The sequence below is a fragment of the Streptomyces sp. NPDC046303 genome (assembly GCF_055588085.1).
In genome coordinates, this window is record NZ_JBVJFA010000007.1 from 115343 (window position 1) to 173013 (window position 57671).

Annotated in this window: 42 protein-coding genes (1 of these 42 cut by a window edge); 29 read left to right on the forward strand and 13 right to left on the reverse strand. The window is 74.2% G+C overall.

The annotated features are described in order from the left end of the window. Both ACZ6I1_RS09755 and ACZ6I1_RS09760 read left to right on the forward strand, forming a co-directional pair. A protein-coding gene (locus ACZ6I1_RS09755) for a helix-turn-helix transcriptional regulator (RefSeq protein ID WP_469285082.1) crosses the window boundary here: on the forward strand, nucleotides 1–2445 show its 3' portion. Its footprint begins 267 nt before the window's first position; 2445 of the gene's 2712 nt are visible here — the last part of the coding sequence; its start codon lies beyond the left edge, outside the window; its stop codon occupies nucleotides 2443–2445. Between the two features lie 231 nt (nucleotides 2446–2676). Beyond that, nucleotides 2677–3645, forward strand: coding sequence for a polyprenyl synthetase family protein (locus ACZ6I1_RS09760; protein ID WP_469285084.1), 969 nt, complete (start codon nucleotides 2677–2679; stop codon nucleotides 3643–3645). An 80-nt stretch (nucleotides 3646–3725) separates the two neighbouring features. On the opposite strand, the gene ACZ6I1_RS09765 is transcribed toward ACZ6I1_RS09760, so the two are convergent. The 4 genes from ACZ6I1_RS09765 to ACZ6I1_RS09780 form a co-directional block, all read right to left on the reverse strand. Continuing rightward, the gene (locus ACZ6I1_RS09765) at nucleotides 3726–5465 is read right to left on the reverse strand and encodes an AMP-binding protein (RefSeq protein ID WP_469285086.1); all 1740 of its coding nucleotides are present in this window, start codon (nucleotides 5463–5465) and stop codon (nucleotides 3726–3728) included. Beyond that, the gene (locus tag ACZ6I1_RS09770; RefSeq protein ID WP_469285088.1) at nucleotides 5456–7738 is read right to left on the reverse strand and encodes an ATP-binding protein; all 2283 of its coding nucleotides are present in this window, start codon (nucleotides 7736–7738) and stop codon (nucleotides 5456–5458) included. Before ACZ6I1_RS09770 ends, ACZ6I1_RS09765 begins: the two co-directional genes overlap by 10 nt. Before the next feature lie 124 nt (nucleotides 7739–7862). Further along, a complete protein-coding gene (locus ACZ6I1_RS09775) occupies nucleotides 7863–10451 on the reverse strand; it encodes an AfsR/SARP family transcriptional regulator (RefSeq protein ID WP_469285090.1) in 2589 nt (862 codons plus the stop codon). A 5-nt stretch (nucleotides 10452–10456) separates the two neighbouring features. Continuing rightward, nucleotides 10457–11458: an AfsA-related hotdog domain-containing protein gene (locus ACZ6I1_RS09780; protein ID WP_469285092.1), complete on the reverse strand. Its 1002-nt coding sequence runs from the start codon at nucleotides 11456–11458 to the stop codon at nucleotides 10457–10459. Between the two features lie 262 nt (nucleotides 11459–11720). Between ACZ6I1_RS09780 and ACZ6I1_RS09785 the strand changes: the two genes are divergently transcribed. The 17 genes from ACZ6I1_RS09785 (at nucleotide 11721) to ACZ6I1_RS09865 (ending at nucleotide 29337) form a co-directional block, all read left to right on the forward strand. Further along, nucleotides 11721–13106, forward strand: coding sequence for an MFS transporter (locus ACZ6I1_RS09785; protein WP_469285093.1), 1386 nt, complete (start codon nucleotides 11721–11723; stop codon nucleotides 13104–13106). A gap of 101 nt (nucleotides 13107–13207) precedes the next feature. Then, a complete protein-coding gene (locus tag ACZ6I1_RS09790) occupies nucleotides 13208–14179 on the forward strand; it encodes an AIR synthase-related protein (RefSeq protein WP_469285094.1) in 972 nt (323 codons plus the stop codon). Nucleotides 14180–14306: 127 nt separating this feature from the next. Next, a complete protein-coding gene (locus ACZ6I1_RS09795) occupies nucleotides 14307–16001 on the forward strand; it encodes a hypothetical protein (protein WP_469285096.1) in 1695 nt (564 codons plus the stop codon). Then, nucleotides 15998–16537: a hypothetical protein gene (locus ACZ6I1_RS09800; protein ID WP_469285098.1), complete on the forward strand. Its 540-nt coding sequence runs from the start codon at nucleotides 15998–16000 to the stop codon at nucleotides 16535–16537. Before ACZ6I1_RS09795 ends, ACZ6I1_RS09800 begins: the two co-directional genes overlap by 4 nt. 12 nt (nucleotides 16538–16549) lie before the next feature. Beyond that, the gene (locus ACZ6I1_RS09805) at nucleotides 16550–17137 is read left to right on the forward strand and encodes a DUF3558 family protein (RefSeq protein WP_469285100.1); all 588 of its coding nucleotides are present in this window, start codon (nucleotides 16550–16552) and stop codon (nucleotides 17135–17137) included. A 34-nt stretch (nucleotides 17138–17171) separates the two neighbouring features. Then, a complete protein-coding gene (locus ACZ6I1_RS09810; protein ID WP_469285104.1) occupies nucleotides 17172–17837 on the forward strand; it encodes an MSMEG_1061 family FMN-dependent PPOX-type flavoprotein in 666 nt (221 codons plus the stop codon). Between the two features lie 134 nt (nucleotides 17838–17971). Then, nucleotides 17972–18571 (forward strand): acyltransferase, encoded by a 600-nt coding sequence (locus tag ACZ6I1_RS09815; protein WP_469285108.1) that lies wholly within the window; start codon nucleotides 17972–17974, stop codon nucleotides 18569–18571. Nucleotides 18572–19003: 432 nt separating this feature from the next. Next, a complete protein-coding gene (locus ACZ6I1_RS09820; protein ID WP_469285110.1) occupies nucleotides 19004–20173 on the forward strand; it encodes a hypothetical protein in 1170 nt (389 codons plus the stop codon). After that, nucleotides 20170–20943, forward strand: a complete 774-nt coding sequence (locus tag ACZ6I1_RS09825; RefSeq protein ID WP_469285112.1) for a WecB/TagA/CpsF family glycosyltransferase — start codon at nucleotides 20170–20172, stop codon at nucleotides 20941–20943. The genes ACZ6I1_RS09820 and ACZ6I1_RS09825 overlap by 4 nt, the downstream gene beginning before the upstream one ends. Then, nucleotides 20943–22199, forward strand: a complete 1257-nt coding sequence (locus ACZ6I1_RS09830) for a nucleotide sugar dehydrogenase (protein ID WP_469285114.1) — start codon at nucleotides 20943–20945, stop codon at nucleotides 22197–22199. Before ACZ6I1_RS09825 ends, ACZ6I1_RS09830 begins: the two co-directional genes overlap by 1 nt. Before the next feature lie 3 nt (nucleotides 22200–22202). Further along, entirely contained in the window at nucleotides 22203–23327 is a 1125-nt protein-coding gene (wecB, locus tag ACZ6I1_RS09835) for a non-hydrolyzing UDP-N-acetylglucosamine 2-epimerase (RefSeq protein ID WP_469285116.1), read from the forward strand. A 19-nt stretch (nucleotides 23328–23346) separates the two neighbouring features. Beyond that, complete coding sequence (locus ACZ6I1_RS09840; protein WP_469285118.1) at nucleotides 23347–24267, forward strand: YveK family protein; 921 nt, start codon at nucleotides 23347–23349, stop codon at nucleotides 24265–24267. Continuing rightward, entirely contained in the window at nucleotides 24239–25810 is a 1572-nt protein-coding gene (locus ACZ6I1_RS09845; protein ID WP_469285120.1) for an oligosaccharide flippase family protein, read from the forward strand. The genes ACZ6I1_RS09840 and ACZ6I1_RS09845 overlap by 29 nt, the downstream gene beginning before the upstream one ends. A gap of 5 nt (nucleotides 25811–25815) precedes the next feature. Then, complete coding sequence (locus ACZ6I1_RS09850) at nucleotides 25816–26820, forward strand: hypothetical protein (protein WP_469285122.1); 1005 nt, start codon at nucleotides 25816–25818, stop codon at nucleotides 26818–26820. Between the two features lie 20 nt (nucleotides 26821–26840). Further along, nucleotides 26841–27641: a glycosyltransferase family 2 protein gene (locus ACZ6I1_RS09855; RefSeq protein WP_469285124.1), complete on the forward strand. Its 801-nt coding sequence runs from the start codon at nucleotides 26841–26843 to the stop codon at nucleotides 27639–27641. 41 nt (nucleotides 27642–27682) lie between these two features. Continuing rightward, entirely contained in the window at nucleotides 27683–28360 is a 678-nt protein-coding gene (locus tag ACZ6I1_RS09860) for a class I SAM-dependent methyltransferase (RefSeq protein ID WP_469285125.1), read from the forward strand. Continuing rightward, the gene (locus ACZ6I1_RS09865) at nucleotides 28354–29337 is read left to right on the forward strand and encodes a class I SAM-dependent methyltransferase (protein WP_469285128.1); all 984 of its coding nucleotides are present in this window, start codon (nucleotides 28354–28356) and stop codon (nucleotides 29335–29337) included. Before ACZ6I1_RS09860 ends, ACZ6I1_RS09865 begins: the two co-directional genes overlap by 7 nt. Here ACZ6I1_RS09865 and ACZ6I1_RS09870 read toward each other — a convergent pair. Further along, entirely contained in the window at nucleotides 29334–30263 is a 930-nt protein-coding gene (locus ACZ6I1_RS09870; RefSeq protein WP_469285130.1) for a glycosyltransferase, read from the reverse strand. The genes ACZ6I1_RS09865 and ACZ6I1_RS09870 overlap by 4 nt on opposite strands. A gap of 5 nt (nucleotides 30264–30268) precedes the next feature. Next, nucleotides 30269–32290, reverse strand: coding sequence for an O-antigen ligase family protein (locus tag ACZ6I1_RS09875; protein WP_469285132.1), 2022 nt, complete (start codon nucleotides 32288–32290; stop codon nucleotides 30269–30271). A 79-nt stretch (nucleotides 32291–32369) separates the two neighbouring features. Here ACZ6I1_RS09875 and ACZ6I1_RS09880 point away from each other — a divergent pair, with 79 nt between their 5' ends. Next, complete coding sequence (locus ACZ6I1_RS09880; protein ID WP_469285134.1) at nucleotides 32370–32996, forward strand: hypothetical protein; 627 nt, start codon at nucleotides 32370–32372, stop codon at nucleotides 32994–32996. 17 nt (nucleotides 32997–33013) lie between these two features. Here the strand turns inward: ACZ6I1_RS09880 and ACZ6I1_RS09885 are convergent, their stop codons facing one another. The 7 genes from ACZ6I1_RS09885 to ACZ6I1_RS09915 are packed head-to-tail and all read right to left on the reverse strand — an operon-like array spanning nucleotide 33014 to nucleotide 42601. Then, nucleotides 33014–34063 (reverse strand): glycosyltransferase, encoded by a 1050-nt coding sequence (locus ACZ6I1_RS09885; RefSeq protein ID WP_469285136.1) that lies wholly within the window; start codon nucleotides 34061–34063, stop codon nucleotides 33014–33016. Next, nucleotides 34060–37359 carry a DUF4082 domain-containing protein gene (locus ACZ6I1_RS09890; protein ID WP_469285137.1) on the reverse strand — a complete coding sequence of 1100 codons (3300 nt, stop codon included), beginning with the start codon at nucleotides 37357–37359 and terminating at the stop codon, nucleotides 34060–34062. The genes ACZ6I1_RS09885 and ACZ6I1_RS09890 overlap by 4 nt, the downstream gene beginning before the upstream one ends. 29 nt (nucleotides 37360–37388) lie before the next feature. Then, nucleotides 37389–38507, reverse strand: a complete 1119-nt coding sequence (locus ACZ6I1_RS09895) for a DegT/DnrJ/EryC1/StrS family aminotransferase (protein WP_469285139.1) — start codon at nucleotides 38505–38507, stop codon at nucleotides 37389–37391. Further along, on the reverse strand, nucleotides 38504–39334 hold the full coding sequence (locus ACZ6I1_RS09900; RefSeq protein WP_469285141.1) for an acetyltransferase: 831 nt from the start codon (nucleotides 39332–39334) through the stop codon (nucleotides 38504–38506). The genes ACZ6I1_RS09895 and ACZ6I1_RS09900 overlap by 4 nt, the downstream gene beginning before the upstream one ends. Then, a complete protein-coding gene (locus ACZ6I1_RS09905; protein WP_469285144.1) occupies nucleotides 39331–40473 on the reverse strand; it encodes a DegT/DnrJ/EryC1/StrS family aminotransferase in 1143 nt (380 codons plus the stop codon). Before ACZ6I1_RS09905 ends, ACZ6I1_RS09900 begins: the two co-directional genes overlap by 4 nt. Then, a complete protein-coding gene (locus ACZ6I1_RS09910) occupies nucleotides 40470–41453 on the reverse strand; it encodes an SDR family NAD(P)-dependent oxidoreductase (RefSeq protein ID WP_469285146.1) in 984 nt (327 codons plus the stop codon). The genes ACZ6I1_RS09905 and ACZ6I1_RS09910 overlap by 4 nt, the downstream gene beginning before the upstream one ends. Before the next feature lie 59 nt (nucleotides 41454–41512). After that, entirely contained in the window at nucleotides 41513–42601 is a 1089-nt protein-coding gene (locus ACZ6I1_RS09915; RefSeq protein ID WP_469285148.1) for a Gfo/Idh/MocA family protein, read from the reverse strand. Between the two features lie 356 nt (nucleotides 42602–42957). Here ACZ6I1_RS09915 and ACZ6I1_RS09920 point away from each other — a divergent pair, with 356 nt between their 5' ends. From ACZ6I1_RS09920 to ACZ6I1_RS09960, 9 genes are all read left to right on the forward strand, one after another. After that, the gene (locus ACZ6I1_RS09920) at nucleotides 42958–43839 is read left to right on the forward strand and encodes a glycosyltransferase family 2 protein (RefSeq protein WP_469285151.1); all 882 of its coding nucleotides are present in this window, start codon (nucleotides 42958–42960) and stop codon (nucleotides 43837–43839) included. Between the two features lie 2 nt (nucleotides 43840–43841). After that, a complete protein-coding gene (locus ACZ6I1_RS09925; protein WP_469285153.1) occupies nucleotides 43842–45242 on the forward strand; it encodes an MFS transporter in 1401 nt (466 codons plus the stop codon). Continuing rightward, the gene (locus tag ACZ6I1_RS09930; RefSeq protein WP_469285155.1) at nucleotides 45239–46252 is read left to right on the forward strand and encodes a TolB-like translocation protein; all 1014 of its coding nucleotides are present in this window, start codon (nucleotides 45239–45241) and stop codon (nucleotides 46250–46252) included. The genes ACZ6I1_RS09925 and ACZ6I1_RS09930 overlap by 4 nt, the downstream gene beginning before the upstream one ends. Before the next feature lie 100 nt (nucleotides 46253–46352). After that, the gene (locus ACZ6I1_RS09935; RefSeq protein WP_469285158.1) at nucleotides 46353–48155 is read left to right on the forward strand and encodes a VanW family protein; all 1803 of its coding nucleotides are present in this window, start codon (nucleotides 46353–46355) and stop codon (nucleotides 48153–48155) included. Nucleotides 48156–48299: 144 nt separating this feature from the next. Next, on the forward strand, nucleotides 48300–50900 hold the full coding sequence (locus ACZ6I1_RS09940; protein ID WP_469285160.1) for a SpoIIE family protein phosphatase: 2601 nt from the start codon (nucleotides 48300–48302) through the stop codon (nucleotides 50898–50900). A 346-nt stretch (nucleotides 50901–51246) separates the two neighbouring features. Next, nucleotides 51247–51486 carry a hypothetical protein gene (locus ACZ6I1_RS09945; protein WP_469285161.1) on the forward strand — a complete coding sequence of 80 codons (240 nt, stop codon included), beginning with the start codon at nucleotides 51247–51249 and terminating at the stop codon, nucleotides 51484–51486. Between the two features lie 88 nt (nucleotides 51487–51574). Beyond that, entirely contained in the window at nucleotides 51575–52381 is an 807-nt protein-coding gene (locus ACZ6I1_RS09950; RefSeq protein WP_469285162.1) for a hypothetical protein, read from the forward strand. 140 nt (nucleotides 52382–52521) lie between these two features. Continuing rightward, a complete protein-coding gene (locus ACZ6I1_RS09955; protein WP_469285308.1) occupies nucleotides 52522–54639 on the forward strand; it encodes an NHLP family bacteriocin export ABC transporter peptidase/permease/ATPase subunit in 2118 nt (705 codons plus the stop codon). Between the two features lies 1 nt (nucleotide 54640). Continuing rightward, a complete protein-coding gene (locus ACZ6I1_RS09960; RefSeq protein WP_469285164.1) occupies nucleotides 54641–57568 on the forward strand; it encodes an NHLP bacteriocin export ABC transporter permease/ATPase subunit in 2928 nt (975 codons plus the stop codon). Nucleotides 57569–57671 lie beyond the last annotated feature (103 nt).

Consider the following 57671-nt stretch of genomic DNA (forward strand, 5'->3'; position numbering starts at 1 on the left):
CCGCCCGCCGAGGCCGGGCGGGTCGGGGCCATGCAGGTGTTCGCCGCCGCCGTCCGCGAACTGAGCACCGCCGCACCGGTGGTGGTCTGCGTCGACGACCTGCACCACGTCGACGAGCTGTCCAGCCGCTACCTGCTGCACCTCGCACGCGGCAGCCGGCAGGCCAGGATCCTGCTGGCACTCACCGAGTCCGTGCACGAACGCGCCGAGGACCCGCTGCTGCGCACCGAACTCCTGCGCCTGCCCCAGTTCGTGCGGCTGCGCCTCGAACGCTTCGCCCCCGAGGCGGTCCGCGCCATGCTGCCGGACCACACCGAGGCGGAGACCGGGCAGCTGTACCGGGCCAGCGGCGGAAACCCGCTGCTCCTGCGGTCCCTGCTGCAGGACCCGCTGCACCGCCCCGGCGAGGCCTACACCCAGGCGGTGCTCGCCTGCCTGCACCGCTGCGGGGCGGCCACCCCCCAACTGGCCGAGGCCGTCGCCGTACTCGACGGCCTGGCGAGCGCCGCGCACCTCGCGCGCCTCACCGGCGCCCCCGAAGCCGCCGCCGTCCGGGCCCTGGCCGCCCTCGGCGCCGCCGGCCTGCTCGCCCCCGAAGGGGGGCACGGGTTCCGGCATCCGGCCGCGCGGGCCGCCGTACTCGACCGCATGGACCCGGCGGCCCGGACCGTCCTGCACCGGGAAGCCGCCCTGCTGGCCCGTGCTTCGGGCGCCCCCGACACGGCGGTCGCCGCCCAGCTCCTCGCCGCACGCCACACCGGCGAGGAATGGGCGCTGCCCGTCCTGCGCTCCGCTGCGGACCAGTACGTCGCCGACGGAGCCCTCGCCGAGGCCGCGGCCGTCCTGCAACTCGCCCGGGACGCCTGCCCGGACGACGCACCCCGCGCCGACCTCGCCATCAGGCTCTGCGCCGTCGCCGGACGCACCGACCCGGCGACCGCCGAACGCCACCTCCTCGAACCGCTGGCCGCCCTGGCCGCGGGCACCCTCGGCCCGCACACCATGGGCCCCCTGGCCCGGGCACTGGCCTCCCAGGGCCGCATCGACGAGTCCGCCGACGTACTGGAACGCCTGGCGGCCTGCGGCGGACGGCACCCGGGCGCGGAGCGCCGGCCCGGGGACGTCCCCGGGGACGATCCGCTCGACGGCCTCTCCGCCTTCCCGCAGTGGGCCGCCTCCAGCCGCCGCGGCACTCCGGCCGACCCCGGACCGCACCCGGCCGGCCGCACGGCCAGGACCCCCGTGCACCCGGCCGCGCTCTGGGCGCTCCCCGTGGAGGCCGAGGAGGGCGCGGCCGCGCAGGCCGCCGAACTGTTCCTGCGCGGCGCGACCCTGGCCGAAGGCACCGTGGAGCCGGTGGTCCAGGCCCTGCGCACCCTGCTCTACCTGGACGGCGCCGCCAGGGCCCTGCCCTGGTGCGAGTCCTTCCTCCGGCAGGCCGCGGGGCGGGGGGCCACCGGTTGGCAGGCCGTGTTCGGCGGACTGCTCGCCGAGGCGCGGATGCGCCTGGGCGACCTCACGGGAGCCGCCGGGACGGCGGACGAGGTCCTGCGGGCCGTCCCCGCGCACGGCGGAAGCGTCCTGATCAGCGGGATCGCCGGCACGCTCGTGCGGGCCCGCACGGCCATGGGGCGGCCCGAGGAGGCGGCGGCCGTCCTGAGCCGGCCCGTCCCCGCCGCACTGGCCGGCAGCGTCCACGGTCTCGGATACCTCCGGGCCCGCGGCCACTACGCACTGGCGACGAGCCGCTTCCACGCGGCCCTGGGCGACTTCCTTGACATCGGCCGGCACATGCGGCGCTGGGGCCTGGACCGGCCGCGGCTCCTGCCCTGGCGCACCGACGCGGCAGAGGCCCTGCTCAAGCTCGGCGAGGCCCACCAGGCCGAACGGTTCCTCGCGGACCAGCTCACCACCCGCGACGCCGCCGACCCCTGGGTGCGCGGCATGACGCTGCGCCTGCGCGCGTCGCTGCGCGAGCCCAAGGAGCGGCAGGCCATGCTCGCCAAGGCCGTCGACGATCTGCACCGCTCCGGCGACCAGTACGAACTCGCCCGCGCCATGGGCGACTTCGGGCAGGTGCTGCGCGAGATCGGCGAACCGGCCCGCGCCGCCATGGTCAACCGCCGGGCCTGGCACGTGGCCAGGGAATGCGGAGCCGAGGCCCTGTGCGTGAAGATCCTCCCCGGCCACACCGGGGACACCCCCGACGCCGCGGAGCCCGCCGAGACCCCGCACGCCGATCTCGTCGCCAGCCTGAGCGAGTCGGAGAAGCGCGTGGCCCTGCTCGCGGTGCACGGGCACACCAACCGCGAGATCGCCCAGAAGCTCTACATCACCGTGAGCACGGTCGAACAGCACCTGACCCGCGTCTACCGCAAGCTGGAGATCCCCGGCCGGCAGGCACTTCCGGTCGACTTCCACCTGGGGGTCGCCGAGTTCGCATGAGGCGGCGCCGCGGCGCGGGCAGGGCCCCGGCCGCGCCGGGCAGGCGGCACGGCCTTGCCATGGCAAGGCCATGGCAAGGTGCCGCCGCCCCGATCCGCCCCTGGCAGACAACTGGCGCCCCCCCGCCCCCGCCGCGCCCGGATTCCCTCCCCGGCCGTTTTCCCGACGGTCCCCCGCGCGACACCTCGGGAAGGGTCTGGTCATGATCCGCAGCCCACCAGGGAGGGCACCATGACCACACCGACGCACGACCAGCCGTGGCGGACGGCCACGCCCGGACAGGTCCGCGACGCCATGCTCGACCGGGTCGAGGAGCGCCTCGCCCGGCTGCTGGCCGAGGAGCACCGCAGCCGGCGTACGTCCGATCCGCGCAGCGCCGTCCTGGTCGCCGGCGTCGCCGAACTCGTCCAGGCCGGCGCCGAGCGCGCCCACCCGGTCATCTGCCTCACCGGATACCTCGCCGCGGGCGGCGACCCGGACGGCGACCCGGACGGCGAGCACGCCGTCGCCGCGGCCGCCGCGCTCGAACTCCTCGACACCTGCCTGATGATCCGCGAGGACGTACGGGACAACGCGCCGCTGCGCCGCGGCATCCCGACCCTGCACATCAGCCACGCCGCCGAGCACGAACGCAACGGCTGGCGGGGCGAGTCCCGCCGCTTCGGGGAGGGCACCGCCGTGCTCGCCGGCGATCTCGCGCTCGCCTACGGGGACCGGCTCGCGGTGCGGCTCCCGGACGGGGCCTGGGAGCTGTGGGACGACCTGCGCACCGAACGGGCCATCGGCGCGCACGCCGAGGCCGCCGCCGCGACCGAGTACCTCGACGACGCCTGGCCCGGACAGTGCCTCGAGGGCTGCGGCACCGGCTGCGGCGCCGGCTGGTACGGGCTGCGCCACGCGCTGCTCATCGGGGCCGCGCTGGCCGGCCGGGAGGACCTGCGCGAGACGTACGAGGAGTACGCGCGGGCCCTGCACGCGGCCTGGCGGATCCGCGGATTCCTGCGCGGCGGCCCGGGCTTCGACGGCGACGCCCAGTTCCTGCGCGACGTGTTCTTCGACGCGCGGGCGCGCGACGGCGCCGAGGAGACCATCGCCGGACTCCTGGCCCGAGCCGACGCGGCCGTGACCGCGGCCCGCATCGCCCCGCCGTGGCGCGCCGAACTCGCCGCCTTCGCCCGCCGGGTGGCCGGCTGTGAATAGGGGCTGCCGGAACGCTTCGCCCGGACTTCGCCCGGACTTCGCCCGGCCTCGCCCGGACTCGCCCGGCCCGGAACCGCGGCTCAGTCGGGGGCGGGCCGCGGCCCGCCCGGCCGCAGCCGCGTCAGCCAGCTCCGCAGCGCGCCGCGGCGGATCCGGCCCCTGTCGTCGCGCGGCAGGGCGCCGACGATCTCCAGCCGCGTCGGCAGGAAGGCCTCCGCGACCCCCGCCGCGGTGAGGTGCTCCCGCAGTTCGGCCGGGCCCGGCGGCCGGTCCTGGGCGGTCGGGACCACGACGGCGCAGGGCAGCTCCCCGTGCTCGGGATCGGTGTAGGCGACGACCGCGGCCTCGCGGACCCGGGGATGGCTCAGCAGCCGCTCCTCCACCTCGGCCACCGGCACCATGAAGAGGGCGCCGGTGCGCGTCCCCGCCCGCGCCAGCACCCGGATCCCGCCGTGCGGTCCGGCCTGCGCCGTGTCGCCCGTGTCGAGCCAGCCGTCCGACCGCTCCCAGGTGGGCACCGGCGCCGGCGCCCCGTGTTCCCAGGTGGCCAGGCACACCGACGGTCCGCGCACCACGAGCGACGGGCTGCCGTCCGCGGTGGACACCTCCAGCCCGGGCAGCGGGCGGAACCCGTCACCGTGGTCCGGGGAGTCCCCGGACAGGGCGCCCATGCCCAGCTCCGGCGCCCCCCACACCGACAGCACCGGGACGCCGAACGTCGTCCGCAGTTCGGCGGCGAGCGGCTGCGGGGTGCTGGTGCGCCCGCCGGAGAGCACCAGCCGCAGCCGGTCCAGCTCCCGGGGGCGGCGCTGCTGGACGGTGAGCAGCTCCGAGAAGGAGGCGGGCTCCCCGTACACCTGGTCCACCCGGGCCGCGGCCATCAGATCGAGGCACCGGCCCGGATCCCACACGTCCTGGAAGACCCCGGTCCCGCCGACCGCCATCGGCCAGCACACCGTGTAGATCAAGGAGGCGAGCGAGGTGAGCGGCAGCGTGCTGAGGAAGACCTCGCCGGGCCGCCGCCCCGGTCCGTCGCCGCCGCGCTGGGCGGAGACGTTGGCGTACAGGGTGTTGGGGGAGTGCAGCACCGAGGTGTAGGAGTCCCGCAGGCCCATCACGCTGATCAGCAGCGCCGGCCGGTCGGCCCGCCCGGCGTACGGCCGGCCCGCACGGCCGGCCGGAGTCCACCCCCCGGCGCGTTCGTGCGCGGCGCGTTCGTGCGCGGTGCGCCGGAAGTACGCCGCGAAATCGATCGCCCCGGTGGCCGCCGAGCCCGACGGGTCCGCCGCGTCCGCCGCGCCCCCCACGACGACCCGGTGGCGCAGCCACGGCAGGCCGGGGGCGAGATCCGCGAGGGCCTCGCCGTGCGCGTAGCCCTCCCAGACGTCGGGCACCAGGCAGACCCGGGCCCGGGTGCTCTCCAGGATCCGGTGCAGCCCGTGGGCCCGTACGGTCGGCAGCACCGGCACGGCCACCGCCCCGGCCCGCAGACAGGCCAGGGTCAGCGCCGCGGTCTCCCACCAGCTCGGCAGCTGGTACGCGACCGGATCCCCGGGCGCCACCCCGAGCGAGGCCAGGGCGGCCGCGAACCGGTCGACGTACAGGGCGAGCTGGGCGTAGCTCACGACGATCCGGCGCCGGCCGGCGGGCCGGTGCGCCCGCTCCGCGATGATCGCCGGGCGCTCGGGCGCGGCGGCGGCCGTACGGTACAGATCGTCGAGGAAGGTCTGCGGACGCCACCATCCGGCGGCCCGGAACCGGTCCGTGACCGCGGCGGGCGGGGTGAGCCCGGCCAGGCAGGGGGGACCCGTCAGGCCCATCGGCCCACCGCCCCGGCGACCTGCACCCGCGAGGTGCACCCCAGGCGGCGCATCACCTGGCGGACGTGGTTGACCACCGTCCACTCGGAAATGTCCAACCGCGCCGCGATATGACGATTCGTCAGTCCCTCCGAAACCAGCAGGGCCACCTGGACCTGCCGCGGCGTCAGGGACTGCGCCTCGGCGACCGCCCCCGCCGCCGGGCGGCGCGAGGCGACGGGCGAGGACAGCGCCTCCGCCACCGCCTCGCGCGCGGTCATCCGCACGCCCTCGGCCCAGGCGGTGGCGAAGTCCGACCAGTCCAGCCGGGCGCTCAGCTCCGTACGGGCCCGCTCCGCCTCGGAGCGCCACGCGTCCGGCACCTCGGCGCCCGTCGCGGCCCGCAAGGTGTCGGCCGCCGCCAGCAGGCGTACCGTACGCGGCCGCTGGGCGGGCGCCGTGCGCAGCAGCACCAGGGCGAACTCCTCCAGCAGCCCCGGTAGTTCGCTCCGCTCGTCGATGGCCCCGTACAGTCGCAGCGCCTCCCGCAGCGCCCCGTCGGCCCGGTCCGGGTCCTCGCCCTCCAGGGCCAGCGCGGCCGAGGTGCGCAGCGTGCCCGCCAAGCCCCGACCGTCCCGGATCCGCCGGAACGCCTCCTCGGCCCGGTCCAGCAGCTCCAGCGCCTTGCGCCGGTCGCCCTCGGCCCGCATGACCGCCGCGAGCGCGGCCGACGCCGCGGCCGCGCCCCCGGTGACCCCCATGGACGCCAGCGCGCTCAGCGCGGCCACCAGCACGGCCCGCGCCCCCGGCGCGTCACCGGCCTTCAGCAGGGCCGTCCCGAGGTGCACGGAGGCCACCGCGTTCTGCCGCCGGTCGCCCACCGTCTTGCCCAGCGCGAGGGCCCGCCGGTGGCGGCGCACGGCCTCCTGCGGATCGCCCAGGGCGAGCGCGAACAGCCCGGACATGTCGGCGAGCCGGGCCCGTACCGACTCCGGCGGCGGGGCCCCGGCCGGCTCGGCCGCGCTGTCGCACCACTCCAGCCCCTCCCGCAGCCGCCCCTGCGTCAGCCAGGGCAGCCGGCAGCCGAGCACCAGGGCGCCGACCGCCTCCTCGCGGCCCCGCTCGCGCAGCCGCCGCAGAGCTGCCGTCACGTTCGCGGCCTCGGCGGCCAACTCCCGCAGCAGCCGCTCCTGTTCGGTGCCGTTGAGGCCCGGAAGCGCGGTGGCCACCAGCAGCCGGTAGCGTTCCGCGTGCGCGTCCAGCGCCGCGCCGTCGCGCCCCGAGTCCGCCAACTCGGCGCGGCAGTGCGACCGTGCGGGCTCGGTCACGGCCAGCCGCGGCTCCCCCCGCTCCTCGTCCACCACGGCCAGCAGACCGCGGTCCAGCAGCGTCTCGACGTCCGCCTCCGCCTCCGCCGAGGCCCCCGCCGCCGACAGGCCGAAACCGGGCTCGTAGACCGAGAGGCGGTCCAGCAGGGCACGGGCCGGGCCGTCCAGGCCGCGGCAGCTCCACTCGGCGAGGGCGGAGAGGGAGCGGTGCCGCTCGGGAGCGTGCGCCGGCCCGCCCGCCAGGACGGTCGTCCGGCCGCGCAGCCGGGCGGCCAGGGACTGGGGCGACAGCAACCGCAGCCTGCCCGCGGCCAGTTCGACGGCCAGCGGCAGCCCGTCGAGCCGCGTACAGATCTCGGCGACGGCCGGCGCGTTCTCCAAGGTCAGCGCGAAGGCCGGGTCGGCGTCCCGGGCCCGGCGCACGAACAGCGCGACCGACGCCGCCTCCAGCACCTCGTGCGGGTCCCCGCCGCCGCCCGCGTACCCCGGGACGGGCAGCGGCGCCAGCGGCAGCAGCCGCTCCCCGTACACGCCGAGCGGTTCCACGGCCGTGGCCAGCACCACCACGCGGGGGTCGGCGGCGAGCGCCGCCACCGCCTCGGCGGCCGCCGGGCGCACCTGGTGGTCGCAGCCGTCGAGCAGCAGCAGCACCCGGCCCGGCCCCCCGGGCCCGGCCGCCGCGAGCAGCGGCCCGCGCCCGCCGGCGTACCACTGCGCCGCGTCGACCACCGCGACCCGCCCGAACCCCGCGCCGGACCCGCCGCCCGACTCCGTGCCCGACCCGCCGCCCGACTCCGCGCCGAGCTCCGCGCCCGTCTCCCCGGTGATCGCCCGTACGGCCTCCGCGGCCAGCCGGCTCTTGCCCACCCCGGCCCGACCGGTCACGGTCAGCAGCCGGACCGACGGATCGCGCAGCCGCTCCACCAGCGCGGCGGATTCCCTTTCCCGCCCGACGAGTTCCGTCACAGGGCCCAGCGCAACCGACATGGCTCTCCGTACGTCGCAGTAGAGTCGCAAGAGAAAGGGAAAGGGAAAGGGAAAGGGAAAGGGATCGCGCGGGCGCCGCGGCGGCCCAGGAGCCGCCGGCCGGTCACGCGCGCACCCCGGCCGGACGGATCCGCCACAGCCCCGGACGGATCTCCACGGCCCGCCGCGCGGCCCCGCCGCCCCCGGCCTCCGGCCCGGACAGCGCACGCAGCGAACGCCGCGCGTACACCTCCAGCCGGTGATCGCGCAGGCTGCCCGCCAGCTCGAGGCACTCCCCGAACCAGATCCGGGCCGTCTCCCGCCCCTGCGGCCCGTCCTGGGCGAGGGCGAGCAACGCCCGCGCGCGGCTCGCCTCGTAGCGGCCGCGGGTCCGGCCCGGCCCCGACAGCGCGGCGAGGGCCGGTTCGAGCAGGGCGGCCGCCTCCGCCGCCGCACCGGCGTCCAGGCACAGCTCGGCCAGGCCCACCAGGGCGCGGCCCGCCTCCTCCTCGTCCCCCGCCTCCCGGGCGTGCGCCAGCGCCCCCGAGAACAGCTCCCGGGCCCGCTCCAGACGCCGGTACTGCCAGGCCAGATCGCCGAGCGAGCGCTCCATCCGGGCCTGCGCCGACCGGTCGGCGCACCGTACGGCGGCGTCCAGGGCCATGGAGTACGCGGCCTCCGCCCCGTCCTCCGCCCACCCGCCCGTGGCGTCCGTCAGCCGTACCGTCAGCGCCCACAGCCCCGCCTCGTACGCGGTCCGTGCCAGCCGTATCAGCCCCCGTGCGTCGGCGTCCGGCAGCCGGCCCGGCCGCGCCGCGGCGGCCGCCGCGTACGCCCGGCACACCCGCTCCGCCGCCGCCCGCCGCACCTCGGGCGGCTCCTCCCCGTCCAGCCGCTCCACCGCCAGCAGCCGCAGCAGCTCCGGCAGGTGGCAGCCGTCCCGGTCCACGGCCAGCAGCCGCTCGTCGGCGAGCGCGTCCAGGGCCGCCGCGGCGCGCGGCTCCGCCAGGTCCAGCGCGGCGGCCGCCTGCCGGGCGCCGAACCGCCCCGGCGGCAGCAGCGCCAGCAGGCGGAACGCCCGCCGCTGGGCGCCGGGGGCAGCCGCGTACGCCTCCAGCAGGCGGGCCCGTACGTCGATGTCGCCGGTGCGCAGCGCGTCGAGCCGCCCGCCCTCGTCCCGGAGCCGGTCCGCCAGCGTGGCGGCGGTCCAGTGCGGCCGCGCCGCGAGCTGGGCGGCGGCGGCCCGCACGGCGAGCGGCAGCCGCCCGCACAGCTCGGCTATCTCGGCGAGGGCGCCCCCATCGGGTCCCGGTCCCGGTCCCGGTGCCGGTGCGGGCGCGGAGCCGGCCGCGCCGGTACGGGTCCCCGCGCGGCCGCCGAACAGCCCGGCCAGCCGCCGTGTCTCCTCGGAGCGCCACGGCCCGAGGACCACCGACCGCAGCCCCGGCAGCCCGGCGGGCACCCGGCCCGCCGTAAGCAGCAGCGCCGAGCCCCCGGCGAGCGGCAGCAGCGGCCGCACCTGCGTCTCGGAGGTGACGTGGTCCAGGACCAGCAGCAACCGACGGCCCGTCAGGGGGGTACGCGCCAGCCGGCCGAGGATCTCCGCCCCGGTCGGCGGCGCCCCGGGGCCGCGCAGGTCCAGGAAGACCTGACCGTCGGGGAAGGCGTCCGCCGCCCGGTGCGCGGCCTCCACCGCGAGCGCCGTCTTGCCGGTGCCCGGCAGACCCGTCACGGCGACGGCGCCGCCCGCGGACGCGGTGCGCAACAGCTGTTCCAGTTCGGCCAGTTCCGCCGAACGGCCGGTGAAGTCCGGGTCGGCGGGGGGCAGCGCTCCGGGCGCCGGGGACCAGCCTCCCTCAGTCGCTGCGGCGGAGCCGGCACGCCGGGGGCCGGCTGCCGCCGACAGGTCCGGATCCCCCTCCAGGATGCGCCTCTGCAACCGCCGCGAGGACGGGCCCGGCTCTATCCCGAGCTCCTCGACCAGGGTCCGCCGCAGCACCGCGAACACGCGCAGCGCCTCCGCCTGCCGCCCGCACCGGTACAGCGCCACCATCAGGTGCGCGTGGAACTCCTCGTGCATCGGGTGCTCGGCCACCAGCTCCTGGAGCTCCGCCACCAGCTCGCGGTGCAGCCCCAGGTGCAGCTCGGCCCGGATGCGCTCGTCGAGCACGGTGGTGCGGGCCTCGCCCAGCCGGACGGCCGCGCTGTCCAGCACCGGTCCGTGCGGGGTGTCCGACAGCAGGGGGCCGCGCCACAGCGCGAGCGCCCGCCGGTGCAGCTCCGCGGCGGCCTCGAAGTCAGCGGCCCGCAGGGCCTGGTGGCCGCGCCGCGACAGGTCCTCGAAGGCCATCGTGTCCAGCGCGTCCGGGCCGACCCGCAGCAGGTACCCCGGGCGGCGGGTGACCAGCGACTCCCCGCCGTTGTCCGGATCGGCGAGGCGGAGCGTCTTGCGCAGGTGGGACACGTAGACCTGGAGCGTGGTCGTCGCGGTGCGCGGGGGCGCCTCCGGCCAGAGCTCGTCGATGAGGCTCTGTGAGGACACGACCTCGTTCGCACGGACCAGCAGGGTCCCGAGGACGACCCGCAGTTTGGCGGCCTGCGGGACGTACGAGCCCCCCGCGGCGGGCCCGTCCGATGCGCCGTCCGCACCGGGGCCCGTTCCGCAGTCCCTCGCTCCCGTGACCTCCAGCGGGCCCAGAATTCCGAAGCGCATCGTCCTCAGTGGTCCTGGACGACGGAGGTGCGGGCCTCGGCCACGGCGCGGCGGCGCTGCGTGAGGGTGAGCGTGACCGGTACGCAGGGCCGCCCCTCGCCGTCGCGCCCCAGCGGACCGGCCACCGCCACGCAGCGCAGCGGCAGATCGAGCTCGGCCTGCCCGCGGAAGTGCACCTGGCAGGCGCCGAGCGCGCTGCGGAGGGGGTCGAGGCCGTGCGTCCGTCCCGCCGCGAGCAGCGAGGTCTGCCGCAGCGCCTCCAGCAGGTGCAGCCCGGTGACCTGCCCGTCCTCGCCGAGGAACACGGGGCTGATGTGGCGGCTGAGCAGCCAGGTGCTGATCCGGCCGCGGGCGGCGTCCGTCGGTTCGCTGATCACCGTGTTCTCGGGGGCGCAGCGGCCCGTCTCGGCGGGGTCGGCGGCGCGCAGGGGGCCGTCGGGAGCGTCGTCGAGCTCGGGCGCGGCCTGGAGCGCCTGCCGGGAGTGTTCCAGGTGGCGGCGGTAGAGCTTCGGCATGAGGAAGACCAGGCCGGCCGCCCCCGTCGCGCACGGCCGGCCGTCGATCACCACCTCGAGGTGGAAGTCGAGACCGCGCGGCACCTCGGCGACCACGTTCGCGGGCCGGGCCCTGAGATGGGTCTCCATGAGGACGGGGCCGGCCGCGGGCCCGTCCGTACGCCAGGCGGACAGATCGGTGAGCTCGAGGGTGAACCGGTAGAACAGGCCCGGGCGGTCCTCCGGCACGCCGAAGTAGCGGTGGCCGACGAACGCGCCGATGTCCCGCACGGTCTCGGTCGCGATCTGCAGGTCGTGGAAGTGGCCCGGGCCGTCGTTGAAGAGCGGATGGGCGACAGGGGTCGCGCCGACGAGGGTGAAGTTCTCCTCGCCCAGGCTGGGGACGTCGAGGCCGTAGTGCGCCCGCGAGGGCGGGCGGTGGATCAGGTGCTGCGTGGCCGTCGCGTGTCCGTGGATGACGGGGAGCGAGGTCGTGCCGTGGTCGACTGTCATGTCCCTCTCCTTCTGTCGCGTCATGGTGGAGCTGCGGTGGAGGCGCCATCCAGCCACCGCCGTTGGCAGGAATGTGCATGGCAGGAACTCGTCCGTCGTCCGTCGCCCCTGATCCGCGTACGTGAGCTTTAGTCGCGTCCAAGGGGCAGGGCCGAGCCTTCCCTGCGAGAGCCCCGCCCCGCGGGACATCCCCCCTTCCCCCGGGCGGGGCCCTCCTCGCCCGCACGGCACGACCTCCACCGCTCCCGGAAGGAAGCCCCCGATGGCCACCACAGGGTCCGGGCGAACCCGGGTCGCCCCACCGGACACCGCCCTGCCGGACACCACCCCACCGGGCACCACCCCACCGGACACCGCCCTGCCGGCCCGGCTGCGCTTCGGCTACGCCTCCGGGGCGCTGGTCACGGGGACGTTCACCACCCTGCCCGGCCTGCTCCTGCTGCCCTACCTCACGGACACCCTCGGCGTGGGCGCCGCGCTGGCCGGCGCGCTCGTGTTCGTGCCCAAGGCCTGGGACGCCGTCCTCAACCCGCTGGTCGGCCGGGCCAGCGACCGCACCCGTACCCGCTGGGGCCCGCGCCGCCCCTACGTCCTGTGCGGCGGGCTCGCGATGGCCCTGGCCTTCGCGCTGACCTTCGCGGGACTGCTGCCGGGCACGGCCGGAGCCTGGCTCACCGCCGCCGGATACCTGCTCACCGCCACCGCGTTCGCCTTCTTCCTGGTGCCGTACGTGGCCATGCCCGCCGAGCTCACCGACCGCCACCAGGACCGGACGCGGCTGGTGGGCGGGCGGGTCGCCGTCATCGGCGTGGCGGCGCTGTTCACCGGCGCCGCCGGGCCCGCCCTCGTCGACGCCGGGGGCGGCGGCCTCGCCGGACACCGGTGGATGGGGATCTTCGGCGCAGCGGTCATCGCCGCCGGGACGCTGTGGGTCTTCGCGGGCACCTCCGGCGCCCGCCGGGAGGTGCGGGTCACCGAGCCCGAGGCGGGCCTGCGCCGCCAGTTCGCCGCCGCGCGCGGCAACCCCGCCTTCATGGCACTGCTGCGGTGCGTCGTCGTCCAGTCCGTCGCGACGGGGGTGCTACTCGCGGGCGCACCGTACTTCGCCGAGCACGTGCTGCACGACTCCTCCGGCGTCGGCGTCCTCGTCGCCGCCTTCGTCGCGCCCAACCTGCTGACCATGCCCCTGTGGTCGCGGCTGCGCGGCCGCCACGGCTACCCGGTCGCCTCCGCCCTGTTCGCCGCCGGCTGCCTGCTCTTCCTCGCCGCGCCCGCACTGCCCCAGGGGGCGGTACTGCTCTCCATGGCACTGGCGGGCACCGGCCACGCGGGCCAGCTGCTCTTCCTCTACGCGATGCTGCCGGAGTGCATCGCCCGGGACGCCGCCCGTACCGAGCAGAGCCAGGCGGGCGTCCTGTCGGGCCTCTTCAACACCGGCGAGGGACTGGGCGTCGCCCTCGGCCCGTTCCTCTACGGACTGGTGCTCCAGCTCTGCGGCTACGTGTCCTCCGGTACGGGCCGCGCCGCAGAGCAGACCCCGACGGCCGAACTCGGCATGCTGGCGGGCTTCGCGCTCCTCCCGGCCCTGGCGACGGCGCTGGCCGTCGCCCTGCTGCGCGCCGGCGCCCGCTCCGAGCACCGCCCCTAGTGACCCCTCATCGGCCGCCGTGCCACGACACGGGTATGCGGCGGCCGGTCCGCGCAGGATGATGGGACGATCATGAATCGCGGGCTTCGGGGGAGGCACTCGTGACGTACACACAGGACTGGGACACGGCGCAGGTCGGGTTCGGCCCGGGCGTAGGGGCCCTGATCGAGGAAGCCCTCGTCCCGGCCCCGCGGAACGGACCGGGCGCCGCCGCCGAGGTCTTCGTCGTCCGGTCCGGCACCTACGTCGCCGACCCGCCGTTCTTCGGCAACGGGGACATCGGCCGGGTGGCCGTCTGCGGAGCCGTCAACGAACTGGCCGCCACCGGGGCGGAAGTCCGCCACCTCGCCCTCGGCATCGTGCTGGAAGCCGGACTCCCGCTGGACCTGGTGCACCGGCTGACCGCCTCCGTGCGCGGCGCGGCCGCCGAGGCCGGGGTCACCATCGCCGCCGTCGACACCCAGGTCGTCCGCGCCGGCGAGGCCGACCGGGTCTTCGTCACGGCGACCGCGTTCGGGGTACCGGGCGGTCCGCCCCTGGAGCTCGCCTCGGTCCGGCCCGGCGACCGCATCGTGGTGACCGGCCCGCTGGGCAGCCACGCCGCCCACCTGGTCTCCCTGCGCGACGGCCTCGGGTACGAGCACCACGTGCCCAGCGACTGCGCACCGTTGGGGGACCTGCTGCGCACGGTGCGCCCCCACCTGCGCCACGCCCGTACGGTGGCCGCGGGAGGCCTCGCGGAGGTCCTGCGCCGGTGCGCCGCGGCCCGCGGCCTGACCCTGCGGGTCGAAGAGGCCGCCCTGCCCGTACGGTACGAGGCGCGGCCGGCCCTCGCCGCCCGCGGCCTCGCCCCCCTGGACGCGGCCTGCGCGGGCTGCCTGTGCCTGTTCGTCCCGCCGCAGCACACCGCCCGCGTGCTGAGCGCACTGCGCGCGCACCCGTACGGACGCCACGCCGCCGTCGTCGGCGAGGTGACCCCTGACGCCCCGGGCGACGTGGAGTACCTCACCCCGGACGGCCACGCGCACACCCGTACGACACCTTCCGGTTCGGTCCCCGAACGGCTCCTGTGACCGGTCCGCACAACGGAACGACCGCCCCCCAGCCCCTTCCGATCACGAGCGGCGGGCCGCCATACTGCACGTCCGCGACTCCCCCGATCGCTCCTTGCCGCAAGGGAGTCCGAGCATCGGGGGATGCATGTCCACACCTTCCGGGACGTCCGGTTTAGCAGCGGGGGCGGAGCCGCGACACATCCGCAGCGAAGCCACCCGGCTGCTGTGCGCGGGCGTCTGGTTCGACAGCGAGTTCCGCCGCCGCGTCATCGAGCAGCTGGTCGAGCACGAGGAACGCCCGATCGCGCCCTCGCTCGGCATCGACGCCCTGCCGGTCCTCGCGCACGCCCTGGAGGCACGACGCCGCGAGGCGGAGACCGCGGTCGCGCTGGCGGTCCTCTGGGCGGTGTTCATCGCTCTCGGACTGGCCGGGGTCGGCGCCGATCCGCTGCTGCCCGTTCCGTGGTACCTGGCCTACGCGATCGTCTGCTCCGTGTGCTGGTCCCTGCGCGGGAGCAGGGGCGCGGCCTTCGGCCTCGGCCGGGGGGTGCTCAAGGAGGCCACCCGGGGCCGGCTGAAGGCGGTGCTGCCGGTCGTGCCGTTCGCCGTGACGCTCGCCTACTGGGCGGCCGTGGTCTTCGCGCTGTTCACCGGCGCGAACGCCTGGACCGCGGTGGTGTTCCCGGCACTGATGGTGCTGCCCGTGTGGGCGCACCGGACGCAGGTCGTCCGGGTCATGCGCGAGAAGCTGAGCCGCGGCGCGTACGCCCGCGGGGCGCGCGAGCGGCTGCCGGACACCGTCCAGTACCGGCGCATCGGGGAGGCCATCGACCGCGAACAGCACGCCAACCTGACGATCTACGACCCCTTCCGGCCGTTCGTCGGCGCGGGCGAGCCGTACCAGCCGTGGTCGGTCGTCGCCGAGCTGAAGGGCAAGCCCCCGGGAGCCCTGCGCAAGAACCTGGACCCCGGCACCGCCCCGCCCGGCACCGCCCCGCCCGGCACCGCCGCGACGGCCTCCCTGCTCACGGGGCGCGAGGTCGTCGACCTCATCAAGCCGCGCCTGGAGGCGCTGCGCGCGGCGGCCGCGGAGACCAGCCGCGACCGGCTGCGCTTCCTCGAGATCGACGAAGTGGTCTACCTGCCGGTCGGAGTGGCGCGCTCCCGAGTCACCTACGAGCCCGCCCGCATCCAGGAGCACCTCGACGACGCGGTCGGCGAGGGCGGCGAGGGGCGCCGCCACTTCCTGCGCGTGCGGGTCGGGGCCTGGGACGAACAGGTCGGCATCTCCCTCCTGGTCCGCGTCCACACCCAGGGCGGGATGCTGGTGCTGGAGGTCGTACCGCACGTGCTCAACCCGGTGCGGCCGGAGTACCGGTCGGTGGACGTGATCGCTGCCCGCGGCGAGGGCCGCGGGCTGCGGGACGCCGTCGTCGCGCTGCTCACCAGCCCGGCGGCCGGAGTCTCCGCGGGGCTGTCGCTGATCCAGACGGGTCTCTCGGTCTTCCGCACCTGGCTGACCATGCCGCAGCACGCGCTGCCGGACGGGCCGGTGACCTCGGTGCGGGAGCTGGGCAGCGTCAAGGACGTCTCCCTGTTCCAGGAGATGGACATCAGCCGGTACGTGCGGACGCTGCAGGACCGCATCGCGAGCGGGGTGCAGGACGCGCTGCGCGCGAAGGGCTACGAGACGGGCGAGTTCGAGCAGTACGTCGTCACCGTGAGCGGGGGCGGCGTGTTCATCGGGGCGATGAGCGGGGGAGCGGTCGCCACGGGCGAGCGGGCCTCCGCGAAGCACACGGACACGCAGACGAAGAAGAAGGGGGGCGGGTCGTCGTGACGGCGGAGCACGAGGAGCAGCGGGAGGACGAGCGGGCCGTCGCCCCGGAGCAGGGCGGCATCAGCATCGGGGTGCTGACCGGCGGCGCGGTGGCGGCCGGGGAAGGCGCCACCGCCGAGGACCGCTCACGGCGCGCGGCCCGGCAGGATCCGCCCCCGCCCCCGCCCCCTTCCGCGACGCCCCGGGCCGCCCCCGGCGGCATCGGCATCGGGGTCATGACCGGAGGCGCCGCGGCGGCCGGTCCTGATGCCAGGGCCCTCGACGCCTCCGGGGAGCCGGTCGGCGTCCCCGAAGAGTTCCTGACGGCGCTGATCACCCTGCGCGAGCAGCTGGGCCTGCTCGGCCCCAGTGACGAGACCTCCGAGACCGACGCCGGGATCGCCGGGGCCGTGGAGGAGATCGGTGCCACGGGGCGGCTGCGGCGCGAGCGTCTGCAGTGGCTGCGCGAGCGCCTGGACGTGGGCGCGACGGCCGCGGCCGGGCTGGCCTCGGCGGCGGCCGTCGTCCAGCAGATCACACAACTTCTCGCCGGATAGGGGGTGTTCGGCATGACCTCATGGGACGAGGACAGTCAGGCCTGGAGGGAACCGGCCGGACCGGACGGGCCGCCACCGGGGCAGCGGACGCGGCGCATGTCCGTCGTGGTGGTCGTCGCTGCGCTGCTCGCCGGCGCGGCGGGCACCGGGATCTGGGCGCTGGTGCGCGACGGCGGCGGCAGGGACGGCGGAGGCTCGTCGGACACCGCGGATCTCGTGCCCGCGGTGGTGCCCGACGATCCGTGCGACGCGGTCGACGGCGACGTGACGGACGAGTGGGAGCTGGACTCGCCCGAGCCCGACCGCAGCGACGAGGTGCCGATGCGGGCGTGCGCCTGGAACTCGGACCGGGAGTCCGTGCGGCTGATGGTCATGTACTCCAGGGACATACCCCTGGATCCGAAGCCGACGCCCACGTCCGTGGCCGGAGTGTCGTCGGCGATGGTCAGCGGCAACGACAAGGCCTGCGTCATCCTGTGGCCCGCCTCCTTCGGGAAGGTCCTCGTCATCGCCCAGGAGGGCACCTCCGAACCGGACCGGGACGTGTGCGACATCGCCGCCGACTTCGCCGAGGCGGTGGCCCCCGCAGTACCGGACTGAGAGACCGCCGCCGGCCGGGATAGATTGCGTGGCTGTGACCACCACCACGCCGCCGAACGGCCGCATATTCGATGTCCTGCACGCCGGCGCCGTCCAGAACACGGCCCAGCTGCGCGAGCTCTACGAGGAACCCAGTGAACTGGTCCGCCGCAAGGAAGTGGACCGGATCCACGACGTCGCACGCGCCGTCATCGGCAGGTCCTCGCTGGTGTTCATCGCCAGCGCGGGCGCCGGCGGCCACTGCGACGTGACGCCCCGCGGCGGGCCCGCCGGATTCGTGTCCGTGCTGGACGAGTTCACCCTGGCCGTCCCCGACGCCACCGGCAACAAGCGGCTGGACAGCAGCCACAACATCGTGGAGACGGGCCGGGCCGGTCTGATCTTCGTCATCCCGGGCCGCGCCACCACCCTGCGCGTCAACGGCAGGGCCTGCGTCTCCGCCGACCCGCGGCTGCTGGAGCAGCTGACCGCCGTCGGCAAGCCGCCGCGCAGCGCGATCGTGGTCGGGGTGGAGGAGGTCTACCAGCACTGCCCGAAGGCCTTCCTGCGCGGCAACGCCTGGAAGCCCGGCCAGTGGCTCGCCGAGGACGCCGTACCGAGCTCCGCCGAGGTCACCCTCTCCCACCTGGGCCTGCCCGACGTGACCATCGAGCAGATCCGCCAGAGCGAGCGCGAGTCCCTCCTGTACCGCTACGAATGAGCGCCAAGTCCGGTGCGTGCACAGTCCGTTGATTCCCTGAGCGCGTGAGGCCGCGGCGCATATGCTCTGCGTTCGCAGGCGCGTTCGCAGGCGCGTGCGTCCGAACACCTCGCGAACGTGAAGGGGACCGCTCCGTGAGTGTCCGCATTCAACCCTCCTCCCAGGTCGACGAGACGGCCGAACTCGGCGAGGGGACCACGATCTGGGACCTGGCACAGGTACGCGAGGACGCCCGGCTCGGCCGCGGGTGCATCGTGGGCCGAGGGGCCTACGTCGGACCGGGCGTGCGCATCGGGGACCACGTCAAACTGCAGAACTACGCGCTGGTCTACGAGCCCGCCGTACTCGGCGACGGGGTGTTCATCGGCCCGGCGGCGGTGCTCACCAACGACTTCTCTCCCCGCGCCGTCGATCCCGACGGCCGGCAGAAGCGGGGCGGCGACTGGGAGGCCGCCGGGGTGGTCGTCGCCGAGGGGGCCTCGCTGGGCGCCCGGTCGGTGTGCGTGGCCGGGGTGCGCGTCGGACGCTGGGCCCTGGTCGCCGCCGGGGCGGTGGTGTCCCGGGACGTGCCGGACTTCGCGCTCGTGGCGGGGGTGCCGGCCCGGCGGACCGGCTGGGTGGGCCGGGCGGGTGTCCGCCTCGTGGAGCGCGCGGACCAGCCGGGAATCTGGGAGTGCCCGCGCACCGGCGCACTGCACGAGGAGAAGGACGGCACGCTCATCGAGCGCCCCTGACGGAATGTCGGCAATTTAGGGAACCGGCATTTCCTCAAAACCACAATCAACGAACATCCGTGGGCATACCGTGTCCCTGCACAAGGGATCTGAGCAGGCAACAGGCCTGTCTCAGTGGGGGGTTGTACACGACGAGGGCACCGCGGGCAGAGCCGCGCGGCGCGGATTCCACGCGCCCGCACACTCTGCCGCCGTACGCGCGTGCTCCGGTCCGCGGCATCGCTGGGGGGTCCAGTCGGCGTCCGTCGGACGGCTCGTGCCATGGCGCAGCGGGCGTCGTCGGCGCGGGCGTGGTCACGCGCAATCCCCCTCCGCGGAGTGACGACCGGAAGGTCCGTCCGAGGAGTGACCAGAGGGGGTAGGTGTGTTGGAGCCGTACAGCTCGGACATACGGGGTGCGCGCAGTACCCGGGGAGTCGGGGTGGGGACCCGATGACCACCACACGATTAGGAACACTGGCCCGCGAGGACCTGCCGCTGCACGCCCTCGCCGAACGGCTGCTCGCCCTGGCCGAGGCGGGGCTCCCCGGGATGTACCTGCCGGGCGCCGAGACCTTCGTGTTCACCCGGGTGGGCAAGGCCTCACCCGGTGGCGGCCGCGGCCTCGAGCAGCGGGGGACCAGCACCCGGTACGCGGCCATCACCGCACTCGGGGCACGGTTCCTGCCCGAGGACCGGCAGCGCCCGCTGTTCGGCGGGCGCACCGCCGCCGAGTTCACCGGACTGCTGGTGGAACGGCTGCCCGCCGTGACGAACCTCGGCGACGCGGCGCTCATCGCCTGGGCCGCCGCCGAAACCGGCCACCCCAAGCTCGCCGACGCCCTCGACCGGGTGGCCGCGCTGGACCTGCCCGGGCAGCCGCAGTACACCGTCGAAGCGGCCTGGGTGCTCTCGGCCCTCACCGCCGCCCGTGACACGGTGGACGTGGAGTACCGCCTCGCAGCCGCCCGCGACCGGCTGCTGGACGCCAGGGCCGCCGGCAGCCCGCTGTTCCCGCACGCCACCGGCCCGGGGCTGCTGCCCGGATACCGGTCCCACGTGGCCTGCTTCGCCGACCAGAGCTATCCGCTCCAGGCACTGGCCCGTCTGCACGCGAGCGGCGACGACCCGCAGGCCCTCGCCGCCGCCGACGGCTGCGCCGCCCGCCTCTGCGCGCTGCAGGGCGACGGCGGACAGTGGTGGTGGCACTACGACGCCCGCCACGGCACCCTCGTCGAGGGCTACCCCGTCTACAGCGTGCACCAGCACGCGATGGCCCCGACCGCCCTGTTCGACCTCGCCGAGGCCGGCGGCACCGACTTCGCCGCGGAGATCCGCCGCGGGCTGCGCTGGATGACCGAGGTCCCCGAACTCGCCGGGCCCTCGGGCACGCCGCGGGAACCGATGATCCGCGAGGAGCTCGGCGTCACCTGGCGCAAGGTCCACCGCGGCGACCCCAAGAAGGCCGTCCGCGCCGCCCGCGGACTCACCACCCGGCTGGCCCCGCGGGCGCGGCTCACGCCCCTCGACCGGCTCTTCCGCCCCCTCGCGGTCGACCGCGAGTGCCGCCCGTACGAGTTCGGCTGGATGCTGTTCGCCTGGCTCGGGGGGCCGCAGGGATGAGCCCGAGACAGTCCCTCTTCGGGGTCGGACTCGACCCCCTGACCATGGAAGAGACCGTCCGGCGCTGCCTCGACGCGGTACGCCGCGGCGAGCGGATCGAGATCGGCATGGTCAACGCCGCCAAGCTGGTCACCATGCGGCGCGACCCCCGCCTCGCGCGGGCCGTGACCGGCTGCGACCTGGTCCTGGCCGACGGCCAGGCAGTGGTCTGGGCCGGGCGCCTCCTGGGCGTGCGGCTGCCCGAGCGGGTCGCGGGCATCGACCTGTTCATGCGCCTGCTCGCCGCAGCCGAGACCGCCGGCATCTCCGTCTACCTGCTCGGCGCCCGGCAGCCCGTCCTGGACATGATGCTCCGGCAGATATCCGAGCGCTTCCCGGAACTGCGGGTCGCCGGCAGCCGCAACGGCTACTTCGCCGACTCCGAACAGGAGGCCATCGCCGACGCCATCGCGGACAGCGGTGCCCAGCTGCTGTTCCTCGGCATGACCTCACCCAAGAAGGAGATCTTCACCGCCGGTTACGGCGACCGCACCGGCGCCCACGTCGTCCACGGCGTCGGCGGCTCCTTCGACATCCTCGCCGGGATCACCAAACGGGCACCCGCTGTCTGGCAGCGGATGGGACTCGAATGGTTCTACCGCGCCCTCCAGGAGCCGCGCCGCCTCGGCAGGCGCTACCTCACCACCAACACCGCCTTCCTCCTCATGACGGCCCGCGAGCTCATCCGCCGCACACCACCGTCTGCCGGTTCCGCGAACAGGAGTCACTGATGCGCGTCGTCGTCGTGGGACAGGGATACGTCGGACTGCCGCTGGCCATCCGGGCCGCCGAGGCCGGCCACCAGGTGATCGGGTACGACGTGGACGCGCGGCGGGTCAAGAGCCTGGCCGCCGGAGAGTCGTACGTGGAGGACGTCAGCTCGGAACGGCTGAACCGGACCCTCGAGCTGGGCACCTACCGGCCCACCGAACTGGCCCGGGACTGCGGCGGCTTCGACGTGGCCGTCGTCACCGTCCCGACCCCGTTGCACGACGGGGCACCCGACCTCCGCCACATCGAGGAGTCGGCGCACACCCTGGCCCGGTACCTGCGCCCCGGCGCGACCGTGGTCCTGGAGTCCACCACCTACCCGGGCACCACCGAGGAGCTGTTCGCGCCGATCCTGGAGGACGGCTCGGGGCTCACCGCCGGAGCCGACTTCCACCTCGGCTACAGCCCGGAGCGCATCGACCCAGGAAACGCCGTCTGGGGCTTCCAGCAGACACCCAAGGTGGTCTCCGGCGTCGACGCCCGCTCACTGAAGGCCGTCGAATCCTTCTACGGGGACCTCGTCGACACCACCGTGCCGGTGAGCTCCCCCAAGGAGGCCGAGCTGGCCAAGCTGCTGGAGAACACCTTCCGGCACGTCAACATCGCGCTGGTCAACGAGATAGCGATGTTCGCCCGCCACCTCGACATCGACGTGTGGCAGGCCATCGAGGCCGCGTCCAGCAAGCCCTTCGGCTTCATGAAGTTCACCCCCGGCCCGGGCGTCGGCGGCCACTGCCTGCCCATCGACCCCTCGTACCTCTCCTGGCGGGTGCAGCGCGAGCTCGGCCAGAGCTTCCGCTTCGTCGAGCTCGCCAACGACATCAACAGCCACATGCCCGAGTACGTGACCCGCCGCGTCATCGACGCGCTCAACTCCAAGCGCCGCTCCGTCAACGGCTCCCGGGTCCTGCTGCTCGGTCTCGCGTACAAGAAGAACACCGGTGACGCCCGGGAGTCGCCCGCGGTGCGCGTCTCCCAACTGCTCCTCGACATGGGGGCCAAGGTGCGCGCCGCCGACCCCCACGTCGTCGAGGACGTCAAGGTCGACGCCCGGCTCGTGCGGGTCGAGCCCACCCGCAAGGAACTGGCCGCGGCCGACGTGGTCGTCCTGCTCACCGACCACGACTCCTTCGACTACACGATGGTCACCGAGCACGCCTCCTTCGTCCTCGACTGCCGCAACCGGCTGTCCGGACCGACGGTGGAGGTGCTCTGAACCATGAGCATGACGAAGATCGTGTGCGTCGCCGGCGCACGGCCCAACTACATGAAGATCAAACCGGTGATGGACGCACTGGAGCGCCGCGGCGCCGAGGTGGTCCTCGTCCACACCGGCCAGCACTACGACGAGGCCATGAACGAGGTGTTCTTCCGCGACCTCGGCATCCGCGCCCCCGACCGGTACCTGGGTGCCGGATCCGGCACCCACGCCCAGCAGACCGGCCGGGTGATGACGGCCTTCGAGCCGCTGCTCGACGAAGTGGCCCCGGACGCCGTCGTCGTGGTCGGGGACATCAATTCCACGCTCGCCTGCGCCCTGGTGACGGCGAAGGCCGGCCCGCTCCTGGCCCATGTCGAAGCCGGACTGCGCAGCCGGGACTGGAGCATGCCGGAGGAGGTCAACCGGGTCGCCACCGACCGGGTCAGCGACTACCTGCTGGCCCCCTCGCCCGACGCCGCCGCGAACCTGCGGGCCGAGGGCTACCGGGAGGACCAGATCCACGTCGTCGGCAACGTCATGATCGACACCCTGCTCGCGAACCTGGACCGGGCCCGGCGCTCCGGCGTCCTGGACCGCCACGGGCTCACCCGGGGCGGCTACGGCCTGGTCACCCTGCACCGCCCGGCCAACGTGGACGACCCCCGAGCCCTGCGCGGTCTGCTGAAGGCCCTGGGCGAGATCGCCGGACGCTGTCCGCTGCTGCTGCCCGTGCACCCGCGGGCCGCCGGGCGGCTGGCCGAAGCGGGCGTACCCGACGGCATCCGGCTGCTGCCGGCCGCCGGGTACCTCGACTTCATCGCCCTCCAGGACTCCGCCCGCCTGGTGCTCACCGACTCCGGGGGCATCCAGGAGGAGACCACCGCGCTGGGCGTGCCCTGCGTGACCCTCCGGGACAACACCGAGCGCCCCGTCACGGTCGAGGAGGGCACCAACGTGCTGGCGGGCACCGACCCGGAGCGCATCGTGGCCACCGCGCACCGGGTGCTCGACGATCCGCCCCCGCCCCGCTGCCCCGAGCTGTGGGACGGCCGCGCGGGAGACCGCATCGCCGGGGTCCTGCTGGACGGCGGGACCGCACGGACCCGGCCCAGACCGACCGATCCCGTCCCGCGGCAAGCGTAGTCACACGAGGGGGAAGACCATGGACCTCGCCGAGATCTGGCGGGTCATGCGCAGGCGCTGGTACGTGCTGCTGCCCGGACTGCTGATCACCGCGGCGCTCGTCGCCGGCGTTCACCTGGTGGTGCCGGTGACGTACCGGTCGCAGAGCACCGTGACCCTGCTCAACTCACAGAAGGCCACCGAGGCCTACGACGGCAACCCCTTCCTGAGCACGCAGACCTCCCTCACCGGCATGGCCGACGGGCTCGCCCGCAACCTCAACTCCGACGCCTCGCTGGCCGACCTCAAGGAGCTGGGCGTCACCGGAACCCCCGAGGCGAAGATCGCCGACAACGCCCTGGGCCCGTTCATGTGGCTCATCGTCACCGGGAGCGACCCGGACCGCCTCCTGGAGTCGGACCGCAAGCTCACCGCCTACGCCGAACAGCGGCTGACCGAGTTCCAGGCGAAGCAGAACGTCGCCCCCGACGCCATGATCCGCATGGCGACGATCGTGCCGCCGCAGAAGCCGGTGGCCGAGACCAAGACCAGGCTCCAGTACCTCGTCATGGCCGGGGGCCTGGGCCTGGTGCTCAGCATGGTCGCCGCCTTCTACGCGGAGGCGCGCCAGAGGTCGCACCAGCCGCGGTCCGGGCCGGAGCCCTGGCCGGGGCCGGAGCCCGGGCCACAGCCGAAACCGGAGCCCGAGCCTGAGGCGCGGGTCTCCGAGCCGGAGGAGGAGACGGCCGCCGACCCCCTGCCGGCCGGGAAACCGGCCGGGGTACCGGCCGTGGAGAGGACGCTCGCCCTCCGGAGGCCGCCCAGCTGGGCGCGGTCCGCCGAGGACGCTCCGTCCGCCGCGGAACCCGGCGCGCCCCAGCCCGTCACGCCCGGGGCGTCCGCCGCCGAGCCGCCCGACGAGGAGTCGACGCATGGACACCGCCCGCGCACCGGACAGTGAGACCGGCGGCCCGAGCGACGCCCCGGCTCCTCCCGCGCCCGGACCTGCCGCTCCTCCCTCCCTCGGCCGCAAGGTCCGTTCGGCGGCCCGGTGGAGCCTGATCAACACCGTGGTCATGCGCCTGGGCAACTTCGCGACCGGCATCGTGCTGGCGCGCTTCGCCCTGGGCCCCGCGGAATGGGGCGTGTACGGCATCGCCCAGACCGTGCTGCTGGTCCTGCTCTCCGCGAACGAGCTGGGCGTGGGCCTGGCCATCGTGCGCTGGGAGGGCGACGCACGGCGGTTCGCGCCGACCGTGCTGACCCTCAGCGCCCTCTCCAGCGGCCTGCTGTACGCGGCGCTGTTCGCGGCGGCACCGGCGGTGGCGGGCCTGCTCGGCTCGCCGGACGCCGCGGGCGTCCTGCGGGTGATGTGCCTGTGCGTGGTGATCGACGGCATGGCACAGGTGCCCGGCGGCTTCCTCACCCGTGAGTTCGCCCAGGGCAAGCGGATGGTCATCGACGGGCTGAACTTCGTGCTCAGCACCTCGGTGACGCTGCTGCTGGCCTTCCAGGGCTGGGGCGCGATGAGCTTCGCCTGGGGAGCCGTGGCGGGGAACGTCGTGACGCTGATCGGCTGCGCGCTGGCGGTACCGGGCACCCTGAAGTTCGGCTGGGACCCCGAACAGGCCCGGGCGCTCCTCCGGTTCGGGCTTCCGCTGGCAGGGGCGAGCATGCTGGCCCTCGCGGTGGTCAACGTCGACACCATGGTGGTGGGCGCGACGCTGGGCAACGTCGCCCTGGGCTTCTACGTGCTCGCCTTCAACATCTCCGGCTGGCCCGTGCGGATCATCTCCGAGGCCGCCCGCCGGGTCTCCTTCGCCGGCTTCTCCCGGCTGGCCGACTCGCCCGGGGCGCTGGCCCAGGGCTTCAGCCGCACCCTGGGCGCCGTGGTCACCGCCACCGTGCCGCTGTGCGTCCTGCTGGCCGGCCTCGCGGGGCCGGCGATCCAGCTGATCTACGGGAGCCAGTGGGCTCCGGCCGCCGCGGCACTGCCCTGGCTGATGGCCCTCGGCCTGATCCGCATCGGCGGCGAACTCGCCTACGACTGTCTCGTCGCGATCGGACAGCGCCGGTCCCTCTTCCTGGTGCAGGGCCTGTGGCTGGCAGCCCTGATCCCGGTGCTCCTCGTCGGCGCCCGCCTGGGCGGCATCGTCGGGGCCTCCCAGGCCCATGTCCTGGTGGCCGGTGGCCTGGTGGTTCCGGTGTTCCTGTTCGCCCTCAGCCGTGGGGGCATCGGTGTCGGCCCGATCGCCAGGGCCTGCGCGTGGCCCTTCCTCGGCGGGGCCGTGATGGCCGCGATCGTCCTCGTCCTGCAGCGCCGGCTGGGCGAGGGCCCGCTCGCGCTCCTCGCCATCAGCGCGGCCGCCCTGGCCGGCTACGCGCTGTGCGTCCTGCCCAGCCGCGACTTCCTGCGCGGCGCCGGCCGCGGTGACCGGCCCCGCCGCGGCCGCCGCCGGCCGTCCGCAGCGGTGCGGCCCACCACCCGACAGGACACGAGGTGAGCCCGATGCCACGGCGCACTCGCCGGAACCCGCTCGCGGGACTGCTTCCGGCCGCCTTGCTGGCGGCCCTGGCCCTGGCGTGCTCGGGACCGGACCGACCCGCGCCGCCGCACTGTCCGGATGACGCGCCGACCTGCCCCGCGAGCGGGTCCCCGGCGCCACCCGGAACCGCTGGCCCGACCGCCGCCGCCTGCGCCTCTCCCGGCGACTGCGGCTTCCCCGACGCCGGCACCACCGGCCCGCGGATCCCCCTCACGCCCCACAAGACCGGCTACCTGGCCATCCGTACCGACGGGCTCGTCATCAGGGGGTGGGACATCACCGGCTCGCTCGACATCTACGCGAACGACGTCACCGTCATCGACAGCAAGATCACCTCGGACAGCTGGTGGGGCATCAACCTGCGCCCCGGCTACAGCGGCCTGCGGGTCCTGCACTCCACCATCACGGCCGTGCCCGGCACGGGCCCGGACAACGGCGGCGTGGACTACGCGGTGTCGAACATGGGGGGCAGCTCCATCGAGGTCGGCTGGTGCGACGTGTCGGTGTTCGGCGACGCCCTGTCCATGGGACAGGGATACCTGCACGACAATTACGTGCACGACATCGTCCCGTTCATCAACCTGGGCGGCGAATGGCAGCACACCAACGCGGTGATCAGCGGCGGCGGCAACACCGGTGACCTGATCATCCGCCACAACACCCTGCTGAACGCGACCAGCCTCGAGCAGGGTGCCTCGGGGAGCATCGGCCTGTTCGCGGACACCGGGGTGGTCCGCAATGTCACCGTCGACAACAACTGGATCGCCGGCGGCGCGTACGCCCTCTACGGCGGCAGCACCGGCGCCACCGGGATCAAGGTCACCGACAACGTCTTCTCGACGCAGTACCACCCCGCTTCCGGCGGCTACGGCGTGGTCGCCCACTGGAACGCCGGCGGCGCCGGAAACGTGTGGCGGAACAACCGGATGTCCGACGGCCGCCCGATCGAACCCGAGCCGGCCCCGTGAGCGGCCGCGCGGGGGGCTCCGTGGCGCGCCGTGTCGCGCGGGCACCCTGGACGCTGCTCAAGGCACTGTTCGGCTGGCTGGTGCTCTTCGAGGCCCGGAACAAGGTCCTGCTGGCCCCCACCGCGCTGCGACTGCGCCGGATCGAGGACGCCGAGGCGCGACGGCTGGCCGGCGCGCTGCCGTCGCCGCCCACGGCGCTGGTCGCCACGGTGATCGCGACCCACCGGCGCCCCGAAGCGCTGCGCGCCGCGGTGCGCTCGGCCCTGGACCAGACCGTCCGCGACCAGGTCGTCATCGTGGTCGACGACGGCGCCGGCCTCCCCGAACTGCCCCCCGATCCGCGGCTGTTCGCGGTCTCGCTCGCACACAACACCGGCGTGGCGGGTGTCGTGCGCAACGTGGGCATCCGCCTCAGCCGCTCGCGGTACGTGGCGTTCCTGGACGACGACAACCTGTGGGAACCGGACCACCTGGAACGGGCGTTGGCGGTCCTCGAGTCCCCCGCCGGGCCCGACGGGGTCTACACGGCACTGCGCCGCGTCCTGCCCGACGGCAGCGAGCGGGACGTCCTCTCGGTGCCCTACGACCGGCGCCGCGCCGCCCGCGAGGCCTTCCTCGACACCAACGCCTTCGTCGCCCGCCGCAACCGCTCCCTGCACTTCAGCCGTCTGCGCCGGACACCGCAGGTGCTGCCGCGCGAGGACTGGGAGCTGATCCGCCGGTACGGCCGCCGGCACGTGGTGCTCCATGTCCCGCACCCCACCGTCCGCTACCTCATGAACCCGTCCAGCTTCTACACGCAATGGCAGCAGCCCCGTTGAGGCCTGCTCCCGTTCCGCTCCGATCACAGGTGGTTGATCCCGTGCCCCGATCCCGCGCCCTCAGGAACAGATTCGTCGACGCACCCGGCTCGCTGGGCGAGCGACTGCGCACCGCCCGCTGGCAGCGTTTCCAACGCTGCTTCCCCGGCATCGAGGGCATGAGCGTCGTGGACCTGGGCGGGACGGCCGAGATGTGGCTGCGCGCGCCGCTGCGCGCCCAGCACGTCCACCTGATCAATCTGGAGGAGCACCCCTCCGACCTGCCCGACTGGATCACCGCGGAGGTCGCCGACGTCACCGATCCGGCGGTAGCCGCCGACCTGAGCCGCCACGGCGGGTACGACCTGGTGTTCTCCAACTCGACCATCGAGCACGTGGGCGGCCACAGCCAGCGCAGGCGGTTCGTCGCCGCCGTGGAGTCACTGGCGCCGCTGCACTGGATCCAGACCCCGTACCGCTACTTCCCGATCGAGCCGCACTTCGTGGCGCCCGGCTTCCAGTTCCTGCCACTGGCCGCCAGGACACGTCTGGTACGGCACTGGCCGCTCGTCCACAGCCGTCCCGACAGCCCGGAGTCGGCGATGGACGCCGTCGTCAACATCGAGCTGCTGACCCGCGCCGAGATGCGCTACCTGTTCCCCCGATCGGTGCTCCTCGGCGAGCGGGTGCTCGGGGTCACGAAGTCGCTGACGGCCGTACGAACGGAGCCCGCGTGCTGAACAACCTGATCAACAGGCATGATGCGGACCGGCTGCTGCGCAAGGTGCGGCGGCTGGACCTGGACCCGGTGCTGGCCAAGCTGCGGGTGCGCGGCGGCGCGCGCGTGGTGCGGCACTGGTCCCGGGTCGACCCGTCGCTCACCGAGTGGTGGGCGATACCAGGGGTCGTCAGACGGTGGAACCTGCTGATGACCGGCGACGCGGACACGTCCTATCCCCAATACGTGGCCGCCCGGCACCTCGCGCCGCGCACCGGTCTGCGCGGCCTGTCGCTGGGGTGCGGCACCGGCGGAAACGAACTGCTCTGGGCGAAGACCGGCGCCTTCGGCCTCCTGGAGGGCGTGGACGTGGCGCAGCAGCGGATCGACTTCGCCACCCGGGCCGCCGCAGAACACGGCCTCGCCGATGTCCTGCGCTTCCGGGTCACCGACGTCAACCGGATGACCGGCGACGCGGAACGCTTCGACGTGCTGCTGGGCCTCCAGTCGCTGCACCACTTCGACGACCTCGACGCGACCCTGCCGCGGCTGTCCCAACTGATCGTGCCCGGCGGGACGTTCGTGGTGGACGAGTTCGTCGGCCCCACCCGGTTCCAGTGGTCCGACGGACAACTGGAGGCGGCGAACGCGCTGCTGGCCCGGCTCCCCGAGGACCGGCGGCGCCTGCCCGACGGCCGGATCAAGCGCCGCGTCGTACGGCCCAGCAGGCTGTCGATGGTGTTGGACGACCCCTCGGAGGCGGTCGACGCGGCGTCGCTGCTGCCGGGCCTGCGGCGCCATTTCGAGGTCGTCGAGGAACGGCCGTACGGCGGTACGGTGCTGCACATCGCGTTCTCCGGGATCGCGCACCACTTCCGTGACCAGGAGCCGGAGACGCTGGCGCTGCTGGAGCGGTGCTTCGCCGCGGAGGACGCGGCCCTGCCGGAGCTGGGGCACGACTTCGTCGCCATGGTCTGCCGCCCGCGCAAGGCGAGTTAGGGTCCCGGCGGGGTGCGCAGGGCGCCCGGCCGGGCCAGTGCGGCCGCGGCCGCGCGGGCGGCCGGGCGGCCGAGCACGGCCCGCGAGGCCTCCCGGAGCAGGACGGCGGCGCGGAAGGCGGCCGTGGCGAGGGCGCCGTGCCGGCGCCGGTACAGACGGACGCGGTTGAGGGTGAGCAGGGTCCAGAGGCGGGGCGAGGTCCGGGATTCGCCGCCGAGGTGTACCGCTTCGGCGGCCGGCTCCAGCCGGGTGCGGTAGCCCCGGTCCCGTGCGCGCAGGCAGTACTCGGTCTCCTCGGAGTACAGGAAGAAGGACTCCTCCCACGGGCCGCAGGCGGCCAGGCAGTCCACGGACAGGGCCATCAGGGCTCCGGTCGCCCAGTCCGCGTACGTGGGCCGTTCGTAGGCGGCGGGGTCGGTGACCAGTTCGCCCAGGCGGGGGAAGCGCCCGGCCCGGCGGTTGCCGAGGACGGCCTCGCCGAGGGCGCGGGTCAGGCTCGGCTCCCGGCGGAGCGAGGGGACCAGGGTGCGGCCGTCCTCCTCGTACAGCAGCGGGACGCTGATCCCGACCCCCGTCCCGACCCCGCCCCCGGTCGGCGGGGCGTCGAGCGCGTCCACGAGCGCCTTGGCGCAGCCGCGCCGCATCCGGACGTCCGGATTGCACACCAGGGCCGCCCGGAAGCCGCCTTCCCACCCCGCGGCGGCCCCGAGGGCGGCGTTCACCCCGGCCGCGTAGCCGGCGTTGCGGCCGGTCTGGACGATCGCCGCGGCCGGAGCCAGCGAGCGGACCAGGTCCACGGTGCCGTCGGCCGAGTCGTTGTCGGCGACGACCAGGCGCCACTCCAGCCCGGCCATGCCCTCCGGCAGTGAGGCGAGGAACTCCGGCAGCACCCCGGCGCTGTTCCAGGTGACGACGAGAACGGCCACGGGGCCTAGGGGACGGACGGGACTGATGGGACGAACGGGACGGACGGGACCAGGCACGGGGACTCCGCGGTTCGGGGCTTCGGCGCCTCGCGCCGGATGAAGCCGAGGTAGCTGCCTCCGGCGGCGATCGTCAGGAAGAACACCCCGGCGAACATCGGGAAGCTGAGGGCGTCGAACGTGGCGCTGATGACCAGGGAGACGAGGGCCGAGGCGAAGAAGGCCTGCCCGAGCTCACGGTCGGATTCGGTACGGGCCAGCCTGCGGAGGGCACCGCCCTGGTGGATGCCGGTGAAGAGGAGGACCAGGAGCGCGAGCAGCCCCAGGAAGCCCATCTCGGCCAGCGTCAGCATGTACTGGTTGTCGGTGAAGAAGAACAGCTCGGGCAGGAAGGTGCCGAAGCCCCGTCCGAACAGCGGCCGTTCCCCGAGGTAGGGGAGGATCGCGCTGTACTTCACGGTGCGCGCCTGGGTGCTGCTGTCGGAGTTCGCCAGGAAGGAGCCGAACAGTGTGGTGATGGTGCCGATCAGCCCGGGGACGATGACCTTGAAGCAGGCCACGGAGACCATCAGCAGACCGATCGCCGTCCACCGGCGCCGCGGCTTCCAGCGCAGCACCATCACCAGGACCACGATGAGCGCCCCGATGATGGAGGTCCGCGACACCGTGAGCGGCAGGGCGCCCCCCATCAGCACCACCGGCCCCCACCGGCGCCACGCGCCCACGTGCCGCCGTACCGGATCGAAGGCCTGCTGCACGGCGAAGGGCAGCAGGACGGCGAGCATCCCGCCGAACTCCAGGGGCTGCGCCGTCGTGGACCGCGGCCGGGTGAAGGAACCGCGGTCCAGGGCGGTGATCTGGGCGACGGCCGACTTGAGGCCCGGGACGCTGATCCTGTCGGCGATGTTGGTCGCGGTGAAGAAGTCGTAGTAGCCGATCGCGGCGACCACCGCCCCCATCACGACCGCCCGGCGCAGCAGCACGTCCAGGCGGGCCCGGTCCTGGATGCCCGCCGAGACCAGCACCACCAGGGACACCCACACGAGCAGCCCGATCAGGCCGCGGTCCGCCGCGAGCACCTCCTTCTGCGAACTGCCGCGCGTGGCGTTCGCGAGGTACGAGGCCAGCACCGACACGGCCAGCAGGCCCATCACGAGCCGCGGCAGCCGGGTGCCCGGGGCAGGCAGGATGCGGCCGGTGATCCAGGACGCCAGGTACCAGAGCAGGCACAGCAGCGCGAACACGTTGGCCGGGGTGCCCACCCCGCCCATCCCCGGCAGCGTCAGGTTCGAAGGGATGAAGAAGGCCAGCGCCAGATAGCCGCTGAGCAGCGCGACCGCGTCCAGCTGCCGGCCCCGGGCGCGGCCCCGGGCCCCCCGGCCGCGCACCCCGGCCCCGGACGGCCCGTTCGCCCGCCCGCGGCGCAGGGCCACCACCAGGCTCTCGGTCACGAAGGACAGCGTGAAACCGGCCGTCGTGCAGAGGATCACGACGCCCAGGACCTGCTGGTAGCGGCTCTTGAGCTGGGGCCGCGGGGTCTGCGGAAGCACCACGGGCGCGGTCTGCACGGCGTACGCGGGCTCGACCTTCGCCGCCGCCTGGAGCGCCCCCAGCTGCTCCCCGGCGAAGCCGGTGAGGATGCTGGTCTCCCGGAGCACCTTCTCCCGGTCGGTGCCGGTGACGGTCAGCGTGAGCATGGGGCCCGAGGTGTTCGCGGCGAAGGAGACGGTGTACGGGTCCGTGACGCCGAGCCCGTGCAGATCCCGCGCCGCATCCGTCCCCGACAGGGTCCTGATCAGCACGTCCGCGGTCACGACCAGGGAACCGCCGGCGTTGGCGATGGGATTGCCGAAGGCGGGCGCCAGTTCGGCCACCGCCTTGGAATCGATCAGCGCCACCGAACTCTGCGACTGGTACGCCACCGGCACCGACCGGTACAGGTGCACGGCCGCGAGGAGACCGATCAGCGTGAGGGGCACCATCACGTACCAGCGGCGCCGAAGCACCGCGAGCATCTCACCGATGGTCACGAACACCCCTGCGAGGTAGGGGATTTGATGGCACGCCGACACGTGTCCTGCGAGGATCGATCACGACGGAAGGAATCGTGTGTCGCCTGGTGAGTTGGTCCGCGCGCTGCGCCGGCGCTGGTACGTCCTGGTCGTCGCGATGCTGTTCGCGGCCGCCGGAGCCCTCCAGGTGCTCCGCCCCACGGTGACATACCTGAGCACGGCGATCGTGGTGCTCAAGCCGCCGGTGACCGGCAGCCAGCCCAACCAGCTCACCAATCTGCAGCCGCCGCTCGCCGCCGTCTCCTACGCGGCCGTGCAGCAGCTGGACTCGCCCGCCGGGGAAGCCGAGCTCAGGGCCGCGGGCGTCACCGGCACCTACCGGCTGATCCCGCGCAACAGCGGCACGAGCGTGACCCCGCGCTACCTGATCCCCTCCCTGCAGATCCAGGCCGAGCAGCCCGGCCCGGCCGCGGCCGACACGGCCGTACGGCAGATCATCGAGCTCTACACGAAGCACGTGACGGAGCTGCAGACGGGGCAGGGCATCCCCGAGGCGGCGCGGATGAGCGTCACCCTCCTGGTGCCGCCGAACGCCGTGGCGCAGAGCGGCACCAAGAGCCGGGGGCTGGCCGGATCGGTCCTGCTGGCCGGGGTCGTGGCAGTGCCCGCGGCCCTGTGGACCGACCGGTTGCTCGCCCGCCGGGCCCGGCGGACGGGCAACTGAGGGAAACCGGCGGCTCATCAGATCCCCCGGCGCTTCCACGACTGCCACCACAGCCACTCCCGCCCCCGGTCGGCAACCGCCGAGAGCACCAGCGGCTGGAGGTAGGGCATGGCGCGTGCGCCGATGCGCCGCCGCCGGCACAGCGCCCGGTACTCGGCGAGGGACGCGTACCCGCCGGGCAGGCACTGGGCGGCGAACTCCACCAGCTCGTCGACCGGTACCACCGCCGTGCGCCCCCGGTCGTACGCCCGGTAGGCGCGCCGCAGCGCGTACCGGGCCAGCCGCGTGCGCGCCGCCACCGACAGCCGGTCGGCCTCCGGGAGCAGCCCGGCGCACTTGTCCAGCACCGAGTCGAAGGCGACGAGCCGCTGGCGCAGGTCGTCGAGCTGCCCGCCGAAATCGGTGGTGGACATGTTGTTGCCGTGGACCCGGTAGAAGGCCTGGTCGGCCCCGCGGACGTAGCCCACGTCGGCGTGCGCCGCGAGCCGCATCCACATCTCGATGTCCCCGGCGTGCGGCAGCTCCGGGTCGTAACCGCCGACCTTGCGCTGAAGACTGGTGCGGACGACCACCTCGGGTGAGGTGATGCACCCGGTGCCCTCCCGGAAGCGCCGCTCCAGCCACCACCGGCCGGGGTAGACGACCGACCCCGTGCTGCGGGTGCGGGCCGCGGGCAGCGGGCCGCCGTGCAGGAAGCGCAGCGGCCGGCCGTAGGCGAAGCCCGCCTCCGGGTGGGCGTCGAGCAGGGCGGCGGCCCGTACCAGAGCCCCGGGGACCAGCCGGTCGTCCGCCGACAGCAGGGCGGCGTAGTCCCCGTCGGCCCACTCCAGCAGCCCCTCGTTGTAGGTCGCGATGTGGCCCTTGTTCCGTTCGTGGACCCGGACCTCGATCCGCGGGTCGCCGGCCGCCAGGGCGCGCGCCACGTCCGCGGAGTCGTCGGGGGAGGCGTCGTCGATGATCAGGACCCGGACGTCGACGCCTTGCTGTTCGTCCAGGACGCTGCGGACGCAGTCGGCCAGGAAGTGGCCGTACTTGTAGCAGGGGATCACCACGCTGACGGTGCTCACCGGCCGGACACCTCCGTGGACCCGTCCGAGCGGGCGCCGTTCGGCAGGGTGGTGGTGAAGACGGGGCCGACCCAGTAGTTCACCGAGCCGAAGGTGTGCGAGGGGAACACCGTGGACGGCCCGTACCGGTACAGCCCGTTGGCGTTCCCGGGCGTGTCGGCCGGGGCCACCAGCGGATAGGAGCGGTGCGCACCGGCGAAGTACCCGCCGTCCACCGCGTAGTTGCCGCGCGGCGCGTGGTAGGAGGCCACGTACGTGGTGCCCGCCGTGATGGGCACGGGCGTCGCGAACTGCAGCTGTTGCCAGCCCGACAAGGTCTCGCTGCCGAAGGTGCCGGTGGCCAGCAGCGTGCCGGAGGCGGACCACAGACTGCCGGTGTGGGTGCCGGTGTTGCCGGGGCCCTTGTAGAAGGTGACACCGGTGATGTAGCCGGCCGCCGCCGACTGGAAGCGGGTGCCCAGTTCCACCGAGTTGGTGTCGTCGACCGCGTTGGCGGTGCTGGGCGTCGCGCCCGCACCCCACAGGGTGCAGGGGCAGTTCACCGTCGGCGGGCTGGCGCTGGTCGTGAAGCTCCACGTGACCGGTGCGGCCATGGCGTTGCCCCACAGGTCGGCCGCCTGGACGGACGCCGTGTACGTGGTGTTCAGGGCCAGTTCCGAGGACGGGGTGAAGGTCGCGCTGTTCGACGCGCCGAGGGCCTTGGTGCCCGGGACGGGGGTGCCGGCGGAGTCCTTCACGGAGAACACCAGCGAGTCCGCGTCGACGGCGGTGCTGAAGGTGGCCGTGACCGCCGCCGTGATCGGGGTGCCGGTCGCCGCGGACTGCGGAGAGGTGGTGGAGACGGTGGGCGGGGTCGTGCTCGCGGTGGAGGTGTCCAGGACCGCGTCCACCCAGTAGTTGCTGCCCGAGGAGGCGGTGGAGGGGAATCCGCCGGTGGCGCCGTAGCGGTAGACGCCGTTGCCTCCGTCGGTACCGCTCTTCAGCGCGGTGAGCGGGGCCAGCCCGGCATCGCCGCCGGCGAAGGTGGTGTCGAAGGAGTAGCCGCCGTGCGGGGCGAAATAGGAGGCGATGTAGGTGGTGTTCGGTTTCACGGGCACCGGGCTGGAAAAGTTCAGCTGCTGCCAGCCCGACGCCGTCTCGTGGGTGAAGGTGCCGGTGGCCAGGCGCTGGCCCGAGGTGCTCCACAGGCTGCCGGTGTGGGTCCCCGTGTTGGCGGGGGACTTGTAGAAGCGGACACCGGTGATGGATCCGGGCACCGAAGAGCGGATCTTCACGCCGAGTTCCACGGCGCTGCCGTCCCCGGCGTTGACGGTGCCCGGCACGGCCGCGGCCGGCCACACGGTGCACGGGCACTGCTGGGGTCCGACGGTGAGCGGCACGGTGGTGGTGGCGCCGATGTTGACGCTGTCGTCCACCGCCCGCACCTTGATCTGCACCGGGCCGGGGGCGGTCGGGGTCCACGTGTAGGTCCAGGAGGCCAGGCCCGTGGCCGCCTTCCAGGTCGTGCCGCCGTCGGTGGACACCTCCACCCGGGCCACGACACCGCCGCCGGTGTCGGCCGTCGTGCCCGTGACCGTCACGGGCCGCAGCGCCGGTACGGTGGCGTTCGCCGCCGGGCTGGTCACGGTGACGGCCGGGCCCGCGGTGTCCGTGGAGGCGCTCGCCGCGACCAGGTCGTCCTGCAGGGACTTGGGCTGGACCCCCATGTCGGCGAACACGTTCACCGTGGCCTGCTGCATCCGCTTGTCCTCGGTGACCACCGCGTCGTCCGGGTTGCCGGTGGGCATGTTGGTCAGGCCCCAGGACCACTGCACCGTGCCCGCGCCGAAGACCAGGGCGCGCGAGGTCTGGTCGCGGAACGCCACCAGGCTGTGCGTCGCGGTGCCGTTCCCGTACGTGTTGCCGTAGTCCAGCAGGAGCTTGCCGTCGTGGACGTCCACCGTGGTGGAGGACATCTGGATCTGCCCGGCCGGCCGGCTGGCGTTCTCCACGTCGCTGTCCCACTCGTAGCCGAGCGTCCCGGCGGGGAACGTGGCCGTCTGGGAGGGAGTGAGGGAGGCGACCGAAGTGTGCCGCCACAGGCGCTGCTTGGCGAAGGAGCCCGGCACGGTGATCGCGTCGCTGCGGTAGCCGTTCACGCTGAACATCGAGCCGGTCAGCTGGTTCTGCGGCTGGAAGGGCCGCCCGTTCGTGGCACTGGCCGGGTCCATGAAGGTGCCCGTCCAGATGCCGCTCGGGTCGGGGACGCCGTTCGGCTGGGGGAAGGACAGCTTGGTCTCCTTGTAGGAGACGAGCGTCCGGTCGGGGGTGTTCGTCCCGTCGATGCTCGGAGCGAGCCGGGTCTTCCAGAAGATCTCGTTGCCGCTGAAGTACGTCTGGTGCTGCCCGGCCCGGCGCGCGTTCAGCGCGTTCGTGAACTGCTCCTGGGTCCAGTACTCGTCATGGCCCGAGGACATGAACACCTTGTGGTTGCGCAGCAGCGTCCCGCCGCGGACCGACATGTCGATCCCGGACATGTAGCTGACGTCGTAGCCGTTGCGCTCGAGCCACGAGACCATCTGGAACTCGGACCCGTAGATCCCGTTGTCCCCGCCGATGGCCATGGGCCGGTTGTAGCTGACCTCGTACGCCCGCCCGTCCGGGGCCGGCCCGCCGCCGTCGTAGAGGTCCTGGCCGCCGTAGTTGTTGTACGCCTGCCAGGTCTGGTCACTGGTCTGCACGATGATGTCGGACCGGCTCGCGTCGTTGCGGACCACGAACGGGTAAGGCATCACCCCGTTGCCGTCGGCCTGGTCGAAGTTGGCCACGTACAGGCCGGAGACGGCGTCGGCCGGCACGTTCCAGACGGCCGTGACCGGCCAGTTGCCGCAGTCGACCAGACCGGTGGAGGCCTTGGTGGCGCAGGCCGCCGGGTCCGCGCCCGGGGCGACGTTCGCCGGGTACGTCTGCGCCGCCTGGGCCGCGGTCGACATCAGCCGGGCCCCGTCGCCGCCGTAGTGGCCCAGCCGGTAGACCGACACGCGGTACGGGGTCGGCGACTGGATCTTGAACTGCACGGTGTCGCCCGCCTGGACGCTCATCTGGGCCGGGAAGCCCTTGATGTCGCCGTACGCGCTGGGCGCGAACCACTCGGACATCGGCGTGCCCGGCTTGGAGTTCTCGCACACGATCGCGTTGGTGCCAAGGCCGCAGGGGTCGGCCGCACCGGCCACCGCGGACGGGGGGAGGACCGTGGCCATCAGGGCCGCGATCGCGGTGAAGAGGCCGTACCGGAGCAGCCTCGTCCGTCTGTTCATCTGGACCTCATCTCCGTCGGCACGGGGCGTCAGTGCAGGGCTTCGGCGAGCGCGGACACGACCCGCTCCTGCTGGTCGGCGGTGATCTGCGGGAAGAGCGGGAGGGAGAGCATCCGGTCCGCGGCCAGCTCGGCGTGCGGGAAGGCGCCGCGGCCGTGGCCGAGGTGGGAGAAGGCAGGGGTGAGGTGGACCGGGGCCGGATAGTGCACGCCCGCTCCGATGCCCTCCGCGTTGAGCTTGCCGACCACGGCGTCCCGGTCCGCGCCCGCGGCGACCCGTACGACGTACAGGTGCCACACGTGGACGTTGCCCTCCGCCGTCACGGGCAGGGTGAGGCGTCCGGTGGCCGCCAGGTCGCCCAGCAGCGCGTCGTACCGGGCGGCGGCGGCCCGGCGGGCCGCGTTGCCCCCGGCCAGCCGGGCCAGCTTCGCCCGCAGCACCACGGCCTGCAGACCGTCCAGACGGCTGTTGAACCCGGCCACGTCGTGCCGGTACTTGACGGTGCCGCCGTGGTTGGCCAGCGCCCGGACCAGCGCGGCCGTCTCCTCGTCGTCGGTCACCACCGCGCCCGCGTCCCCGTACGCGCCCAGGTTCTTGCCCGGGTAGAAGCTGGTCGCGGCGATCCCGCCGCTGCCGGGGGAGCGGCCGTCCCGGGTCGCGCCCTGGCTCTGCGCCGCGTCCTCGACCACCCGGACGTGCGCCGGAAGCCCCGCGAGCAGCTCCGCGGTGGCCGCGCACTGCCCGTACAGGTGGACGGGGACCACCGCGCGGGTGGCTTTCCCGACCGCGGCCAGCGCGGCCCGCGGATCCATCAGGAGGCTGTCGGGCAGGCAGTCGGCCAGGACCGGGCGCGCGCCGATCCGGGCGACGGCCCCGGCGGTGGCGATGAACGTGTTGGCGGGCAGCACCACCTCGTCGCCGACGCCGACCCCGCTCGCGCGCAGGGCCAGTTCGAGGGCGTCGGTGCCGTTGGCGACGCCCACGCAGTGCCCGACCCCGGCGAACCGCGCGTACTCGCGCTCGAACGCGCCGACCTCGTCACCGCCGATGAAGGCGGTGTCGGCCAGCACCCGGTCGAAGCCGGCCCGTAATTCCTCCGCGACCTCGGCGTGCGCCGCCTTCAGGTCGACGAGCGGTATCTGGTTCATGCGTCTGGGCTCCCCATCCGTGTCCCCGGCCACCGGCCGGTGCCGTCTTCCGTGCCGTGCGCCGAGGCCCGCGCGGGCGCCGCAGCGTGCGCAGCAGAGCCGTCCGGCGCCGCCGCGTCGCGGGCCAGTTCGGCGAGGGCGGGGTCCGCCGCCCGGCGCAGGCGGCGGGCCGGGCTGCCGGCCCAGACCTCCCCGGCGGGGACGTCCGCCAGGACCGTGCTGCCGATGCCCGTCAGCGACCAGGCGCCGACCTCGGTGTTCTCCCGGACCAGCGCCCCCGCGCCCACATAGGCGCCCCGCCGCACCCGCACCCCGCCGCCCAGGCGCACCCCGGAGGCGAGCGTGGCGAAGTCCCCGACCGCGTCGTCGTGGGTGAGGACCACCTGGGGCATCACCGCCACGTGGGACCCGACCCGCACCGCGGCGGTCAGCACGCAGTGCGCGAGCAGCACCGAGCCCGCACCGAGCACCGAGGAGCCCGACACCGCCGCCGTGGGGTGGACCACCGTCGCGTAGCGGCCCGCGGGCAGCCCCAGGCGCCGCACCAGCCGGGCCCGTACGGCGTAGTCGCGCGGACTGCCCACGCACACCACCACCCGGGCGTCCACCAGCTCGTGCACGCGCTCCGAACCGCCCAGGACGACCGCCCCGTCGACCTCCCGGCCGTGCAGGGCCGGATCGTCGTCGAGGTGCCCGGCGAGCCGCCACCGCGGAGCGCGGCCCTGTGCCCGGTCCGCGGCGGCCACGTCCCGCACCGCCTGGGCGGTCTCCCGGGCGAACCCGCCCGCACCGACGACCAGCAGGTCCTCGGTGACCGGCCCGCTCATCCGCCGGCCTGCTCGCGGAGCACCGCCACCACCCGGTCCTGCTGCTCCCGCGTCATGGTGTGGAACAGCGGCAGGATCAGCGAGTCGCGGCTGATCCGCTCGGTCACCGGCAGCGGCGCCGTACCGTGCTCCGCGTACGCCGGCTCCAGGTGCGAGGCCATGATCCCGCGCCGGGCCGAGATCCCCGCCGCGGAGAGCACGGCGAGCAGCTCGTCCCGGCCCACCGGGAACCCCTGCTCCAACAGCACCCAGTACGACTGGAAGTTGCCCTCGCCGTGACCGGGGTCCCGGACCGGACGCACACCGGGGACGGTGCTCAGCAGCTCCGCGTACCGGGCGGCCAGCTCCCGCCGCCGGGCCACGATCGCGTCCAGCTTGCCCAGCTGCACCAGGCCGACCGCGGCCTGGATGTCGGTCATCCGGTAGTTGTAGCCGACCTCCAGGTAGCTCTCCATGACGGGCTTGATGCTCGCGTGCCGCTGGGCGGCGGACACGTTCATCCCGTGCTCGCGCAGCCGCCGCAGCCGCCCGGCCCACTCGGCGTCGTCCGTGGTCAGCATCCCGCCCTCGCCGGTGGTGATCACCTTGCGGGGATGGAAGGACCAGGCGGCGAGCAGCGCGCCCTGGCCGACGGACGCGCCGCCCACGGTCGCGCCGATGCCGCAGGCCGCGTCCTCCACCAGCGCGAGGCCCCAGCCGGCGCACGCCTTGCGCAGCGCGGGCACGTCCGCGGGCACCCCGCCCTGGTGGACGGCGAGCACCGCCTTCGTCCGGGGCGTGCGGACCGCGTCCACGGTGGCCGGGGTCAGATTGCCGGTGGCCTCCTCGACGTCCGCGAACACCGGCCGCGCGCCCACGTAACGCACCGCGTTGGCCGTGGCGATGAACGACAGCGAGGGGACGACCACCTCATCGCCCGGCCCCAGTTCCAGCGCCACCAGGGCCAGGTGCAGGGCGGTGGTGCACGAGCTCACCGCGATGCCGTGCCCGGCGCCCACCCGCTCGGCGAAGGCCCGCTCGAACGCGGCGACCCGGGGGCCCTGTGCGACCCAGCCGGACAGCACCGCGTCGGCGGCCGCCCGCGCCTCCTCCTCGCCCAGCCACGGCACCATGACCGGGATCCGGTCCCCGGCGCTCACCGGGTCTCCCCGGCGGCGCGCTCGGCCCGCCACCACTCGACCAGGTCCCGCAGCCCGGTGCGCAGATCGATCTCCGCGGTGAAGCGCAGGCGCCGCGCGGCCTGCGCCGTGTCCGCGAGGCGGCGCGTCACCCCGTTCACGGTGCGGGCCGGGCCGTGCTCCGGCACCAGGTCCGGGCCCGCGCCCATCGCCTCCAGCAGGCCCAGCGCGAGCTCGAGCAGGCTGGTCTCGGTCCCGCTCGCGACGTTGAACACCTCGTCGGTCAGGTCCGACTCCGCCGCGAGCAGGTTGGCGCGCGCGATGTCCCGGACGTCCACGAAGTCCATGGTCTGGGTGCCGTCACCGAGGATCAGCGGCGGTTCGCCCGCAGCGATCCGCTCCATCCAGCGGATCAGCACCTCCGTGTAGAGCCCGTGGATGTCCATCCGCGGCCCGTAGACGTTGAAGTACCGCAGCGCGACGTAGTCCAGCCCGTACATGGCGTGGAAGCTGCGCAGCATGCCCTCGTTGAAGGCCTTCGCGGCCCCGTAGAAGGTGTCGTTGTTGTACGGGTGGTGGCGCTCGGTGGTCGGGAAGGCCTCGGCCAGCCCGTAGACGGAGGCCGAGGAGGAGGCGATCACCTTGCCCGCCCCGGCGGCGGCCGCCGCCTCCAGCACGTTGAACGTGCCGTCCACCATCACCTCGTTGGCCAGCCGCGGTTCCTCCGCGCACTGGGTGATCCGGATGGCCGCGAGGTGGAACACCAGATCGGCGCCCTCCGTCGCCTTGCGCACCGCGGCCGCGTCCCGGATGTCGCCCTCGACGACCTCCACCACGCCGCTCGGCAGGGCGCGGGCCAGGTTCGCGGCCCGGCCCCGCACGAAGTTGTCGAGCACCACGATCTCGCGCGCCCCGTTGTCCACCAGCAGGTCCACCACGTGCGAGCCGATGGTGCCCGCCCCGCCGGTGACCAGAATCCTCTTGCCTCGTACGCTGCTCAACGCCCTGCCCCTAGTGAGTCGGTCACGGTCGTGCCCGGAAAAGGTCTGCGGAGGTCCGGTCAGCGACCGGTGCGCAGTCCGACGACCGCGCCGCGGAACTCCAGGCTCCGGGAGGCCGCTTCGAGAATGTCCAGCACCTTCAGGCCGGCCCGGCCGTCGGTCAGCGCCGGACGGCCCGTGCGGACCGCGGCGGCGAACTCCTCGACCATGCTGCGCAGCGCCTCCTTCTCGCCGAGCGCGGGCGCGACCATGTCGCCGGTCCGGTAGGAGACGATCATGTCCCGGCGCTCGTCCGCGCCGATCTCCTGCGGGGCCCTCAGGTCCACGCCGCGGTCGTACACCGCCACCCGCTGGGAGGGGTTGAGGTCGTCCCACACCAGGGTCCGCTTCGAGCCGCCGACCATGGTGGTCCGCACCTTCACCGGCGACAGCCAGTTGACGTGGACGTGCGCGATGGCGCCGGTGCTGAGCTGGAGCGTCAGGTACGCGACGCAGGACTGGCCGGTGCCGATCGGGTCGGCCCCGTGGGCGGCGACGGCGACCGGCCGGACGTGGTCCGGGAGGATGAAGTCTAGGACCGACAGGTCGTGCGGGGCCAGGTCCCACAGCACGTCGATGTCCTTCTGGACGAGCCCCAGGTTGATCCGGACCGAGTCGACGAACTGGATGTCGCCCAGCTCGCCGGAGCGGACCATCTCCCGGATGCGGCCCACCGCCGGGGTGTAGCAGTACGTGTGGTCGCACATCAGCGTGAGACCGCGCTCCTCCGCCTCCCGTACGAGCTTCAGCCCGTCCTCGTACGTGGCCGCGAGGGGCTTCTCCACGAGGACGTGCTTCCCGGCGCGCAGCGCGGCCAGCGCCACGTCCAGGTGCGTCCCGGCCGGAGTGGCCACGGCCACCGCCTCGACGGCCGGGTCGGCGAGGACCGCCGCGTAGTCCGCGGTCGCCTGCACCGTGGAGTACCCGCCCAGCACCCGCCGGGCCCGGTCCACGTCCAGGTCGCAGAGCCAGCGGAGCCGGAACTCCGGACCGGACTGGAAGTTGCGGACGAGATGGGGGCCCCAGTAGCCCGCGCCGACCACGGCGACGCCTAACGGTTCCGTGGGCCCCGCGCCGGCGGCGGCGGCGTCCTTCGCAGTGTCCTTCACGGCGTTCCCCTTCGCTCCGCGCGACGCGCCGGCCGGCGCGTCGGCCACTCGTGGCCGGGACCCGTGCGAGGGAAGGACGTGCCGCCGACGGCAGGCGGGAAGCCCGCGCGACCCGTGCGTGACCTGCTCAACGGTGATGGCCCCCCACAACCGATGGGAGGCTCCGCGACATCCGCGTGCCTCCGCCCCCCGGCCTCCCGGCGCTCCCCGCGCGCCGGTCCGGCCACGGGCAGGCTGCGTGTTTCCCCCAGGCAGCCGGCCCCGTAACGAGCGTCAATCTAGTCCACCGCGCATGCGCCCGGGGGGAGTTGACGACAAACGCCTGGCGCGGGTGTTCGACCGTGCATACTTCCGGGGTGACCAGCATCGTGATACCGGCCCACAACGAGAGCCGGGTCATCGGCCGCCTCCTCGACGCCCTCACGGCCGGCACCCCGGCAGCCGGGACCGACATCGACACCGACATCGTCGTCGTCTGCAACGGCTGCACGGACGACACCGCCCGGGTGGCCGGGCAGTACGGTCCGGGCGTACGCGTGCTGGAGATCCCGACTCCCTCCAAGCACACGGCCCTCCGGGTCGGGGACGAGCACGCGAAGGGCTTCCCCCGGCTGTACGTGGACGCCGACGTCGTCCTGGGCGCCGCCGGCGTACGGGCCCTGACCGCCGCGCTCGCCGAGAGCCCGGACCTGCTGGCCGCCGCCCCGGGCCGCGACATCCCGCTGACCGGCTGCGCCTGGCCGGTCCGGGCGTACTACCGGGTGTGGCAGCGGCTGCCGGCCGTCCGGGCGGGCCTCTTCGGGCGGGGGGTCATCGCGGTGTCCGAGGCGGGACACGCGCGGATCGCCGCGCTGCCCCCGCTGATGGCCGACGACCTGGCCGCGTCCCTCGCCTTCGGCCCGGGGGAGCGGCGCGTGGTCGAGGCCGCGCGGGTCCTGGTCCACCCGCCGCGCACCTGGGCCGACCTGATCAGGCGACGGATCCGGGCGGCGACCTCCACCGCCGAACTCGAGCGCCACCAGGAGTCGTTGCGGACCGGACCCACCGCCGCCGCCGCGCCGACGGCCCGCACGGGCACGGCCGACCTGCGCGCCCTGCTGCGGTCCGACCCGCGGCTGCTCCCCGGCGTCCTGGTGTTCACCGCGGCGGCCCTCGCCGCCCGCAGAGGAGCCCGCAAGGCCATCCGCAGCGGCGACTTCACCACCTGGCTGCGGGACGAGAGTTCGAGGAGCTCCTGACCATGTACCTCGCGGACCGCTCCGCCCCCGCCGGGGCGCCGGGCGCGACCGGCCGCGGTCGCGGACGGGCCCCGGTCGTGGCCTCCGCCGTCCTCGCGCTGGGCACGGTCAGCCTGATCACCGACATCTCCTCCGAGATGGTCACCGCCGTACTGCCCCTGTACCTGGTCGCCGGACTCGGCCTCAGCCCGCTCGGCTTCGGCGCGCTCGACGGCGTCTACAACGGGGTCGGCGCCCTGGTCCAGCTGACCGGCGGGCACCTCGCCGACCGGGTCCGCCACCACAAACTGGTCGCCGGCCTCGGCTACGGCCTGTCCGCCCTCTGCAAGCCGCTGCTGCTGTTCGCCCACACCCTCGGCCCGGTCGGCGTCATCCTCGCGCTGGACCGCACCGGCAAGGGCCTGCGCACCGCTCCGCGCGACGCGCTGATCTCCCTGTCCACCCCCGCCGGGGCCCAGGGCCGCGCGTTCGGCGTGCACCGCGCGATGGACACCACCGGGGCGCTGCTCGGCCCGCTGGCCGCCTTCCTCATCCTGAGCGCGGCGGTCGACGGGTACGACGCCGTGTTCGGAGTCAGCGCCTGCGTCGCCGCCCTGGGCGTGCTCGTCCTGATCCTCTTCGTACCGGGAACCCCAGCCGCCCGGCCCGCCCGCCCTGCGCGCCCCGCCCCCGAGGCCCGTACCGCCCGCACCGCCCGCACCGCCCGTATCGCCGCTGCCGATCCGGACGTTCCCGCCGCCGGCGTGCGCGAGGCCCTGGCCCTGTTACGGCTGCCCCGGCTGCGGGCCCTGGCCGGGTGTGCCGCGCTGCTCGGCCTCACCACGGTCAGCGACGCCTTCGTCTACCTGCTGCTGCAACGCCGCACCGGCATCGCCGACCAGTGGTTCCCGCTGCTGCCGCTGGGCACCGCGGCCGTCTTCCTGCTGCTGGCCGTACCCGCTGGGGCCCTCGCCGACCGCATCGGGCGGCGCACCGTGTTCCTCACCGGCCACGCCCTCCTCCTGACCGCGTACGGGCTCCTGCTGTGGGCCCCGGCCCACCCCGTCCTGCCGTTCCTCGTGCTCGCCCTGCACGGCACGTTCTACGCCGCCACCGACGGCGTGCTGCCCGCCGCGGTCGCCGCCACCGTGCCCCGGGAGCTGCGGGCCACCGGCCTGGCCATCGTCGGCACCGGCCAGGCCCTCGCCCGCTTCGGCTGCTCCCTGGCCTTCGGCGCGGCCTGGACGTTCTGGGGCACCGGCCCCGCCCTCTCCGCCGCAGCGGCCGGCCTGCTGTGCAGCGCGGCCGTCGCCGCCTTCGTCCTGCGCCCGCCCGCCGACCCCGACCGGCGCCCCCGCAGAACCCGCAGAACCCGCAGAACCCGCAGAACCTTAGGAACCCGAGGCACCCGAGGAGCCCGATGACGCCGTCGCGCCGCCTGCTGACACTCACCGCGGCCGTGCTGCTCCTCGGCGCCCTCGCCGCCGCGTTCGTCCTGCGCGCCGCCTCCCGCGCCGACCAGCCGCAGCAGGGCGGCCCCGCCCTCGCCGCCGGCAGCCTCACCCTGACCCAGCCGGACCGGCTGGCCTTCCTCAACGCCACCCGCGGTCCGCACCGCGGCGCACTCGCCTCCGTCCCGGCGGGCAGCCCGCAGGCGGCGCGCACCGCCTCCGACCTCACCTGCGCCCGCTTCCACGCCGCCGCGGGCACCGGCATCTGCCTGCGCTCCACGCCCGGCGCCCTCGCACAGGACAACCAGGCCCTGATCGTCGACGCCGGCCTGCGCACGCTGCGCAGCTTCCCCCTGGCCGGCACGCCCAGCCGGGCCCGGGTCTCGCCGAGCGGCCGGTTCGCCGCCTGGACGGTCTTCGTCTCCGGCGAGTCCTACGGCGCAGCGTTCTTCTCCACCCGCACCGCGATCCTGGACACCCGGGACGGGCGGCTCGACGCCAACCTGGAGGAGTTCACCGTCCTGATGGACGGCCGGGAGTATCGTGCCGCGGACGTGAACTTCTGGGGCGTCACCTTCGCCAAGGACGACGACACCTTCTACGCCACCCTCGCCACCGCCGGCCGGACCCACCTGGTCAAGGGCTCGATCGCGCGGCGTACGGTCACCACCCTCGCGCAGAACGTCGAGTGCCCGTCCCTCTCACCGGACGAGACCCGCATCGCGTACAAGAAGCGCGTACGGCCCGGCGCCTCGCTGTGGCGCGAACACGTCATGGACCTGGGAACCCTGCGCGAGCACCCGCTCGCGGAGAAGCGCAGCGTGGACGACCAGGCCGGCTGGCTCGACGACAGCACCCTCGCCTACGCCCTCCCCGCCGAGGGCGCCCCCGACACCACGGACCTGTGGACCGCCCCGGCCGACGGCTCCGGGACGCCCCGCCTCCTGGCCCCCGCGGCCTCCTCCCCGACCCGCCTGGGCTGACCCATGTCCGCTTCGTGACAAGAGTTACATCCGCCCCACAATCGAGTGTTTCCCGTGAATCATTATCTTCCGGAATCGTCGTATACCCGCCGGGAGAGACATGGGACGCGCAGGCAGCTGGACGGGCAACTGGCGCATCGCCCTGCCCGCGGCGGGCGGAGCCGTCGTACTCGGCCTGGGCGGCCTCTACACCACCGCCCTCGCGGCCGGCGGCGACATCGCCCAGGGCACGCGCGTCCGCGGCGTGGACATCGGCGGCATGAGCCGGGCGGAAGCCCAGCGGACCCTCGCCAGAGAGCTCGGGCCCGGGGCTGCGGCGCCGCTCGAGCTGAAGATCGGCGACCGCGTCGAGCGGATCGCCCCCGCCGCGCTCGGGCTGTCCCTGGACACCGGGGCGACCGTCGACCGCGCCGTGCGCACCGGCCACGGACCGGTCACCGTCATCGGTGACTTCCTCGCCTCCGGCGACCGGGACGTCGAGCCCGTGGTCCGGGTGGACGAGCGGACCGGCCGCGCCGCGCTCGACCGCCTCGGCGCCGCCACCGAGCAGCCCGTCCGTGAGGGCGCGATCACCTTCGAGAAGGGCACGGCCCAGGCCGTCGCCGCCCGGCCCGGCGTCGCCCTGATCGAGGACCGGGCCCTCGACACCCTGCGCGAGGCCTACCTGCGGCCGGGCGCCGCCCCCGTCACGCTGCCGGTCGAGCACACCCGGCCGCGCATCGGGGCCGAGGAGACCGGACGGGCCATGCGGCAGTTCGCGCGCCCCGCGATGTCGGGCCCCGTCACGCTCACCGTCGCCGGCCGGCGCATACCCATCAGCGCCGCCGTCCTCGGCGAGCACCTGAAGATGACCCCCGACGGCGAGAGCCGCCTCGTGCCGTCCCTCGACTCCGAGGGCCTGCTCGCCGACCCCGCCGTGGCCCGCCCGCTCGAGGAGGCCACCGAGATCCCCCACGACGCCGAGCTCGGCGTCGGCGCGGACGGCCGCGTGGTCCTCGGGGACCCCGGCAGCGCGGGCCGGCAGGTCACCCAGGCAGCGCTCGGCAAGGCCGTGCTGCCCCTGCTGACCCGCTCGGGCGCGGCCCGCAGCGCCGAGGTCCCCACCGTGGCGGTCCAGCCGGACCTCACGAGCGCCGAGGCGCGGCGGCTCGGCATCAAGGAGAAGGTCTCCTCCTTCACCGTGGCCTTCCCGGCCGCCCCGTACCGCACCACGAACATCGGCCGCGCCGTGGAGCTCATCAACGGCTCGGTGGTCATGCCCGGGGAGGAGTGGAGCTTCAACCGCACGGTCGGCGAGCGCACCCCGGAAAACGGCTTCGTCGACGGAATCATGATCAACGACGGCCAGTACGTGAAATCGCCCGGCGGCGGCGTCTCGGCGGTCGCCACCACCCTCTACAACGCGGTCTTCTTCGCGGGCCTGAAGACCGTCGAGCACGGTGCCCACTCCTTCTACATCGAGCGCTACCCCGAGGGCCGGGAAGCCACCGTCGCGTGGGGCACCCTCGACCTGCGCTGGATCAACGACTCCGGGCACCCCCTGTACATCCACGCCGAATCCACCGACACCTCGCTGACCATCACCCTCCTCGGCACGAAGAAGTACGACGAGGTACGGGCGACGAAGGGGCCGCGCACCAAGGTCACCGAGCCCGGCAAGCGGACCGGCAGCGGACCCGTCTGCGAGGAGCAGACCCCGCTCGAGGGCTTCGACGTCACCGTCGGCCGCGTCTTCGTACAGGGCGGCGAGGAAGTGAAGCGCGAGGAGTTCACGACGCACTACACGCCGCGCGACGAGGTCGTCTGCACCCCGGAGCCCGACCCGGCCGGGGCCACTCCCAGCCCCTCCGCCGGCCCCTCCGACAACCCCTCCGCCACCCCCGCGGTGACCCCCGTCAGGTGACCGTCCGGGCGCGCTTCGTGCGCTTCGCGGGTACCGGACGCCGCGAAGTGCTACAACTGGGATCGTGACCCTTCCTCGCCACCCGTGCCGGGCACGTCGGTGCGGTCACCCCTAGGCAACAGAACCAGAAGCGTCGCCGGCCAGGTGTTCGTCCTCCAGGTGGCGATCGTGGTGTTGCTCGCCGCCGGCGCGCTGCTGGCCCTGGTGCTCCAGTCGCGACACGACATCGACCGGGAAGCACGCAGCCGGTCGGTGGCCGTCGCGCAGACCTTCGCGCACTCCCTGGGACTGCGGGAGGCACTGAAGGCACCCGACCCCGCCGCCATCCTGCAACCCCTCGCCGAGGCGACGCGCAAGGACGCCGGGGTGGACTTCATCGTGGTCATGGACACCCGCGGCATCCGGTACAGCCACCCCCAGCCGGACCGCATCGGAAAACGTTTCGTCGGCACCATCGAGCCCTCGCTCGCCGGGCGGGTGCACACCGAGAGCGTGCAGGGTCCGCTGGGCAAGGAGATCCAGGCGGTGGTGCCCGTCACCGCGCCCGACGGGAAGGTCGTCGCCCTGGTCTCGGCGGGCCTGACCGTGAAGAACGTGAGCGGTGTCGTCGACCGCCAGCTCCCCGTCATCCTGCTGGCCATCGCGACCGGCCTGGCCCTGGCCACCGGCGGCACGGCCCTGATCAGCCGGCGGCTGCGCCGGCAGACCCACGGGCTCGGCACGCAGGAGATGACCCGCATGTACGAGCACCACGACGCGGTGCTCCACTCCGTCCGCGAAGGCGTGCTGATCACCGACGGTGACGGGCGGCTGCTCCTGGCGAACGACGAGGCCAAACGCCTCCTGGGGCTGCCGGACGACGCCGAGGGCCGCCGCATCGGGGACGTACCGGGCCTGGACCGCCGGATGGCGGACCTGCTGCTGTCCGGCCGGGTGGCGACCGACGAGGTGCTCGAGACCGGGGACCGGCTGCTCGTCGTCAACCAGCGGCCCACCCACACCCGCGGCCGGGCGGAGGGCAGCGCGGTCACCATCCGCGACTCCACCGAGATGCGGCTGCTGACCAGCCGGGCGGAGACGGCCCGCAGGCGGCTCAAGCTGCTCTACGACGCCGGGGTCGGCATCGGCACCACCCTCGACGTGGAGCGCACGGCCGAGGAACTCGCCGCCGTCGCCGTCCCCCGGTTCGCGGACTTCGCCACCGTCGACCTCGCCGATCCGGTGCTCGACGGCGACGAACCCGGCCCGGGAGCCGACATGCGGCGCACGGCGGTCGCCGGCATCCGGTCCGACCACCCCCTCTACCCCCTCGGACGGCTGATCGACTTCCTGCCGTCCACCCCCCAGGCCCGCGGCTACGGCACCGGGCAGGCGGAGCTGGTGCCCGTCCTGGCCGACGCGCCGGGCTGGCAGGCGCAGGACCCGCCGCGCGCCCGCGCCATCGTCGAGTACGGGATCCACTCGCTCATCGCGGCCCCGCTGATGGCCCGGGGCGTCGTGCTCGGGGTGGTCAACTTCTGGCGGTCGCAGAAGCCGGAGCCCTTCGACGACGACGACCTGTCCCTGGCCGAGGAACTCGTCGCCCGCGCGGCGATCAGCATGGACAACGCCCGCCGCTACACCCGTGAGCACGCCCTCGCCGAAACGCTCCAGCGCAGCCTGCTGCCGCGCGCCCTGCCCGAGCAGAGCGCCATGGACGTGGCGCACTTCTACCTGCCCGCGCAGTCCGGGGTGGGCGGCGACTGGTTCGACGTGATCCCACTGCCCGGCAGCCGGGTCGCGCTGGTCGTCGGGGACGTCGTCGGACACGGTCTGCACGCCGCGGCCACCATGGGACGGCTGCGCACGGCCGTGCACAACTTCTCCTCCCTCGACCTGCCGCCCGACGACCTGCTGGCCCGGCTCGACGACCTCGTCCAGCGCATCGACCGCGACGACGCCGGGGACGGCGAGGGCAGCCACATCGGCGTCCTGGGTGCCACCTGCCTGTACGCCGTGTACGACCCGGTGTCCCAGCTCTGCACGATGGCCCGGGCCGGGCACCTGCCGCCCCTGGTGGTCGGTCCCGACGGCACGGCCGAGATCGTGGAACTGCCGACCGGGCCCCCGCTGGGCCTGGGCGGCATGCCCTTCGAGACCGCGGAGCTGTACCTGCCGGAGGGCAGCCAGCTCGTGCTGTACACGGACGGGCTGGTCGAGGAGCGGACCCGGGACATCGCCGAGGGCCTGGAACTGCTGCGCACGGCGCTGAGCCGGCCCGGCCGGGACCCGTACGAGAGCTGCCGGGCCGTGCTGGAGGCCATGCTGCCCGCCCGGCCGGGCGACGACGTGGCGCTGCTCGTCGCCCGGACGCGGGTCCTCGGGCCGGACCGGGTCGCCCAGTGGGACGTGCCGCCCGACCCGAGCGCCGTCGGCGCCGTACGGAACGCCGCGGCGGGCAAGCTCGACGAGTGGGGGCTGGGGGAGCTGGGCTTCGCCACGGAACTGATCCTCAGCGAGCTGGTCACCAACGCCCTGCGCCACGGCCGCACGCCGGTACGGGTGAGGCTGCTCCACGACCACACGCTCACCTGCGAGGTGTGGGACGGCAGCAGCACCGCCCCGCACCTGCGGTACGCCGCCACCATGGACGAGGGCGGGCGCGGGCTGTTCCTGGTGGCGCAGCTCAGCGACCACTGGGGCACCCGGTACACGCCCGAAGGCAAGGTCATCTGGGCGGAGCAGGCACTGCCGGGCCCCTCCTGAGGCACGCTCCCGTCCCGCCTTCCGGAAATCTGCACATCCTGTGCGCGAACGGGCCCGCGAGCGTTCACCGTTGCGCGAGATGCCCGACATGTCCCGTGCCGTTGATGGTCGTTCGTCCGATATCTGACCCGCGGTCCACGGACCCCGTATTTGCGTTACTCGATTTCGCAGAGAAGCTGTGACCATTCGGTGAACGAAGCGCCACACCCCCCATTCGGGGAGCTCGGCGCCCTGTGAAAGGGCGTCAACGGGATTGGCCCGGCCACCCGTTCGCGTGCTTTCATCGTGCCGCTGCGGCCGCCGGAAAAGGCGGCCGAGTTCCCCCTGCACAGGAAAGGTGCGCATCATGCGTGACAACATCGAGACCCGTGAGATCGACGACACCGAGCTGGACGCCGTCTCCGGCGGTGTCATCAGCGTCTCCGGCGGTCTCGCCGGCGCCGTGACCAGCGACGTCAGCGCCGTGGCGGGCTTCGTCGGCTCCCTCGACACCGTCCAGGCCGCGACCGGGCTCGCCGCCGCCGCCCCCGGCCTGGTCTCGGGCGTCACGGGCGTTTCCGTGAACCTCGGCCGCGCCGGTCTCTGAGCCTGATATCGCATGAACCCCGGAGCGTCCTCCACGGCTCCGGGGTTCAACGAATGCGGCTGAACGAATGCAGTTGAAGGAATAGTCCGTGCAGTTTCGCCAAAAGGCTCTTTCCAAGCTGCAATCGCCCGAAGAGCTCGACCTGCCCGTACGCTTCGCGCGCCCGCAGGGACGCCTCGTACTGGCCGTCACCGTGCTGGCCATGGCCGCCGCCGCCTTCTGGGCCGTCACCGGCACCGTCACGTCCAAGCTGAGCGCGCCCGGCATCCTCACCCACGCCGAGGGCAGTTACGTGCTCCAGAGCCCGGTCGCGGGACAGGTGACCGAGGTCCTCGCCGAGGAGGGCCGGCTGCTGGCCCCCGGCACGCCCCTGCTCACCATCCGTACCGAGCAGGGTGACAAGCCCGTGCGCGCGGTGACCGGCGGCCGCCTGACGACCCTGGTCGCACGGGTGGGCTCGGTCGTCACGACCGGCGCCGACGTGGCCACCCTGGAACACGTGAAGAACCCGGACGACCCGCTGGTGGCCGTGCTGTACGTACCGGGCGCCGGCGGCGCGGCGATCACCGTGGGCGCCTCCGTCGACCTGACCGTCCAGTCCGTCCCCCAACGGCAGTTCGGCGTCCTGCGCGGCCGCGTCACCGCGGTCGGCCGCACCCCCCAGACACCCGCCCAGATCGGCAGCTTCCTCGGCGACAAGGGCCTCGCCGAACAGTTCTCCCGGCAGGGCAACCCGGTCGCGGTCCTCGTCAAGCTGGAGCGCTCCTCCGCCACGAAGTCCGGCTACCGGTGGTCCTCCACGGACGGGCCCCCGTACACCGTCGAATCCACCACCCCGGTCACCGGCGCCGTGCACCTCGCCGCGCAGCGCCCCGTCGACTGGCTGCTGCCGTGAGCGCCCCGCGCAGGGCCGCCGCCCAGGACCGCTCCCGCCGCAGGTCCGCGCACGCACCCGCCTCCCGGAAGGCACCCAGGACTCCCAAGACCCCCAGGAGCAGAAGGCCCCGGACCGTACGCACCCCCACCGTGCTCCAGATGGAGGCCGTGGAGTGCGGAGCCGCCGCCCTGGCCATGGTGCTCGGCCACTACGGCCGCCACGTCCCCCTGGAAGAGCTGCGCATCGGCTGCGGCGTGTCCCGCGACGGCTCCCGCGCCAGCAACCTCCTCAAGGCCGCCCGCGGTTACGGGCTCAAGGCCAAGGGCATGCAGATGGACCTGGCCGCGCTCGCCGGGGTGAGCGCCCCGGCCGTGCTCTTCTGGGAGTTCAACCACTACGTCGTCTACGACGGAATGGGCCGCCGCTTCGGCCGCCGGGGCGTCTACGTCAACGACCCCGCCAAGGGACGCCGGTTCGTCACCATGGACGAGTTCGACACCAGCTTCACCGGGGTCGTGCTCACCTTCGAGCCCGGCGACGGCTTCCGCCGCGGCGGCCGCAAGCCCGGCGTCCTGGGCGCCATACCGGGCCACCTGCGCGGCACTTCGGGCACCCTGGCCGCCGCCGTCATCTCCAGCCTCCTGCTGGTGGCCGTCGGCGCGTCGGTGCCCGCCCTCAGCCGCACGTACATCGACATGTTCCTCATCGGCCGGCAGACGTCCCTGCTGGGCGTGCTGTTCACGGCCATGGCCGTCACCCTGCTGCTCACCGCCGTCCTCACGGGCCTGCAACAGGCCAATCTGCTGCGCGGGCGCATCATCTCCTCCACCCTCGGCAGCGCCCGCTTCCTGCGGCACCTGCTCCGCCTCCCGGTCACCTTCTACTCCCAGCGCAACCCGGCCGACCTGGTCCAGCGCCTGCAGTCCAACGACGCGGTCGCCGAAACCCTCGCCCGGGACCTGGCCGCCGCGGGCGTCGACGCCGTCGTCGTCGTGCTGTACGCCGTGCTGCTGTGGACCTACGACCCGCAACTCACCGTCGTCGGCGTGCTGATCGCGCTGCTCAACGTGGTCGCCATGCGCGTCGTGATCCGCCTGAGGGCCACCGGTACCCAGAAGCTGCGCGCCGAGAGCGCCCGGCTGACGAACACCTCCTACAGCGGTCTCCAGCTCATCGAGACGATGAAGGCCACCGGCGGCGAGAACGGCTTCTTCCGCCGCTGGGCCGGACAGCACGCGGTCACCCTCGACGTACAGCAACGCCTCGGCGTCCCCGGTGCGTGGCTGGCGGTCGTCGCGCCCACGCTGGCCGCCCTCAACAGCGCGCTGATCCTGATGATCGGCGGCCTGCGCGCGGTCGAGGGCCACCTGTCCGTCGGTCTGCTCGTCGCCTTCCAGGCCCTGGTGACCAGCTTCACCGCGCCGATCTCCCGGCTGGGCGGCGTCGCCGGCCGGATCCAGGACTTCGCGGCCGACGTCGCCCGGCTCAAGGACGTCGAGAACTTTCCCGTCGACCCGGTCTTCTCGCGGCGCGAGCCCGCCGCCGGCACCCGCCGCCTCAAGGGCCACGTGGAACTGGACCACGTCACCTTCGGCTACAGCCCACTGGACGCGCCCCTGCTCGAGGACTTCTCGCTGTCGGTGGGCCCCGGACAGCAGGTCGCGCTCGTCGGCGGCTCCGGCAGCGGAAAGTCCACCGTGTCACGGCTGATGTCGGGCCTCCACACCCCGTGGAAGGGGGCCATCCGCATCGACGGAATGCGCCTGGAGGACATCCCGCGCAGCGCGCTCGCCGCCTCCGTCTCCTTCGTCGACCAGGACGTGTTCCTCTTCGAGGGCACCGTCCGCGACAACATCACGCTGTGGGACCCCTCCATCCCCGACGAGGCCGTCATCGCCGCCCTCGAGGACGCCGCCGTCCACGACGTGGTCGCCCGCCGCCCCGGCGGCATCCACAGCCGCGTCGAGCAGGACGGCCGCAACTTCTCCGGCGGCCAGCGCCAGCGGCTGGAGATCGCCCGGGCCCTGGTGCGCCGCCCCAGCGTCATGGTCCTCGACGAGGTGACCAGCGCCCTGGACGCGGTGACCGAGCAGGCCGTCATCGACAACCTGCGGCGCCGCGGCTGCGCCTGCGTGGTCATCGCCCACCGGCTGAGCACCGTCCGCGACAGCGACGAGATCGTCGTCCTGGACCGGGGCACCGTCGTGGAACGCGGCCGGCACGAGTACCTGGTCGCCGCCGGGGGCCCGTACGCCGCCCTGGTCAAGGAGCACTGACATGACGTACGCGCACCAGGCGCCGGCCCCCGCCGCAGCCGCCGCAGCCGCCGCACCGGGCGCACCGGGCGCACCGTACGATCCGGGCGCACCGTACGATCCGGTCGTCGCCGCCCTGGGCCGGCTGGGCGCACCGGTCGACTGCACCGGGCTGCGCAGCCTGTCCCTGGAGGGCCCGCTCGTCCTGTGGCTCGTCGTACAGGGCGCGCTGGACCTCTTCGCCGTCGACGCCGCGCAGTCCGGGCACTGGCACTTCCTGGGCCGGCTGGACGCGGGCACCCTGCTCCTCGGCCCGGTCGACGGCCCCGAGCACACCCTCGTCGCCCGTCCCCTGCAAGGCTGTCTGCTGCGCCGCATCGAGCTGGGCGAACTGCCCGCCCCCGACCACGGCGCGCCGTACCCCCACGGGTGGGCCGAGCAGGGGGAGTACGGCCACCCGGCGGCGCACCAGCCCAGCCCCCTCGAGGACGCCTTCGCCCGCGGCATCGGCCGCGGCCTGCGCGTGCTCTACCAGGCACCGCTCGACGGGCGCGGCACCACCGGGCACGGCGCGGCCGACGAGGACATCCTGTGGATGCACGTCACCCCCGGCAGCGTGCAGTACGGCGCCCTGTACCAGGGGTACACGGGCGAGCAGGGCGCGGCCGGCAGCCTCCTCCTCGACCCGGTGATGTGGCAGGGCATGGTGGACCAGCAGTACCGGCTGCTGTACGCCCTGGACCGCTCGATCGAGGAGCTCGAGCGCGTCCACGCCGACCGCATGGCGGCCGGCATCGAGGCCGGCCAGGCGGCCCGCACCCAGGCGGACCGGACCCTGCTGGCCGCCATCGGCCGCTCCGGCGGCCGGACCCGGAACCGGGGCGCGAGCGTCGACGCGACCCTCGCCGTGTGCCGCCTGGTGGCCGGCGAGGCCCGCATCACCCTGTCCGAACCGGGGCCGGGCGGGGCGGCGTCCGAGCGCACCGACCCCGTCGAACGGATCGCGCTCGCCTCCCGGACACGCACCCGCGTGGTCCGGCTCGGCGGCCGCTGGTGGCGGGAGAACAGCGGCCCCCTGGTGGGCCGGCGGGAAGAGGACGGCGCCCCGGTCGCCCTGCTGTGGCGGCGCGGCCGCTACGAGGCGGTCGACCCCGCCGCCGGCACGCGCGAGCGCATCGACAGCCGCGCCGCGGCCGCCTTCGAGCCGCGCGCCGTCATGTTCTACCGCCCGCTGCCCGAGGGCCGCCTCGGTCTGCCCGCCCTGCTCCGCTTCAGCCTGCGCGGCACCCTGCCCGAGCTGCGCGGCCTCGCCGTCGGCGGGCTGGTGGCCGTACTGCTGGGCGCACTGGTGCCCATCGCCACCGGCAAGGTACTCGGCCGGTACGTCCCCCAGGCCGAGAACGACCTCATCGTGCAGACCTCGCTGGCCCTGATCACGACCGGCGTGGTCGCGGCCGCCTTCATGCTGCTGCAGAACCTGTCCGTCCTGCGCCTGGAGGGCCGGATCGAGGCCACCTTGCAACCGGCGGTGTGGGACCGGCTGCTGAGGCTGCCGACGACGTTCTTCGCCGGCCGTTCCACCGGTGAACTGGCCGGCGCCGCCATGGGCATCAGCGCCATCCGCGGCATGCTGTCCGGGGTCGGCTCGGTCTGCGTACAGGCGGGCGCGGTCGCCGCGATGAACCTCGTCCTGCTGCTCGTCTACAGCGTGCCGCTGGCGATGGCGGCGCTCGCCATGCTCGCCGTCGTCGCGGCGGTCTTCCTGGGCCTGGGCCTGTGGCAGCTGCGCTACCAGCGCCGGCTGATCCGGCTCGGCAACCGGCTCAACAACCAGGCCTTCCAGACCCTGCGCGGGCTGCCCAAACTGCGCGTCGCCGCGGCCGAGAGCTTCGCCTACGCCGCCTGGGCCCGGGAGTTCGCCCGTACCCGCGAACTGCACCAGCGCGTCGGCCGGGTGCAGAACGTGAGCACCGTGCTGGGCGCGGTGTACCTGCCGCTGTGCACCCTGGTGATGTTCGTGCTGCTGGCCGGACCGGCCCGCGGAGCCATGTCCGCCGCCGAGTTCCTCACCTTCAGCACCGCCCTGACCATGCTGATGTCCTCGGTCACGCAGCTGACCGGCGCACTCCTCTCGGTCGCGGCGGTGCTGCCGATGTTCGAGCAGGTCAAGCCGCTCCTGCGGGAGCCGCTCGAAGCGGAGAGCGGCGGCATCCGGCCGGGCGAGCTGACCGGCTCCCTCGAGGCCAAGAACCTGTCCTTCCGCTACACCGACGACGGCCCGCCGGTACTCGACGGCATCGACTTCCGCGTCCGGCCGGGGGAGTTCGTCGCGGTCGTCGGGGCCAGCGGCTGCGGCAAGTCGACCCTGCTGCGGCTGCTCATCGGCTTCGAGAAGCCGCTCACCGGCAGCGTCCTGTACGACGGCCAGGACCTGGCGGCACTCGACCAGGCGGCCGTGCGCCGCCAGTGCGGCGTCGTCCTGCAGAACGCGCAGCCCTTCACCGGCTCGATCCTCGACTGCATCTGCGGCTCCGAGGCCTTCTCGCTCGAGGAGGCGTGGGAGGCCGCCGCGATGGCGGGGCTGGCCGAGGACATCAAGGCCATGCCGATGGGCATGCACACCATGCTCTCCGACGGCGGCGGCACGGTCTCGGGCGGCCAGCGCCAGCGGCTGATGATCGCCCAGGCCCTCATCCGCAAGCCCCGCGTCCTGTTCTTCGACGAGGCCACCAGCGCGCTGGACAACGAGGCACAGCGCGTGGTCATCGACTCCACCCGGAGCCTGCGCGCCACCCGCATCGTGATCGCCCACCGGCTGTCCACGATCATGGACGCCGACCGGGTGATCGCCATGGCCGACGGGCGCATCGTCCAGCAGGGCCCGCCGGCCGACCTCCTCGCCGACCCGACGGGCCTCTTCCACGAACTGGTCCGCCGACAGCTGAGCTGAAGGACCCGGATGCCGGCCACGCTCGAGGGTTCAACGCGAAAATTCTCGATGCCGCACTAGAATGGCGGGTTGTTTGCCGCCGAACCGGAACAACCTGGGCGAT

What these genes read in the sequence shown, in the direction of transcription:
- ACZ6I1_RS09760 (WP_469285084.1), top strand. Translation starts at nt 2,677, where the DNA reads ATGACCACACCGACGCACGACCAGCCGTGGCGGACGGCCACGCCCGGA.
- ACZ6I1_RS09765 (WP_469285086.1), bottom strand. Translation starts at nt 5,465, where the DNA reads ATGGGCCTGACGGGTCCCCCCTGCCTGGCCGGGCTCACCCCGCCCGCC.
- ACZ6I1_RS09775 (WP_469285090.1), bottom strand. Translation starts at nt 10,451, where the DNA reads ATGCGCTTCGGAATTCTGGGCCCGCTGGAGGTCACGGGAGCGAGGGAC.
- ACZ6I1_RS09780 (WP_469285092.1), bottom strand. Translation starts at nt 11,458, where the DNA reads ATGACAGTCGACCACGGCACGACCTCGCTCCCCGTCATCCACGGACAC.
- ACZ6I1_RS09785 (WP_469285093.1), top strand. Translation starts at nt 11,721, where the DNA reads ATGGCCACCACAGGGTCCGGGCGAACCCGGGTCGCCCCACCGGACACC.
- ACZ6I1_RS09795 (WP_469285096.1), top strand. Translation starts at nt 14,307, where the DNA reads ATGTCCACACCTTCCGGGACGTCCGGTTTAGCAGCGGGGGCGGAGCCG.
- ACZ6I1_RS09805 (WP_469285100.1), top strand. Translation starts at nt 16,550, where the DNA reads ATGACCTCATGGGACGAGGACAGTCAGGCCTGGAGGGAACCGGCCGGA.
- ACZ6I1_RS09820 (WP_469285110.1), top strand. Translation starts at nt 19,004, where the DNA reads ATGACCACCACACGATTAGGAACACTGGCCCGCGAGGACCTGCCGCTG.
- ACZ6I1_RS09825 (WP_469285112.1), top strand. Translation starts at nt 20,170, where the DNA reads ATGAGCCCGAGACAGTCCCTCTTCGGGGTCGGACTCGACCCCCTGACC.
- ACZ6I1_RS09830 (WP_469285114.1), top strand. Translation starts at nt 20,943, where the DNA reads ATGCGCGTCGTCGTCGTGGGACAGGGATACGTCGGACTGCCGCTGGCC.
- wecB (WP_469285116.1), top strand. Translation starts at nt 22,203, where the DNA reads ATGAGCATGACGAAGATCGTGTGCGTCGCCGGCGCACGGCCCAACTAC.
- ACZ6I1_RS09840 (WP_469285118.1), top strand. Translation starts at nt 23,347, where the DNA reads ATGGACCTCGCCGAGATCTGGCGGGTCATGCGCAGGCGCTGGTACGTG.
- ACZ6I1_RS09845 (WP_469285120.1), top strand. Translation starts at nt 24,239, where the DNA reads ATGGACACCGCCCGCGCACCGGACAGTGAGACCGGCGGCCCGAGCGAC.
- ACZ6I1_RS09850 (WP_469285122.1), top strand. Translation starts at nt 25,816, where the DNA reads ATGCCACGGCGCACTCGCCGGAACCCGCTCGCGGGACTGCTTCCGGCC.
- ACZ6I1_RS09890 (WP_469285137.1), bottom strand. Translation starts at nt 37,359, where the DNA reads ATGAACAGACGGACGAGGCTGCTCCGGTACGGCCTCTTCACCGCGATC.
- ACZ6I1_RS09895 (WP_469285139.1), bottom strand. Translation starts at nt 38,507, where the DNA reads ATGAACCAGATACCGCTCGTCGACCTGAAGGCGGCGCACGCCGAGGTC.
- ACZ6I1_RS09900 (WP_469285141.1), bottom strand. Translation starts at nt 39,334, where the DNA reads ATGAGCGGGCCGGTCACCGAGGACCTGCTGGTCGTCGGTGCGGGCGGG.
- ACZ6I1_RS09925 (WP_469285153.1), top strand. Translation starts at nt 43,842, where the DNA reads ATGTACCTCGCGGACCGCTCCGCCCCCGCCGGGGCGCCGGGCGCGACC.
- ACZ6I1_RS09930 (WP_469285155.1), top strand. Translation starts at nt 45,239, where the DNA reads ATGACGCCGTCGCGCCGCCTGCTGACACTCACCGCGGCCGTGCTGCTC.
- ACZ6I1_RS09935 (WP_469285158.1), top strand. Translation starts at nt 46,353, where the DNA reads ATGGGACGCGCAGGCAGCTGGACGGGCAACTGGCGCATCGCCCTGCCC.
- ACZ6I1_RS09945 (WP_469285161.1), top strand. Translation starts at nt 51,247, where the DNA reads ATGCGTGACAACATCGAGACCCGTGAGATCGACGACACCGAGCTGGAC.
- ACZ6I1_RS09955 (WP_469285308.1), top strand. Translation starts at nt 52,522, where the DNA reads ATGGAGGCCGTGGAGTGCGGAGCCGCCGCCCTGGCCATGGTGCTCGGC.
- ACZ6I1_RS09960 (WP_469285164.1), top strand. Translation starts at nt 54,641, where the DNA reads ATGACGTACGCGCACCAGGCGCCGGCCCCCGCCGCAGCCGCCGCAGCC.